Annotated in this window: 20 protein-coding genes (2 of these 20 running past the window's edge); all 20 read left to right on the top strand. The window is 72.3% G+C overall.

Annotated elements, in window-relative coordinates; translation table 11 throughout:
• On the top strand, positions 1 to 1269 hold the 3' portion of the coding sequence (locus AB0E24_RS23280; protein WP_359379557.1) for a 3-hydroxyacyl-CoA dehydrogenase family protein. The gene continues 450 nt to the left of window position 1, outside the view; 1269 of the gene's 1719 nt are visible here — the last part of the coding sequence; the start codon falls outside the window, past its left edge; the stop codon is at positions 1267 to 1269.
• 560 nt (positions 1270 to 1829) lie between these two features.
• Positions 1830 to 4706, top strand: coding sequence for a helix-turn-helix transcriptional regulator (locus AB0E24_RS23275; RefSeq protein ID WP_102936560.1), 2877 nt, complete (start codon positions 1830 to 1832; stop codon positions 4704 to 4706).
• A 136-nt stretch (positions 4707 to 4842) separates the two neighbouring features.
• Positions 4843 to 5715 (top strand): glucose-1-phosphate thymidylyltransferase RfbA, encoded by an 873-nt coding sequence (gene rfbA / locus AB0E24_RS23270; RefSeq protein ID WP_079259957.1) that lies wholly within the window; start codon positions 4843 to 4845, stop codon positions 5713 to 5715.
• A gap of 13 nt (positions 5716 to 5728) precedes the next feature.
• Positions 5729 to 6703 (top strand): dTDP-glucose 4,6-dehydratase, encoded by a 975-nt coding sequence (gene rfbB, locus AB0E24_RS23265; protein WP_359379555.1) that lies wholly within the window; start codon positions 5729 to 5731, stop codon positions 6701 to 6703.
• Between the two features lie 136 nt (positions 6704 to 6839).
• Positions 6840 to 20228: a type I polyketide synthase gene (locus AB0E24_RS23260; RefSeq protein ID WP_359379552.1), complete on the top strand. Its 13389-nt coding sequence runs from the start codon at positions 6840 to 6842 to the stop codon at positions 20226 to 20228.
• The gene (locus AB0E24_RS23255) at positions 20213 to 25231 is read left to right on the top strand and encodes a type I polyketide synthase (RefSeq protein ID WP_435865313.1); all 5019 of its coding nucleotides are present in this window, start codon (positions 20213 to 20215) and stop codon (positions 25229 to 25231) included. The genes AB0E24_RS23260 and AB0E24_RS23255 overlap by 16 nt, the downstream gene beginning before the upstream one ends.
• A 61-nt stretch (positions 25232 to 25292) precedes the next feature.
• Positions 25293 to 30242, top strand: coding sequence for a type I polyketide synthase (locus tag AB0E24_RS23250; RefSeq protein WP_359379548.1), 4950 nt, complete (start codon positions 25293 to 25295; stop codon positions 30240 to 30242).
• 18 nt (positions 30243 to 30260) lie between these two features.
• Positions 30261 to 40436: a type I polyketide synthase gene (locus AB0E24_RS23245; RefSeq protein ID WP_435865312.1), complete on the top strand. Its 10176-nt coding sequence runs from the start codon at positions 30261 to 30263 to the stop codon at positions 40434 to 40436.
• A gap of 38 nt (positions 40437 to 40474) precedes the next feature.
• On the top strand, positions 40475 to 46729 hold the full coding sequence (locus AB0E24_RS23240) for a type I polyketide synthase (protein ID WP_359379544.1): 6255 nt from the start codon (positions 40475 to 40477) through the stop codon (positions 46727 to 46729).
• 56 nt (positions 46730 to 46785) lie between these two features.
• Positions 46786 to 47571: a thioesterase II family protein gene (locus AB0E24_RS23235; protein WP_359379542.1), complete on the top strand. Its 786-nt coding sequence runs from the start codon at positions 46786 to 46788 to the stop codon at positions 47569 to 47571.
• Positions 47572 to 47606: 35 nt separating this feature from the next.
• A complete protein-coding gene (locus tag AB0E24_RS23230) occupies positions 47607 to 48839 on the top strand; it encodes an activator-dependent family glycosyltransferase (RefSeq protein WP_359379539.1) in 1233 nt (410 codons plus the stop codon).
• On the top strand, positions 48836 to 49432 hold the full coding sequence (locus AB0E24_RS23225; RefSeq protein WP_251770965.1) for a dTDP-4-dehydrorhamnose 3,5-epimerase family protein: 597 nt from the start codon (positions 48836 to 48838) through the stop codon (positions 49430 to 49432). The genes AB0E24_RS23230 and AB0E24_RS23225 overlap by 4 nt, the downstream gene beginning before the upstream one ends.
• Positions 49433 to 49594: 162 nt before the next feature.
• A complete protein-coding gene (locus AB0E24_RS23220) occupies positions 49595 to 50509 on the top strand; it encodes an ABC transporter ATP-binding protein (RefSeq protein ID WP_069860450.1) in 915 nt (304 codons plus the stop codon).
• Between the two features lie 22 nt (positions 50510 to 50531).
• Complete coding sequence (locus AB0E24_RS23215) at positions 50532 to 51269, top strand: ABC transporter permease (protein WP_069860451.1); 738 nt, start codon at positions 50532 to 50534, stop codon at positions 51267 to 51269.
• Position 51270: 1 nt separating this feature from the next.
• Positions 51271 to 52533, top strand: coding sequence for a sensor histidine kinase (locus AB0E24_RS23210; protein WP_079259968.1), 1263 nt, complete (start codon positions 51271 to 51273; stop codon positions 52531 to 52533).
• A complete protein-coding gene (locus AB0E24_RS23205) occupies positions 52530 to 53261 on the top strand; it encodes a response regulator (protein ID WP_231981171.1) in 732 nt (243 codons plus the stop codon). The genes AB0E24_RS23210 and AB0E24_RS23205 overlap by 4 nt, the downstream gene beginning before the upstream one ends.
• A gap of 92 nt (positions 53262 to 53353) precedes the next feature.
• Complete coding sequence (locus tag AB0E24_RS23200) at positions 53354 to 54319, top strand: NAD-dependent epimerase/dehydratase family protein (RefSeq protein WP_093702602.1); 966 nt, start codon at positions 53354 to 53356, stop codon at positions 54317 to 54319.
• Entirely contained in the window at positions 54319 to 55305 is a 987-nt protein-coding gene (locus tag AB0E24_RS23195; protein WP_069860796.1) for an aldo/keto reductase, read from the top strand. The genes AB0E24_RS23200 and AB0E24_RS23195 overlap by 1 nt, the downstream gene beginning before the upstream one ends.
• Positions 55293 to 56723: an NDP-hexose 2,3-dehydratase family protein gene (locus AB0E24_RS23190; protein ID WP_383137182.1), complete on the top strand. Its 1431-nt coding sequence runs from the start codon at positions 55293 to 55295 to the stop codon at positions 56721 to 56723. The genes AB0E24_RS23195 and AB0E24_RS23190 overlap by 13 nt, the downstream gene beginning before the upstream one ends.
• Before the next feature lie 112 nt (positions 56724 to 56835).
• On the top strand, positions 56836 to 57671 hold the 5' portion of the coding sequence (ccrA, locus tag AB0E24_RS23185; protein ID WP_079259971.1) for a crotonyl-CoA carboxylase/reductase. Its footprint extends 505 nt past the window's final position; only the first 836 of its 1341 coding nucleotides appear in the window; the start codon lies at positions 56836 to 56838; the stop codon falls past the right edge of the window.

Genomic DNA, 57671 nt, shown 5'->3' with positions numbered 1-57671 from the left:
GCGGACGTCCGGGAGCTGATCCGCGACCTGGGCCGGATCCCGGTGCCGGTGGCCGACCGGCCGGGCTTCATCGGGGGCGCGCTCACCATGGCGTACCTCAACAACGCGGTGGCCATGTACGAGCGGCGCTACGCCTCGCGCGACAGCATCGACACCGCCATGACCCTGGGCTGCGGACTGCCCATGGGGCCGCTGGCCCAGCTGGACGCCATGGGCCTGGACACCGCGCGGGACTCCCTGGAGGCGCTGTACGAGCGCACCGGTGATCCGCGGTACGCGCCCGCGCCCACCCTGGCCCATATGGTGACGGCCGGTCTGGTGGGGGTGAAGGCGGGCCGCGGCTTCTACGAGTACGGGGCGGGCGGCGCGGCCCGGGGTGGCGCGGCGGACGGCCTGGGCGAGCCCGTACCGGCCCGCGCCGTGCGGCGGATCGGGGTGGTGGGCTCGGGCACCATGGCCGTCGGTATCGCGGAGGTGTGTGCGCGCTCGGGCTATCCGACGGTGCTGGTGGCCCGGAGCGAGCGGCGCGCGAAGGAGGCAGCGGCCGCCGTGGAGCGCTCGCTGGAGCGCGGGGTGCGGCGTGGCAAGCTGGCGCCCGGGCTGCTCACCGAGGCGATGGGCCGGCTGACCGCGGGCTGCGAACTCCAGGCGCTCGGCGCCTGCGACCTGGTGGTCGAGGCCGTGGCCGAGGACATCGACGTCAAGCGGGGCGTCTTCGCCGATCTGGACCGGGTGTGCGCACCGGGGGCGGTGCTCGCCACCTCCACCTCGAGCCTGCCCGTCATCGAGTGCGCGATGGCGACACGGCGGCCCGAGGACGTCATCGGGATGCACTTCTTCAACCCTGCTCCGGTGATGCGGCTGGTGGAGGTGGTGCACACCGTGCTGACCTCCAAGGAGGCCCTGGGCACGGCGCACGCGCTGGCCGCGGCGCTCGGCAAGCGTGCGGTGGACTGCCCGGACCGGGCCGGTTTCATCGTCAACGCCCTGCTCTTTCCCTATCTGAACAGCGCGGTGACGATGCTGGACGAGGGCTGGGCCACCGCCGATGACATCGATACGGTGATGGCGGCCGGACAGGGCTATCCGATGGGGCCGCTGCGCCTGCTGGATGTGATCGGCCTGGATGTCTCCCTCGCCATCCAGCGCACCCTGCACGGCACCTTCCGGGATCCGGCCCTGACCCCGGCCCGCCATCTTCAGCGGCTGGTCGAGGCGGGTCACCTGGGTCGCAAGGGAGGGCGGGGGCTGCACCTCCATGAGCGATGACAATGGACGCGCGGATGTCATTGGAACAGTCCGGCGGCGGGTGGGTGGCCTCGGAATTCATCGGTACGGGAATAGGCGTGCCGACTCGCTGTCCACTTTATGGCAGAAGAATTCCTGGCGAATCGCTTGCGGTTACCGAGGGCAACGGACATAAGAATCGCATTAGCCCTCAAAACGGGCAAAAAAATGTTCGAAGTGGATCTTGTGATGCCCTTATCGATGACCACTTCGTGTCGGAGCCAAGGAGGTCATGGATTCTCCCGCCTGCGGCTAGGGGGTCTCGTGTATGCTGGCGCCCTCCGAACAAATGCCCACGTGAACGGGGGTGGTGCAGGCGTGTCAGGGTATCGGTGCACTTCGGCTTCAAGGTGTCGCCCCACGTAGGGGTGGACCGGGCGGATCGATTTTGTCGATCGTCGGGCAGTCTGCCCAGAATTGGTAATTCGTTAACGATGATTTTACGTGCGGCGATGGTGGCGTGCCCGGTGGGCGTATAGCTTGCCGGAAGGCGTTCGGACTGCCGTGAGCAGTGCTTCGCGTCGCATTCGGGGGTGCGAGCAATGGTGTTTTTATCGGCCAGAGCCAGACAATTCGACGCGCAATTCGACAGACTTCGGCGGACGTTTTCCCGATGTCTGGCCGGGGAGGCGGGCCTCGTACTCGTCGAGGGCGCGGTCGGCTGCGGCAAAACCCATACGCTCGAAGCCGTCACGGCCCATGCGGCGAAGGCCGGAGCCCTCGTCCTCAAGGCATACGGCACCTCGGCCGACCGGGCTCCGCTCGGCACGCTGCGCCAGCTCCTGGACTCCCCCCGGCTGCCCAAAGCCACCGCCGACCATCTGCACCGGGCCCTCGACCAGGCCCCCCTCGGCGTCGCACAGCCCCATGAAACCCCTGGTGGCGATCGCGCCGACGCAACCCCGACCCATGTTCAGGGAGCCCGCGAGTTCCGCGCCGCACTCCATGAACTCGCCTCCCGCGAACCGGTGGTGATCTGCGTCGACGAACTCCAACTCGTCGACGCGACGTCACTTCAGTACCTGCTGTATCTGGCGACCCGTTCCCGCTCCGCCAAACTCCTCATGGTGTTCGCGCAGGCGACGGACAGCGAGCAGAAAGACGCCGTCTTCAATACCGAACTGCTGCGTCAGCCCAATTTCCAGCGGCTGCGGCTGGAGAGGCTGTCCTGGGAGGAGACCGCGCAGCTGCTCACCACCCGGCTGGGGCTTCCGGATTCGGCCGATGTGGCCTACAGCTGGTATGAGGTGAGCGGCGGTAATCCGTTGTTGCTACGCGCGGTGATAGACGATTACCGCACCGCGGGGGCGCCGCCACGGCGCGGCGGCGCGGTGGAGCCCGTGGTGGGCGACATGTTCGTCCAGGCCGCGCTCACCTGTGTCTACCGCAGCGGGCGCATCGTCTCCCGGCTGGCCGAGGGTATCGCGGTGCTCGGCGCGTCCGCCTCCCTCGAACTCCTCGGCCGGCTGCTGCGCATCGGCCCCACCGGCACCCGGCGCGGGGCCGCAGCGCTGGACGCGGCCGGCCTCGTCGACGGGCTCGCCTTCCGCCACCCGTACGTCGAGGCCGCGGTGCTGGAGGACATGGACCCCGACGCCCGGCTGGACATGAACCGCCGCGCCGCCGTACTGCTGCACCAGGGCGGCGGGGCGACCCTCGCCGTGGCCCGCCATCTGCTCGCCGCCCAGTCCGCCGACGAGCCCTGGGCGGTGCCGCTGCTGCGGGACGCCGCGCAGCAGGCGCTCGCCGAGGACGACGCCAAGCTGGCGGTCGCCTGCCTGGAGCTGGCGTACTCGGCCTGCGAGGACGAGGAGCTGCGGGCCGGCATCAGGATCGGCACCGCCGGGATCATGTGGCGGCTCAACCCGTCGGCGTCCGAGCGGATGCTGGCGGAGCCGCTGGCCGCGCTGTACGCCGACCGGCTGCCCGCCGCCCATATCGGGCGGCTGATCGAGCTGTTGCTCGCGCACGGCCGGATCGAGGAGGCGCGCGGCGCCATCGGCCGGCTCAACGCCGTCATGAGCAACGCGGGACCCGCCTCGATGTCCCAGTTCCGGATGACCGCCCGCTGGGCCCAGGAGTCCGGTGCGCAGGACCGGCCCCCCGGGGCCGCGGCGCGCCAGGGCGAGGACGCCGGCGCCACCCGGGCGCAGCTCAGATCGCGCAGACCCTCCGCGCTGTCGACGATCACGGCCGCGTTCAGCGGCTTCTTCGGCCGCGGGGGGAGCGAGGAGTCGCCGGTGGCCGCGGCGGAGAAGGTGCTCGAGGTCTCGCCGCTCACCGACGCCACCTTCGAACCCATCGTCAACTCGGTGAACGCACTGGTGTACGCGGGCCGCCCGGACAAGGCGGCGCCGTGGTGCGATGCGCTGATGGACGAGGCCGAGCGGCGCCGGGCGCCGGGCTGGCGGGCCATCTTCGCCTCGATCCGGGCCGAAATCGCCCTGCGGCAGGGCAATCTCGTGGAGTCGGCGGCCTATGCGACCACCGCCCTGGAGATCGTGCCAGGCCGCGACGGAAGCGTCTTCATCGGCGGCCCCCTGGCCAGCCAGATCCTCGCGTACACGGCGATGGGCAAGTACGACGCGGCGGCCCGGCAGCTGAGCCGCCCGGTCCCCGAGGCGCTGTTCAAGAGCATCTACGGACTGGGCTACACCCGCGCCCGCGGCTGTTACTACCTGGCCACCAACCGCATCAACGCGGCGCTCGGCGAATTCCTGATGGCCGGCCGGCTCGCCCAGCTGTGGGAGCTCGACCAGCCGGCGCTGCTGCCCTGGCGCTCCGACGCCGCCGAGGCATGGCTGGAGCTCGGCGACCGGGAGAAGGCCGCGAACCTGGTCTCCGAGCAGCTGGCCAGGAACGGCGCCGGGGACTCCCGGGTCCGCGGGGTCTCGCTGCGAATACTGGCCGCGGCCGGGGACATCGAGAACCGGTCCCGGCTGCTCGGCCAGGCCGTGGAGGAGTTGCAGTGCTCCGGCGACCGCCTGGAGCTGGCCCGGGCGCTGGACGATCTGGGCCGTACGCTGCGCGGCTCCGGGGAGCTGGGACGGGCCGACGCCATCATGGGCCGGGCCTGGCGGATGGCCAAGGAGTGCGGCGCCGAGGAGCTGTGCGCCCGGATCCGCCTCGACTCCGGTCTGGAGGCCCGCGATCCACGGCCGGTGGTGCGGCCGGTGTCCGGACCGCTCGGCCCGAAACCCGCGGTGCCGCCGTCCCTGGGGACCAAGCTCAGCGAATCCGAGGCCAGGGTCGCCGCCCTGGCGGTGGACGGTTATACGAACCGGGAAATAGCCGCCAACCTGTTCATCACCATCAGCACGGTCGAGCAGCATTTGACGCGGGTCTACCGCAAGCTGAATATAAGGAGCCGACAGCAGTTGCCGACCGCGCTGCGGGCCCAGGTGGATGAAATCGCCTGAGCGATGACGGGGGCGATGTCCCGCGGAAGGGGTGGCCGCATGAGGCCACCCCTGTTCCATGCCCACCCCTGATTACCCCCCTATCGCCCCGGCAGACCTGGAGCGCGGGCCGACGGCGTTGATAGCTTCTGGCCGCATGAAGGGCATAGTCCTCGCCGGAGGAAGCGGTACCCGACTGCATCCTTTGACACATGCGGTGTCGAAGCAGATCCTTCCCGTCTACAACAAACCGATGATCTACTACCCGCTGTCGGTGCTCATGCTCGGCGGTGTCAGGGAAATCCAGATCATCTCGACCCCGCTCCATGTGGGGCTGTTCCGCGCGCTTCTCGGCGACGGCGGCCGACTCGGCCTTTCGATCGAGTACGCCGAACAACCCGATGCCAATGGAATCGCCGAGGCATTCATCATCGGAGCCGAATTCATCGGCGATGACCAGGTGGCGCTGGTCCTCGGCGACAACATCTTCCATGGGCCCGGCTTCTCGAAGATGCTGCACCATGAGGCAAGCCATGTCGACGGCTGTGTGCTCTTCGGCTACGGAGTCAAGGACCCCGAGCGCTACGGTGTCGGAGAAATGGATGAGCACGGTCGGCTGATCTCCCTCGAGGAGAAGCCGGCCGCACCCAAATCCAACCTCGCCATCACCGGTCTGTATCTCTACGACAACGACGTCGTGGACATCGCCAAGAACGTACGGCCCTCCGCACGCGGCGAACTGGAGATCACGGACGTCAACCGCGTCTATCTGGAACGCGGAAAGGCCAGGCTCGTGGGGCTCGGCCGCGGATTCGCCTGGCTGGACACCGGAACCCATGACTCGCTGCTCCAGGCCGGCCAGTATGTGCAGCTTCTGGAACAGCGCCAGGGAGTGCGGATCGCCTGTCTCGAAGAGATAGCCTTCCGCATGGGGTTCATCGACGCCGCCGCCTGCTACGAGCTCGGAGCCGAGCTCGGCAAGACGGACTACGGAAAATATCTGATGGATATCGCGGCCAATCACCGCTGAAGGGTTGTCTCCAGTGCGCATAGTTGTGACCGGCGGCGCGGGCTTCATCGGCTCCCACTTCGTCCGGCAGACCTTGACAGGGGCGTACCCGGCGTGGGCGGACGCCCAGGTCGTGGTGGTCGACAAGCTCACCTACGCGGGCAGCGAGGCCAACCTCGCCGAGGTCGCCGACAGCCCCCGGCTGCGCTTCGTCCGCGGCGACATCTGTGACGGCGAACTCGTCGGCGAGCTGCTGCGGGGCACCGATCTGGTGGTCCACTTCGCCGCCGAATCACATGTCGACCGCTCGATATCCGGCGCCGAGGAATTCGTGCGCACCAATGTCCTGGGCACGCACACCCTCCTCAACGCGGCCGCGAACGCGGAGGTCGGAAAATTCGTCCACATCTCCACGGACGAGGTCTACGGCTCCATCGAAAGCGGCTCCTGGAGCGAGGAGGAACCGCTGGAACCCAACTCGCCGTATTCCGCTTCCAAGGCGTCATCCGATCTGTTGGCCAGGGCCTTCCACCGCACCCACGGACTGCCGGTCTGCGTGACCCGCTGCTCCAACAACTACGGCCCCTACCAGCACCCCGAGAAGGTCATTCCGCTCTTTGTCACCCACCTCATGGACGGCAGACCGGTGCCGCTCTACGGCGACGGCGGAAATGTGCGGGACTGGCTGCATGTGGACGACCACTGCTGCGGTATCGCCCTGGTCGCCGAGAACGGCCGACCCGGCGAGGTCTACAACATCGGCGGCGGCACCGAACTGACCAATCTGGAACTCACGGAACGGCTGCTCGAACTGCTCGGCGCCGACCGGTCGCTGATCGAGCGGGTGCCCGACCGCAAGGGCCATGACCGCCGTTACTCGGTGGACATCGCGAAGATCTCCGCGGAACTCGGATACCGCCCCGAGATGTCATTCGAGAACGGTCTCGCGGAAACCGCCAAGTGGTACATGGCACACCGCGGTTGGTGGGAGCCGCTCAAGAAGATATGACCACCCCTACACCTGCGGTTAGGGGTGGATGCGGTTAGGGGTGGTTGAGTCGACTCCCGCCCCATACCGTCGACTTCCGGATCATGGTCAGTCCAGTCGCGTCGTATCTCAACTGAGAGAAGAGTCTGAGGTCGTGATGTCGGAGAACTCCCTGGTGCGTGACGGGCACATCGCGGTCATCGGTATGGCATGTCGCGTGCCGGGCGCATCGACCCCGGATGAGTTCCGGCAGTTGCTGCGCAATGGAGAGAGTGCCATCACTCGGATCCCGGCGGACCGGTATGCCGATGAGCTGCGGGACGCCGGCATTCGATTCGGCGGGTTCGTCGAAACGGCAGCGGAGTTCGATCCGGAGTTCTTCGGGATTTCCCCCCGCGAGGCACTGGCGATGGACCCCCAGCAGCGGCTCGCGCTGGAACTGTGCTGGGAGGCACTGGAAAACGCCGGACTCCTCCCCGCACATCTCGAAGGCAGCCGCACCGGAGTCTTCATCGGCGCGATCGCCGATGACTACGCGACGCTGGTCCACCGGCGCGACCCGGCCGCCATCACCCAGCACACCCTCACCGGCCTGAACCGCGGCATCATCGCCAACCGCGTCTCCTACGCCCTCGGGCTGCGCGGCCCCAGCGTGGCCGTGGACACCGGGCAGTCCTCCTCGCTGGCCGCCGTACACCTGGCCTGCGAGAGCCTGCGACGCGGCGAGACCGAGACCGCCGTGGCGGGCGGCGTCCAGCTCAACCTCGCCCCCGACAGCTTCATCGCGGCCTCCCGGTTCGGCGCGCTCTCCCCGGACGGCCGTTCCTACACCTTCGACGCCCGCGCCAACGGCTATGTGCGCGGCGAGGGCGGCGGTCTCGTCGTGCTCAAGCGACTCCAGGACGCGCTGTGCGACGGCGACCCCGTGCTGTGTGTGATCCGCGGCTCCGAGGCCAACAACGACGGCGGCGGCGACAGCCTCACCACCCCCGCGGCCCACGGGCAGGAAGCCATGCTGCGCGCCGCCTACGAGCGCGCCGGGGTCGACCCCGCCAAGGTCCAGTACGTCGAACTGCACGGCACCGGAACCAAGGTCGGCGACCCGGTCGAGGCCGAGGCGCTGGGCGCCGTCCTGGGCGCACGCAGGGCCGACGACGCACCCCTGCGGGTCGGCTCCGTCAAGACGAACGTGGGCCACCTCGAAGGCGCGGCGGGCATCACCGGCCTCATCAAGACGGTGCTCTCGCTCGCCCACCGCGAGCTGTTCCCGACCCTCAACCACGAGACACCGAACCCCGCGATCCCCCTGGACACCCTGGGCCTGACGGTCCAGACCAGCCTTGACACCTGGGCCACGGAGGCGGACGCCCCACGGCTCGCGGGCGTCAGCTCGTTCGGCATGGGCGGCACCAATGTGCACATGGTGCTGGAACAGGCACCCGCCGAGAACCCGACCCCGGCCCCAGCTCCGGCCCTGACCCCAGCCCCGGAACGGCCGACGGCCCCGGACGCGGTGCCGTGGGTGCTCTCGGCGCGTGGTGAGGGGGCGTTGCGGGCTCAGGCGCGGCGGTTGCGGTCGTTCGTGGCGGAGCGGCCGGAGTTGGGTGCGGTGGATGTGGGGTATTCGCTGGCGTTGACCCGGTCCGCCTTCGGTCACCGTGCGGCGGTCGTCGGCCGCGACCGCGAGGAGCTGCTGAGGGGCCTCGACGATCTGGCCGCGGGCATGGTCCCGGGCACGGCGACGATTGGCGGTGGGACGGCGTTCCTGTTCACCGGGCAGGGTGCGCAGCGGCTGGGTATGGGGCGGGAGTTGTACGGGGCGTTTCCGGTGTTCGCGGTGGCGTTTGATGCGGTGTGTGCGGAGTTGGATCGTCATGTGGATGGTTCGGTGCGGGATGTGGTGTTCGGTGGGGATGCGGTGGCGTTGGATCGGACGGTGTTTACGCAGACGGGTTTGTTTGCTTTGGAGGTGGCGCTGTTCCGGTTGGTGGAGTCGTGGGGTGTTGTGCCGGATTTCCTGGTGGGGCATTCGGTGGGGGAGTTGGCTGCGGCGTATGTGGCGGGGGTGTTCTCGCTGGCGGACGCGTGTGCGTTGGTGGCGGCTCGGGGTCGGCTGATGCAGGCGTTGCCGGAGGGCGGCGCGATGGTGTCGTTGAAGGCTGCCGAGGCGGATGTGACACGGCATCTGGTCGGTTATGAGGACCGGGTGAGTGTGGCGGCGGTCAATGGTCCGGTGGCGACGGTGATTTCCGGTGAGGAGTCGGCGGTGCTGGCGGTGGCGGAGGCGGTGGGGGTCAAGAGCAAGCGGCTGAGCGTCTCGCATGCGTTCCATTCGCCGTTGATGGAGGGGATGCTGAGCGAGTTCGCCGAGGTGGCCGCTGGGATCAGCTACGGCACGCCGCATATCGCGCTCGTCTCGAATGTCACGGGTGAGGCGGCGGGTGAGGAGGTGTGTTCGGCGGAGTACTGGGTGCGTCATGTGCGTCAGGCGGTGCGTTTCGCGGACGGCATGCGGTTCCTCGAAGGCCAGGGTGTCACCCGCTATGTGGAGCTCGGCCCGGCCGGTGTGCTTTCCGCCATGGGCCAGGAATGTGTCTCCGGGCCTGCTGCCGCGTTCGTCCCGCTGCTGCGCAAGGACCGTGACGAGACCGAGGCGCTGCTGTCCGGGGTCGCCCAGGTGCATGCTCACGGTGGTGAGGTCGACTGGGCGGCGGTGTTCGCCGGGCGCGGTGCGCATCGGGTGCAGCTGCCCACGTACGCCTTCCAGCGGCAGCGCTACTGGCTGGACACCGACCTCCACGGCACCGAGGACGCCGCCACCGACGAACCCCTCTCCTGGCGCCAGGAGTTCGCGGCCCTGACCGACGCCGCCGAGCGCGAGCGCGTGGCGCTCGAGCTGGTCCGTACCCACACCGCCTGGGTCCTGGGCTCTCCGGGCCCCGACGCCGTCGACCCCGAGAAGATCTTCAAGGAGCTCGGCTTCGACTCGCTGATGTCCGTCGAGCTGTGCAACCTCCTCAGCACCGCCACCGGCACACGGCTCGCCGGGACCGTCCTCTTCGACCACCCCACCCCGCTGGCCCTCTCCCGCCACGTCCAGCACGTGGCGGTGGGCTCCCGGCCGGGCGTGGCCCCGCGCCCGGCCGCCACCCGGCCCGTGGCCACCGGCCACGACGACCCGATCGCCATCGTGGCGATGAGCTGCCGGCTCCCCGGCGGGGTGCGCACCCCCGAACAGCTGTGGCAGCTGGTCAGCGAGGGTCGAGACGCCATCGCGGGCTTCCCCGCCAACCGGGGCTGGGACCTGGAGGGGCTCTACGACCCGGACCCGGCCCGCCATGGCACCAGCTATGTGCGCGAGGGCGGATTCCTCTACGAGGCCGACCAGTTCGACCCGGCCTTCTTCGGCATCAGCCCCCGCGAGGCCCAGGCGATGGACCCCCAGCAGCGGCTGCTGATGGAGACCGCGTGGGAGGCGTTCGAGCGCGCCGGGATCGACCCCACCACGCTCAAGGGCAGCGACGCCGGTGTCTTCGTCGGCGCCATGCCACAGGACTACGGGCCGCGGATGGACGAGGCGTCGGAGGGGTTCGAGGGCTATCTGCTGACCGGTGGCACCACCAGCGTCGCCTCCGGCCGTATCGCCTACACCTGGGGTCTCGAAGGCCCGGCGATCACCGTCGACACGGCCTGCTCGTCCTCTCTGGTGGCCCTGCACATGGCCGTACGGTCGCTGCGCCAGGGCGAGTGCTCGCTGGCGCTGGCCGGCGGCGCCACCGTGATGTCCAGCCCCGGGATCTTCGTCGAGCTGAGCCGCCAGAAGGCGCTGTCGCCCGACGGCCGCTGCAAGGCGTTCTCGTCCGACGCCGATGGCACCGGCTGGGGCGAGGGTGTGGGCATGGTGCTGCTGGAGCGGCTGTCGGACGCGCGGCGCAACGGCCACCGGGTGCTGGCGCTGGTGCGCGGCTCCGCCACCAACCAGGACGGCGCGAGCAACGGCCTCACCGCCCCGAGCGGACCGGCCCAGCAGCGGGTCATCCGGCAGGCGCTGGCCGACGCCGGGCTGACCGCCGCCGATGTGGACGCGGTCGAGGCCCATGGCACCGGCACCTCGCTCGGCGATCCGATCGAGGCCGGTGCGCTGCTGGCCACCTACGGCCAGGAGCACGCCGAGGACCGGCCGCTGTGGCTGGGCTCGCTGAAGTCCAACATCGGCCACCCCCAGGCGGCCGCGGGCGTGGCCGGGGTCATCAAGATGGTGATGGCGCTGCGCCACGGCGTACTGCCCAAGACCCTGCACGTACACGAGCCCTCGCCGCATGTCGACTGGTCGTCGGGGGCCGTGGAACTGCTGACCGAGGCCCGGCCGTGGCCGGAGCCCGAGGCCGCGCGGCCCCGGCGCGCGGGCGTGTCGTCCTTCGGCATCAGCGGCACCAACGCACACGCCATCCTGGAGCAGGCCCCGGCCGAACCGGCCACCGTGCACGACGAGCCGCACCCGGCGGCCCCGGGGCTGCCCGTGCTGCCCTGGGTACTGACCGGGTGCACCCAGCAGGCGCTGCGCACCAGGGCCGAGCAGCTGCGGGACCGCCTGGCCGACCACCCCGGCACCGACCTCGCCGCACTCGGCCACGCCCTCGCCACCACCCGGACGGCCTTCGGCCACCGCGCCGTGATCCTCGGCCGGGACCGGGAGCGGCTGCTGGACGGGCTCGGCGCGCTCGCGCGGGACACCCCGGCGCCCCAGGTGGTCCAGGGCACGGCGGACAGTCGGCGGAAGACCGTGTTCGTCTTCCCCGGGCAGGGCTCGCAGTGGATCGGGATGGCGCTCCCGCTGTGGGACGCATCGCCGGTCTTCGCGGAGCGGCTGGAGGAGTGCGCCGACGCGCTGGAGCCCTTCCTGGACTGGTCGTTGCGCGCGGTGCTGCGCGGGGAGCCGGGCGCCCCGTCGCTGTCCCGCATCGACGTGGTCCAGCCCGCGCTGTTCGCGGTGATGGTGTCGCTGGCGGCGCTGTGGCGCTCGTACGGTGTCGAACCGGCCGCGGTGGTGGGCCATTCACAGGGCGAGATCGCCGCCGCGTATGTGGCCGGGGGGCTCTCGCTCCAGGACGCGGCCAAGGTGGTGGCCCGGCGCAGCCAGGCGTGGGCCGAGCTGAGCGGCAAGGGCGGCATGCTCTCGGTGCTGGCGTCGGCCGGGGCGGTCGCCGAGCGGCTTCGGCCGTGGAGCGAACGGCTCGGCATAGCCGCCGTCAACAGCCCCGGGACCGTGACCGTATCCGGCGACCCGGAGGCCCTGGACGCCTTCATGGCCGAGCTCGCCGCCGACGGGGTGAAGTCCCGCCGGGTGCCGGGCGTGGACACCGCCGGGCACTCCCCGCAGGTCGACGGGTTGCGCGAACGGCTGCTGCGCGAGGTGGCCGGGGTGCGGCCGCGCGCCTCGCGGATCGCGTACTACTCCACGGTGACCGGCGGCCCGCTGGACACCGCGGAGCTGGACACCGACTACTGGTACCGGAACATGCGCGAGCCGGTGGACTTCGAGGGGGCCACCCGGGCGCTGCTTGCCGACGGCCACACGGCGTTCGTCGAGTGTTCGCCGCACCCCATGCTCGCCATGTCGCTCCAGCAGACCGTCGAGGACGCCGGTGGGAACGCCGCCGTCATCGGCACACTGCGGCGGGACGAGGGCGGCCCGGAGCGCTTCGCCGGCTCGTTCGCCGAGGCGTACGTCCAAGGGGTCGAGCCGTCGTGGGACACCGTGTTCGCGGGTGGCCAGGGCCACGGCGAACTGGGGGTGGAGCTGCCGACGTATCCGTTCCAGCGGCAGCGCCACTGGCTGGACAAGCCGGTGGCGGCCGGCGATGTGGCGGCGGCGGGGCTCGACGCGGCCGACCATCCGCTGCTGGGCGCGGCGGTGCCGCTGGCCGGGGCGGACGGCCATCTGTTCACCGGCCGGATCTCCGCACAGGACCATCCCTGGCTGACCGAGCGCACCGGCCCGGACGCGGCCGTGCTCCCCGGCAGCGCCCTCGCCGAACTGGCCATCCGGGCAGGCGACCAGGTCGGCTGCGACCGGATCGAGGAACTGTCCCTTGACGCGCCGCTGGTGCTGCCCGAGAAGGGCGCCGCGGTGATCCAGGTGCGCGTCGGCGCCCCGGACGACGGGGGCTCGCGCGCGCTCAGCGTCCACGCGCGCGCCGAGGACGCCGACTCCGACGAGCCCTGGACGCGGTACGCCACGGCGGTCCTGGCCACCGGAGCCCCCGCCGTTGACATCGGCCTCGCCGCGTGGCCACCGGCCGACGCGGTCCCGGTGGAGACGGCGGGAGGCGTCGGCGCCGTCTGGCGGCTCGGCGCGGACCTCTACGCCGAGGTGGGGCTGACCGAGGCCGAGGAGGCCGACGCCGAGCGCTACGGGCTGCACCCGGTGCTGCTGGAGACGGCGCTCGACGCGGTGGAAACCCCGGGCGACGGCGGCGGAGCGCGGCTGGCCTCTTCGTGGCGCGGCGCCGTCCTGTACGCCACGGGTGCCACGGCGCTGCGGGTGCGGCTGACGCCCACCGGTCCCGATACCTACGCGGTCGCCGCGGCCGACCTCGACGGCGCCCCGGTGGTCTCGGTGGACCGGCTCGTCGTACGCGTGGTGGACACGCCCGGACCGATCGGCGGCCGCTCCGCCCTCCACCCGTCGCTGTTCCGCCTGGAGTGGCCCACAGCGCCCGTGGCGCCCGCCGCCGCGGACACCGCCGCGGCCCCGGCCACTTGGGCGGTGCTGGGCGATGACCCGCTCGGGCTCTCCGCGGCCGTGGACGCGGTGCCCTACGAGGAGACGGCGGAGGTGCCGGACGCCGTGCTGGTGCCGTGCGCCGCCGAGAGCAACGCGGATGTGGCGCAGGCGGCCCACGAGGCCACCCACCGCGTGCTCGCGCTGATCCAGCGGTGGATCTCCGATGAGCGCCTCGCCCCCTCCAGGCTGGTGTTCGTCACCCGTGGCGCGGTCGCGGCCGTCCCCGGCGAAGAGGTCCCGGACGTGGCACACGGCGCCGTATGGGGCCTGGTCCGCTCGGCCCAGTCGGAACACCCCGGCCGCTTCACCCTCGTCGACCTCGACACCGATCCGGAGTCGGCGACCGCTCTCCCGGCCGCGGTGGCTTCTGGCGAACCTCAGTGCGCGGTACGAGACGGACTCGTGAGGGTGCCCCGGCTGGGGCGGGTGGCGAGGGGGACGGCGCCCGCCGAGGCCACCGCCACCACCGGAGCCGCCGGGGCCGCCACCAGGATTGCCTCGGCCACCGAGGTAACCGGCACCGGGCTTGCCGGGGCTGCCGCCACCGGGGTGGCCGAGGCCACCGCCACCGGAGTTGCCGGGGCCTCCGGGACTGCCGGGGCTGCCGCCGCCAAGGAGGCCGGTGGCACCGGCACCGCGGCCGCCGCCGCCAAGGCCGTCGAGGGCGCCGCCACCCGGACCGCCGGGCTCGCCGACGGCCGCCGGCCGCTGGACCCCGAGGGCACCGTTCTCATCACCGGCGCCACCGGGACCCTCGGTGGGCTCGTCGCCCGCCATCTGGTGGGCGAGCATGGCGTACGGCATCTGCTGCTGGTCAGTCGGCGTGGACCCGCGGCCGACGGTATGGGCGAACTCCGCTCCGAACTGACCGAGTTGGGAGCCACCGTCACCGTCGCCGCCTGCGATGCCGCCGACCGGGAGGCGCTCGCCGGGCTCCTCGGCGCGATACCCGACGCGCATCCGCTGACCGCGGTGATCCACGCGGCGGGCGTGCTCGACGACGGCGTCGTGGACGCGCTGGACCCCGAACGGCTCGACCGGGTGCTGCGGCCCAAGGTGGACGCCGCGTGGAATCTGCACGAGCTGACCGCGGACCACGACCTGGCCGCGTTCGTCCTCTACTCCTCCGTCGTCGCCACCATCGGCAACGCCGGACAGGCCAACTACGCCGCCGCCAACGCCTTCCTGGACTCCCTCGCCCAGCACCGCGCGGCCCGCGGTCTGGCCGCCCAGTCCCTCGCCTGGGGCCTGTGGGAGCAGCGCAGCGGCATGAGCGGCCATCTGGCCGACGCCGATGTGCGGCGCATGGCGCGCTCCGGCATCCGTCCGCTGCCCAGCGCGGAGGGCATGGAACTCTTCGACGCGGCGCGGGCGGCGGGCGATGCCACGCTCGTACCCGTACGGCTCGATCTGGCGGAGCTGCGCGGGCGCGCCGCGAGCGGCACCCCGGGGCAGGACGCCGTACCCGCCTATCTGCGCGGCCTGGTCAGGATGCCGGTCCGGCGGGTCGTACGGGCTGGTGGCGGAGGCGGCGGGGTCGCGGAAGCCGACGAGAACTCGTTCGGCCGACGGCTGGCCGCACTGGCGGCGGCCGACCGGAACCCGTTCCTGCTCGACCTGGTGCGGGAACACGCGGCGGCCGTGCTGGGGCTCGCCGCCCCGGACGACATCGAGGCCACCCGAGCCTTCCGGGAGGTCGGCTTCGACTCCCTGACCGCCGTGGAGTTGCGCAACCGGCTGGGTGCCGCCACCGGGCTGCGGCTGCCCACCACCCTCCTCTTCGACTATCCGACCCCCGCCGTGCTGGTGGACCATCTGCGGCGCGAGGCGCTGAGCGAGCGCCCGGAGGCGGCGGCCGTGGTGGCCGCCGTCCGCCCCGCCGACGACGATCCGATCGCCATCGTGGCCATGAGCTGCCGACTGCCGGGCGGGGTCCGCGGCCCCGAGGAGCTGTGGGAGCTGGTGGCGGACGGCCGCGATGTGATCTCGACCTTCCCGACCGACCGCGGCTGGAACGTCGAGGAGTTGTACGACCCCAACCCCGACACCCCGGGCAGGAGCTACGCGAAGGAAGGCGGCTTCCTCTACGACGCCTACGACTTCGACCCCGAGTTCTTCGGGATCTCCCCGCGCGAGGCGCTCGCCATGGACCCGCAGCAGCGGCTGCTGCTGGAGACCTCCTGGGAGGCGCTGGAAAGGGCCGGGATCGACCCGCACTCCACCAAGGGCAGCCCCGCGGGCGTGTTCATCGGCTCCACCGGCCAGGACTACGCCTCGCGGCTGGGCGAGATCCCCGAAGACATGGAGGGCTATCTGCTGACCGGCAAGGCCGCCAGCGTGGTCTCCGGCCGTATCGCCTACTCCCTCGGCTGGGAGGGCCCGGCGCTCACCATCGACACCGCATGCTCCTCCTCCCTGGTAGCCATCCACCAGGCGGCGCAGGCGCTGCGCCAGGGCGAATGCTCGATGGCACTGGCGGGTGGCACGACGATGATGTCGACGCCGAGCCTGTTCATCGAGTTCAGCCGGCAGCGCGGCCTGGCCCCCGACGGCAGGTCGAAGGCGTTCTCCTCGGACACCGACGGCACCAGCTGGGGCGAAGGCGTCAGCATGGTGCTCCTGGAGCGGCTGTCCGACGCCCGGGCCAATGGCCATGAGGTGCTGGCGCTGGTACGCGGCTCCGCCGTCAACCAGGACGGTGCCAGCAACGGCCTCACCGCCCCCAACGGCCCGTCCCAGCAGCGAGTGATCCGCCAGGCGCTGGCGAACGCCGGGCTGTCGGCCGCCGATGTGGACGCGGTCGAGGCCCATGGCACCGGCACCACGCTCGGCGACCCGATCGAGGCCCAGGCCATCCTCGCCACCTACGGCCAGGACCGCCAGGCCGAACAGCCGCTCCGGCTGGGCGCGTTGAAGTCCAACATCGGCCACACCCAGGGAGCGGCGGGCGGCGCCGGTGTCATCAAGATGGTCATGGCGATGCGCCACGGTCTGCTGCCCAGGACACTCCACGTCAAGGAGCCCACACCGCATGTGGACTGGACGTCGGGAGCCGTCGAGCTGCTGACCGAGGCGAGGGAGTGGCCGACGGGCGAGCGGGTGCGGCGCGCCGGGGTGTCCGCCTTCGGTATCAGCGGCACCAACGCCCACGTCATCCTGGAGGAACCGCCCGCCGACCCGGCCACCGAACCGGAGCCGGAGCTCTCCGTGCACACCGATGTGGTGCCGTGGGTGCTCTCGGCGCGCGGTGAGGGGGCGTTGCGGGCTCAGGCGCGGCGGTTGCGGTCGTTCGTGGCGGAGCGGCCGGAGTTGGGTGCGGTGGATGTGGGGTATTCGCTGGCGTTGACCCGGTCCGCCTTCGGTCACCGTGCGGTGGTCGTCGGCCGTGACCGCGAGGAGTTGCTGAGCGGACTGGAGCGGCTTGCCACCGGCGTCACGCCCGGCACGGTGGCCGACGCGGAGGGCAGGACGGCGTTCCTGTTCACCGGGCAGGGTGCGCAGCGGCTGGGTATGGGGCGGGAGTTGTACGGGGCGTTTCCGGTGTTCGCGGTGGCGTTCGATGCGGTGTGTGCGGAGTTGGATCGTCATGTGGATGGTTCGGTGCGGGATGTGGTGTTCGGTGGGGATGCGGCGGTGTTGGATCGGACGGTGTTTACGCAGACGGGTTTGTTTGCTTTGGAGGTGGCGCTGTTTCGGTTGGTGGAGTCGTGGGGTGTTGTGCCGGATTTCCTGGTGGGGCATTCGGTGGGGGAGTTGGCTGCGGCGTATGTGGCGGGGGTGTTCTCGCTGGCGGATGCGTGTGCGTTGGTGGCGGCTCGGGGTCGGCTGATGCAGGGGCTGCCGGAGGGTGGCGCGATGGTGTCGTTGAAGGCCGCCGAGGCGGATGTGACGCCGCGTCTGGCTGGTTATGAGGACCGGGTGAGTGTGGCTGCGGTCAATGGTCCGGTGGCGACGGTGATTTCCGGTGAGGAGTCGGCGGTGCTGGCGGTGGCGGAGGCGGTGGGGGTCAAGAGCAAGCGGCTGAGCGTCTCGCATGCGTTCCATTCGCCGTTGATGGAGGGGGTGCTGAGCGAGTTCGCCGAGGTGGCCGCCGGGATCAGCTACGCCACGCCGCATATCGCTCTCGTCTCGAATGTCTCGGGTGAGGCGGCGGGTGAGGAGGTGTGTTCGGCGGAGTACTGGGTGCGCCATGTGCGTCAGGCGGTGCGTTTCGCGGACGGGATACGGTTCCTTGAGGGCCAGGGTGTCACCCGCTATGTGGAGATCGGCCCGGCCGGTGTGCTCTCCGCCATGGGCCGCGAGTGCGTCTCCGAGCCTGCTGCCGCGTTCGTCCCGCTGCTGCGCAAGGACCGTGATGAGACCGAGGCGCTGCTGTCCGGGGTCGCCCAGGTGCATGCTCACGGTGGTGAGGTCGACTGGGCGGCGGTGTTCGCCGGGCGCGGTGCGCATCGGGTGCAGCTGCCCACGTATGCCTTCCAGCGGCAGCGCTACTGGTTCGACCCCGCCACACCGGGAACGCCGAGCGCAGCCGCCACCGACGCGTCCTCCGTGGAGGCGCGCTTCTGGGAGGCGGTCGAGCACGAGGACCTGGAGGCACTGACCACCACCCTGGAGATCGACGAGCAGACACGGCTCGGCGAACTGCTGCCCGCGCTCTCCTCCTGGCGCCGGGGCCAGAGCGACCGTGCCACCGTGGACTCCTGGCGCTACCGGATCACCTGGTCCCCGGTGGCCATCGGGGAACGTACGGCACCGCTGTCCGGCACCTGGTGGCTGGCCGTGCCCGAGGGCCGGGCGGACAGCGCGCGGGTCGCCGCAGTGGTGGCCGCACTCGGTCGGCGCGGGGCGCGCGTCGTGCCCCTCACCGTGGCCACGACCGGCCGTGACGAGGTTCGTGATGCGGGCCGTGACGCGGTCCGTGATGCGGGCCGTGACGTGCTCGCCGAGCGGCTGCGGCGCGAGGCGGACACCGGCGGCACACCGGCCGGTGTGCTCTCGCTGCTCGCCCTCGACGACGGTCCGCACCCCGAACACACCGCGCTCACCACCGGTCTGGCCCTCAATGTCGGGCTGGTCCAGGCGCTGGGCGACGCGGGGATCGCCGCCCCGCTGTGGCTCGCCACCACCGGGGCCGTGTCGGTGAGCGGATCCGATCCGCTCGGCAGCCCCGCACAGGCCGCCACCTGGGGCCTCGGCCGGGTCGTGGCCCTGGAGCACCCCCAGCGGTGGGGTGGCCTGGTCGACCTCCCCGGAGATCTCGACGAGCGGTCGGCGGACCGGCTGTGCGCCGCGCTCTCCGGCATCGTCGGCGACAGCGGCCCGGAGGACCAACTCGCCCTCCGCGACGCCGGGGTGTTCGTCCGGCGGCTCGTCCGGGCACCGCTGCGCACACCGGGCCGGGAGAGCTGGAAGCCACGTGGCACCGTGCTGATCACCGGGGGCACCGGTGGGCTCGGCGCCCAGATCGCCCGCTGGCTGGTCCGCTCGGGCGCCGAACACCTCGTACTCACCAGCCGCCGTGGCACGGCGGCGCCCGGCGCCGCCGAACTGCGCGAGGAGCTGATCGCGCTGGGCGAGGGCGGTGTCCGGGTGACCGTGGCGGCCTGCGACGTCCGCGACCGCGGCGAGGTGGCGGCGCTGCTGGGCCGGATCACCTCCGGTGGCGAACCGGTGCGTGCCGTCTTCCATGCCGCGGGCGTCGTGGAGTTCTCCCAGCTCGCCGACAGTACGGTGGCGGACTTCGCGGAGATGGCCGACGGCAAGGTCCTGGGCGCCACCCACCTGGACGCGTTGCTGGACCAGGACCACCTCGAGGCGTTCGTGCTCTTCTCGTCCATCGCCGCCACCTGGGGGAGCGGCGGGCAGAGCGCCTACGCGGCCGCCAACGCCCATCTGGACGCCCTCGCCGAGCACCGCGAGGCACGCGGTCTCCCCGCCACCTCCGTGGCTTGGGGCCCCTGGGCCGACCACGGCATGATCGAGCACGGTGAGGTGGCGGAGCACCTCAGCCGCCGTGGACTGCCCGCGATGGAACCGCGGCTGGCGGTGGCCGCGCTGAGCGAGGCACTGCACACCGGCGAGACCTCCCTCGTCCTCGCCGATGTGCGCTGGGACCGCTTCGTCCCCGGCTTCACCGCGGCGCGCCACCGGCCGCTGATCGGCGAGCTGCCGGAGGTGCGCGACGCCCTCGCCACCACGGCGGCCCCCGACTCCACCGGGCCGGACGATGTGGCGGACACCTTCCTGGCGGGCCTCGCGGGCCTGCCGGGCGAGGACCTGGACCGGGCGCTGCGGGATCTGGTGCATGCCCAGGCGGCGGCCGTACTCGGCCACTCCTCGTCCGACGCGGTGGCCGGCGGCCGCCCGTTCAAGGAGCTGGGCTTCGACTCGCTCACCGCCGTCGAACTGCGCAACCGGCTGGCCGCGGTCACCGGACTCGACCTGCCCGCCACCCTCGTCTTCGACTATCCGGCGCCCGTGGCATTGGCCGAGTACCTCCGCGGCGAGCTGCCGTCGGCCCACCCGGCGGACGCGCGCACCCTCTTCGACGACCTGGACCGGTGGGAGTCCGCGCTGCCGGAGCTGTTGACCGACGACGGGGTGCGGGAGCGGCTGACGGGGCGTCTGAACGACCTCATGGCGAAGCTGGGCGGCACGCCCGGGGAACACACCGGCGGGCCGTCCCCCGACACCGGCCTCCTCTCCGCCACCGCCGACGAGGTCTTCGACTTCATCGACAACGAATTCGGGGCTTCCTGATGGCGAACGAGAACGAAGAGAAACTCCTCACCTACCTCAAGCGGGTCTCCTCCGACCTCAAGCAGGCCCGAGCCCGGCTGGAGCGGATCGAGGCCGACGAGCGGGAGCCGATCGCCATCGTCTCGATGGGCTGCCGCTTCCCCGGCGGTGTCCGCTCGCCGGAGGACCTGTGGCGGCTGGTGGCCGAGGGCCGGGACGCGATCTCCGAGTTCCCCGCCAACCGGGGCTGGGACGTCGAGGGGCTCTACGACCCGGATCCGGGCCGGTCCGGCACCTGCAACACCCGGGAGGGCGGATTCGTCCACGACGCCGACCAGTTCGACCCGGCGTTCTTCGGCATCTCCCCGCGTGAGGCGCTTGCCATGGACCCGCAGCAGCGGCTGTTGCTGGAGGTGTCCTGGGAGGCGATCGAACGTGCGGGCATCGACCCGCTCTCGCTGAAGGGCACCAGGGCCGGGGTCTATGTGGGCCTCGCCTCGTTCCAGTACGGCGGAGACCCGCGGTATGCGCCGCAGAGCGTCGAGGGGCATCTGCTGATCGGCAATGTCTCCAGCGTCGCCTCCGGCCGGATCTCGTACACCCTCGGCCTCGAGGGACCGGCCATCACCCTGGACACCGCGTGCTCCTCCTCGCTGGTGACCATGCATCTGGCGGCCCAGGCGCTGCGCCGCGGCGAATGCTCGCTGGCGCTGGCCGGAGGGGTGGCGGTCATGGCCACCCCCGGTGTCTTCGTCGAGTTCAGCCACCAGCGCGGACTGGCCGCCAACGGCCGCTGCAAGTCCTTCGCCGCGGGTGCCGACGGCACGGGCTGGGGCGAGGGCGCGGGCATGGTGCTGCTGGAGCGGCTGTCCGACGCCCGCCGCAACGGCCACCCGGTCCTGGCCGTGCTGCGCTCCAGCGCCATCAACCAGGACGGTGCCAGCAACGGCCTCGCCGCGCCCAACGGCCCGGCACAGCGCCGGGTCATCGAGGCGGCGCTGACCGCCGCCGGGCTGACGGTGGACGACATCGACGCCGTCGAGGCCCATGGCACCGGCACGGCGCTCGGCGATCCGATCGAGGCGGGCGCGCTGCTCGCCACCTACGGCAAGGGCCGCACCGCGGGCCATCCGCTGTGGCTCGGCTCGCTCAAGTCCAACATCGGCCACACCCAGGCGGCGGCCGGGGTCGGCGGGGTCATCAAGACGGTGATGGCGCTGCGCCACGCGACGCTGCCGAGGACACTCCACGTCGACCAGGCGTCCCCGGCGGTCAACTGGTCCTCCGGCGCCGTCGAGCTGCTGACCGAGGCGAGGGAGTGGCCGGAGCGTGGCCGCCCGCGCCGCGCAGGGGTGTCCGCGTTCGGCGTGAGCGGCACCAACGCCCATGTCATCCTCGAACAGGCCCCGAATGACGCGGAGGCCGGAGAGGCCGGGGAGGCCGGGCAGGACGGCGAAGACGACGCCCCCGCGCTCGACGCACCCGCCCTCGGTGGCACCGCCCTCGGCGGCACCGCGCTCGGTGGCCCCGCCGTCCCCTGGGTGCTCTCCGGCAGGAGCGAAGCAGCCCTGCGGGCACAGGCGGAGCGCCTGCTGACGCATCTGAACGAGCGCCCCGAGGTGTCCCCGGCCGATGTCGGCCACTCGCTCGCCACCGGACGGTCGGCCTTCGAATACCGCGCCGCGGTGGTGGGCGCGGACCGCCCCCAACTGCTGGCTCAACTTGCGGCGTTGGCCTCCGGAGGGGCGTCCGCCGGGGTGGTGCGCGGTGAGGGCGCTGCGGTGGTGGAGGCCCGTCCGGTGTTTGTGTTTCCGGGTCAGGGGTCGCAGTGGGTGGGGATGGCGGTGGGGTTGTTGGATTCGTCGCCGGTGTTCGCGGGGCGGATCGCGGAGTGTGAGGCGGCGTTGGGGCCGTTTGTGGATTGGGCGCTGCTGGATGTGTTGGGTGATGAGGTGGCGTTGGGTCGGGTGGATGTGGTGCAGCCGGTGTTGTGGGCGGTGATGGTGTCGTTGGCGGAGGTGTGGCGGTCGTGTGGGGTGGTGCCTGCTGCGGTGGTGGGTCATTCGCAGGGGGAGATTGCTGCGGCTGTGGTGGCGGGTGGGTTGTCGTTGGAGGACGGGGCGCGGGTGGTGGCGTTGCGTTCGCAGGCGATCGCGCGTGGGCTGGCGGGACACGGCGGCATGATGTCCGTCTCGCTGCCGGTCGAGGAGGTGCGGGAGCGGATCGCCGCATGGGATGGCCGTATCTCCGTCGCGGCCGTCAACGGTCCTGGCGCGATCGTGGTGTCCGGCGAACCCGACGCGCTGCGTGAGCTCCAGGCGGAGTGCGAGTCCGAGGGCGTACGGGCGAAGCTGATCCCGGTGGACTACGCCTCGCACTCCGCCCAGGTGGAGCAGATCCACGATGAGCTGCTGCGGATCCTCGCCCCCATCCGGCCGCGTACCTCGCGGACCCTCTTCCACTCCACCGTCACCGGTGAACCCCTGGACACCGCCGGGCTGGACGCCGCCTACTGGGCGCGCAACCTGCGGGAAACCGTGCGGCTCGAAGAGGCCACCCGGGCGCTGCTCACCAGCGGCCACCGGCTGTTCGTGGAGGTGAGCCCGCACCCCGTGCTGGCGGCCGCCATGGAGGCCACCGTCGAGGCCGCCGACGGCTCGGCCGCCGTCATAGGCACCCTGCGCCGTGAGGAGGGCGGCCCCGAGCGGATGCTGCTCTCGCTCGCCCAGGCTTATGTCCACGGCGCGGAGGCGGACTGGCGCGGGCTGTTCGCCGGGCGGGGAGCCAGGCGTGTCGACCTTCCCACGTACGCGTTCCAGCGCGCCCGCCACTGGGTCGAGCCCCAGGTCGGGCCGGTCGCCGAGTCGGCCACCGGCCCGGCGGAGGCGGAGTTCTGGAGCGCGGTGGAGAACGCCGACCTGGACACGCTCACGGCCACGCTGGGCGCGGACGCCGACGCACCGCTCAGCGAGGTGCTTCCGCTGCTCTCCTCGTGGCGATCCCGGCTGAGCGACCAGGCGTTGCTCGACTCGTGGCGCTACCGCGTCGGCTGGCAGTCGCTCGACGAACAACGGCCCCTCGCCCTCCCCGCCCGCCTACTGGTAGCGGTGCCCGCAGAGGCCGGGCCCGCGGACTCCGGCGCCGCGGACTCCGGCGCCGCCGAAACCGGAGCCATCGAAACCGGCGCCGCCGAGGCCGGGCCCGTCGCCACCGAGGCCATCGTGGCCGGGCTCGCCGCGCTCGGCGTCGAGACCGTTCCCGTGCGGATCGGCGCGGACGACACCGACCGCGACCGGCTCGCCACCCGGATCACCGAGGCCCTGGGAGAGGCCGGGGCACCCGGCGGCGTGGTGTCCCTGCTGGCCCTCGACGAGGCACCGCACCCCGAACACCGCGACATCCCCACCGGGTTCGCCACCACACTCGCCCTGGTGCGGGCGCTGGGCGACGCGGGCATCGACGCGCCCCTGTGGTGTGTCACCCGTGGCGCGGTCTCCACCGGTGGCGCCGACCGTCTCGGAGCCCCCGCGCAGGCCCTCGTCTGGGGCCTGGGCGGTGCGGTCGCCCTGGAACACCCGCAGCGCTGGGGCGGGTTGATCGATCTGCCCGGCAGCCTCGACGAGGGTTCCCTACGGGCGCTCGCCCGCGCCCTGGGCGGCCGAGGTGGCGGGGAACAGCTGGCCATCCGCGCCTCGGGCACCCTCGCCCGGCGGCTCAGGCGGGCCGGTGCCGGCCGCTCCGGAGAGCGCTGGCAGCCCCGCGGCACCGTCCTGATCACCGGTGGCACCGGTGGCGTCGGCGCCCAGATCGCGCGCGGTCTGGCCGACGAGGGCGCCGAACACATGGTGCTCGTCAGCCGCCGTGGGCCGCGGGCCCCGGACGCGGCCGAGCTGGAGGCCGAGCTGACCGAACGCGGCGCCCGGGTGACCGTCGCCGCCTGCGATGTGGCCGACCGCGAGGCGCTGGAGCGCCTGCTGGACTCGGTCACGGGCGATGGCGTGGGCCTCCCGCTGACCGCCGTGGTACACGCCGCGGGCGCGCTGGACGACGCCACCGTCGATGCCCTCACCCCGGAGCGGATCGAGGCCGTGTTGCGCCCCAAGGTGGCGGGCGCGCGCCATCTGCACGAGCTCACCCACGCCTTGGACCTCGACGCGTTCGTCCTGATCTCCTCGATCGCCGGCACCGTGGGCGCCGCCGGACAGGGCAACTACGCGGCGGCCAGCGCGTATCTCGACGCGCTCGCCCAGCGGCGCCGCGCGGACGGCCTGCCCGCCACTTCGGTGGCCTGGAGCGCCTGGGCGGGCGGCGGAATGATCGACGGCGAGGTGGCTGACCAGCTGCGACGGCGCGGCGCGCCCCCCATCGACGGTGCGCGGGCCCTGGAACTGCTGCGGCAGACGGTCGCGCACGGTGATGGTTTCCTCGTGGCGGCCGACATCGACTGGGGCCGTTTCGCGTCCGCCCTGTCCGCCACCCGGCCGCTGCCACTGCTCGCCGACCTCCCCGAGGCGGGTGGCACCGGACAGGACCCGGCCGGAGCGGAGCGGGAGGAGGCCGGTGGCGCCGCCGCGCTGCGTACCCGGCTCGTGGAGCTGAGCCCGGCCGACCGCCACACCGCTCTGGTGGAGTTGGTGAGTGAGCAGGCGGCCGCGGCCCTCGGCTACGCCGACGCGGGCGCGGTCGAGAGCGGACGTGCCTTCAAGGAGCTGGGCTTCGACTCGCTCACCGCGGTCGACCTGCGCAACCGGCTGAACGCCGCCACCGGCCTTCGGCTGCCGGTCACCCTCGTCTTCGACTACCCGACCGCCGACGACCTCGCCGGGCTGCTGCGGGAGGAACTCCTGCCATCGGGAGGGGAGTCCGCGGACGTGGACACCGCCGCGCTCGCGGAGCTCGACCGCGTCCAGTCCACCCTCGCCGCCCTGGAGCTGGACGACATCGAATCGGCCACGGATGACGAGATGTTCGAGCTGCTCGACGGGATGTTCGAGCTGCTGGGCCGGGATCTCACGGCCTCATGAACCGCCGCGCCACCGCCCCGGCCGCCACCGACGTTCCGGCCCTCTTGAGGAGCTGACGACCATGGACAACGAGAAGAAGCTGCGCGACTACCTCAAGCGGGCCACCGGCCACCTCCGCGCCGCACACCGCCGGATCCAGGAGCTGCAAACCCCCGAGCCCATCGCGATCGTGGCGATGAACTGCCGCTACGCGGGCGACATCCGGTCCCCCGAGGACCTGTGGGAGGCCGTCGCCGAAGGCCGGGACGGCATGGCCGACTTCCCGTCCGACCGGGGCTGGGACCTGCCGAACCTCTTCGACCCGGACCCCGACCGCGAGGGCCGCACCTACGCCCGCCAGGGCGGATTCCTCCAGGAGGCCGACCAGTTCGACCCGGTGTTCTTCGGCATCTCGCCGCGCGAGGCCCTCACCATGGACCCGCAGCAGCGGCTGCTGCTGGAAGTGGTCTGGGAGACCTTCGAACGGGCCGGAATCGACCCGGGCACCCTGCGCGGCACCGACACCGGCATCTTCATGGGCGCCACCGACTTCGACTACGCCCGCGATCTGACCGAGCTCCCCGAAGGGCTCGAAGGCCAGATGTCCATCGGTGCGTCTGGGGCCATCCTCTCCGGCCGGGTCGCCTACACCCTGGGCCTGGAGGGCCCGGCCGTCACGGTCGACACCATGTGCTCGTCCTCGCTGGTGGCGCTGCACATGGCCTGCCAGGCGCTACGGCAGGGCGACTGCTCGATGGCGCTCACCGGCGGCACCACCGTGATGTCCACGCCCAGCGGTTTCATCGAGTTCAGCCGCCAGCGGGCGCTGTCCGCCTCCTCCCGCTGCCAGGCGTTCTCCTCGACGGCCGACGGCACCGCATGGGGCGAGGGCGTCGGAGTGCTGCTGCTTGAGCGGCTCTCGGACGCGCGGCGCAACGGCCACACCGTGCTGGCCGTCATACGTGGCTCCGCCATCAACCAGGACGGCGCCAGCAACGGCCTCACCGCGCCCAACGGCCGTGCCCAGCAGCGGGTGATCCGCCAGGCGCTTGCCAACGCCACCCTGTCCGGGGCCGACGTCGATGTGGTCGAGGCACACGGCACCGGGACGTCGCTGGGCGACCCCATCGAGGCGAACGCCCTGCTCGCCACGTACGGGAGGAACCGCCCGGCCGACCGGCCGCTGTGGCTCGGCTCGCTGAAGTCCAACATCGGCCACACGGCCGCCGCCTCGGGGGTCGGCGGCGTGATCAAGATGGTCCAGGCGATCCGCCACGGTGTGCTTCCCCAAACCCTGCATGTCCAGGAGCCCTCACCCAATGTGGACTGGTCCTCGGGCGCCGTCGAACTGCTCACCCAGGCCCGGCCGTGGCCGGAGACCGGGCGGGTCCGCCGCGCCGGAGTGTCCGCCTTCGGCGCCAGCGGCACCAACGCCCACGCCATCATCGAACAGGCCCCCGAGGCCACCGGGCCCGCGTCCACCCCGGCCGAGGGCATGACACCGGTGGGCGGGGGAGCGGTGCCGTGGGTGCTGTCGGCCAAGACCGAGTCCGGCCTGCGCGGACAGGCGGAGCGGCTGCTGGCGCGCCTCGCGGAGGGCGCTGAACCGTCCCCGGCGGATGTGGGCTTCTCGCTGGCCACCACCCGCGCCCGCTTCGACCACCGCGCCGTGGTGGTCGGCGGGAGCCTTGAGGACTTCCGCGCCGGGCTGACGGCGCTCACCCGGGCCGAACCCGGTGGCCTCGTGACACAGGGCATGGCGGGCCCCGTCGGCAAGCCGGTGTTCGTGTTTCCGGGTCAGGGGTCGCAGTGGGTGGGGATGGCGGTGGGGTTGTTGGATTCGTCGCCGGTGTTCGCGGGGCGGATCGCGGAGTGTGAGGCGGCGTTGTCGGGGTTTGTGGATTGGTCGTTGGTGGATGTGTTGGGTGATGAGGCCGCCTTGGGTCGGGTGGATGTGGTGCAGCCGGTGTTGTGGGCGGTGATGGTGTCGTTGGCGGAGGTGTGGCGGTCGTGTGGGGTGGTGCCTGCTGCGGTGGTGGGGCATTCGCAGGGTGAGATCGCGGCTGCGGTGGTGGCGGGTGGGTTGTCGTTGGAGGACGGGGCGCGGGTGGTGGCGCTGCGTTCGCAGGCGATCGCGCGTGGGCTGGCGAGGCGTGGCGGGATGATGTCCGTCGCCGAGAGTGCTGATCGGGTGCGCGAGCGGATCACCGCGTGGGATGGCCGTATCTCCGTCGCGGCGGTGAATGGCCCTGGTTCGATCGTGGTGTCCGGTGATCCGGAGGCGTTGCGTGAGCTCCAGGCGGAGTGCGAGGCCGAGGACGTGCGGGCGAAGCTGATCCCGGTGGACTATGCGTCCCACTCGGCCCATGTGGAGGCGCTCCGTGAGGAGTTGCTCGACCTGCTGGCCCCGATCCGCCCGCGCACCTCGGATATCACTTTCCACTCCACCGTCACGGGCGCACCCCTGGACACCGCCGGGCTCGATGCGGGGTATTGGTACACCAATCTGCGGGAGACGGTGGAGCTGGAGTCGGCGGTGCGGGCTCTGTCCGCGGCCGGGTTCGGGACGTTTCTCGAGATGAGTCCGCATCCGGTGTTGACGATGCCGCTTCAGGCGACCGTCGAGGACGCGGTGGTCGTGGGGTCGCTGCGGCGGGACGAAGGCGGCCCGGAGCGTTTCCTGGCCTCGCTGGGTGAGGCGTTCGTCCGGGGTGTGGCCGTCGACTGGGCCGCGGTGTTCACCGGTACGGGAGCGTCGGTCGTGGAACTGCCCACGTACGCCTTCCAACGGCAGCGCTACTGGCTGGAGCGGCCCCCGGCGCAGGCGGCCGCCTCCGGGGGCGACCCCGTGGACGCCGAGTTCTGGGACGCGGTCGAGCGCGAGGACCTGACCGCGCTGACCGCCGCGCTGGAGGTGGACGCCGACGAGGAGCGGTCGTCGCTGCGGACCGTACTCCCGGCGCTGTCCTCCTGGCGGCGTGGCCGCAGGGAGCGGTCCGTGCTCGACTCCTGGCGCTACCACGTCAACTGGAACCGGGTGCCGGACCCGGCCTCGGCGGCCCTGACCGGCACCTGGCTGCTCGCGGTCCCGGCCGGACACCTCGTCGGACACGACGCTGAACACTCCGTCGGACACCCCGTCGGACACCTCGGCACCGAGCTCATCGACGCCGTACGCGACGGCCTGGAGACCCACGGCGCCACGGTCGTCACCGTCGAGGTGGCCGAGGCCGACCGCGCCGCGGTCGCCGCGCGGCTCGCCGAGGCCACCGCCGGGGCCGCCCCGTCCGGTGTGCTCTCACTGCTCGGGCTCCCCGACGCCCCGCACCCCGGCCACGCGGGCGTGCCCATGGGACTCGCGCTCACCCTCGCCCTCGTCCAGGCGCTCGGCGACACCGGGGTGGCGGCCCCGCTGTGGCTGGCCACCCGTGGCGGCGTGTCCGCCGGCGGCACCGATGCCCTCGACAGCCCCGCCCAGGCGGCCGTATGGGGACTGGGCCGGGTCGCCGCCCTCGAACACCCCCAGCGCTGGGGCGGCATGATCGATCTGCCGGACACGGTCGACGGACGGGTGACCACACGGCTGTGCGGCGCGCTCGCGGGCCGCCTCGGCGACGAGGACCAGCTGGCCCTGCGGCCCTCCGGTGTGTTCGTCCGGCGGCTGGTACGGGCCGCCGAGCACCGGGGGAACGGCCCCGTCTGGACCCCCGGGGGCACCGTGCTGCTCACCGGCGGCACCGGTGGCGTCGGAGCCCAGATCGCCCGGCGGCTGGCCCAGGCCGGTGCCGAACACCTGGTGCTCACCAGCCGCCGTGGCCCCGAGGCGCCCGGCGCGGACAAGCTCAGGGCCGAACTCACCGAGCTCGGCGCCAAGGTCACGGTGGCCGCGTGCGATGTGGCCGACCGCGCCGCGCTGGAGGCGCTCGTACGGGAGGTGGAGGCCGAGGGGCCGCCGATCCGCTCCGTGCTGCACATCGCCGGTGCCGGTGTGCTCGTCCCGCTCGCCGACACGGATCTGGCGGAGTTCGCCGACACGGCGGAGGCCAAGGTCGCGGGCGCCGCGAACCTGGACGCGCTCTTCGACCGGGACACGCTCGACTCGTTCGTGCTCTTCTCCTCCATCTCGGCCGTCTGGGGCAGTGGCGAACACGGCGCGTACGCCGCCGCCAACGCCTATCTCGACGGGCTCGCCGAGCACCGCCGGGCCCGTGGCCTCACCGCCACCTCGGTGGTGTGGGGCATCTGGAGTCCCGAGGAAGGCGGGATGGCCGCCAACCTCGCCGAGGAGCAACTGCGCGGCCGGGGTATCCCGTTCATGTCCCCCAGGCTCGCCATCGACGCGTTCTGGCAGGTCATGGAGCGGGACGAGACCGTGGTGGTGGTCGCCGACGTGGACTGGGAGCGGTTCGTCCCCGTCTTCACCTCGGCCCGGCCCAGCCCGCTCATCGACCAGGTGCCCGAGGTGGCGCGGATCCTGGCCGCCGACGCCGGCACCGGGGCGGACCCGACCGGAGAGTCCTCCTCACTGCGCGACCGGCTGGCCGAGATGGCCCCGGCGGACCGTCAGGTGGCCGTGCTGTCGCTGGCGCGCTCGCAGATCGCCGCCGTGCTCGGCTATCCGGGGCCCGAGGCCGTGGACGCCTCGCGCGCCTTCCGCGAGCTGGGCTTCGACTCCCTGAGCGCCGTCGATCTGCGCAACCGCCTGGGCACCGCCACCGGGCTCCGCTTCCCCGTCACCGTCGTCTTCGACTACCCGAGCGCGGAGGAGCTCGCCGGACACATCGGCGCCGAACTCTTCCCCGATGACACCGCCGCCACCGCCCTCGACCCCGAAGAGGCCGACGTCCGCCGGGCGTTGACCTCCATCCCGCTGCTCCGGCTCCGCGAATCCGGACTGCTGGACGAGCTGCTGCGGCTGGCCGGTTCCCACGACCCGGCCACCGGACCGGCGGATGAGGAGCCCGCCGAGTCCATCGACGACCTGGACGTGGATGACCTCGTGCGCATGGCCTACGACAAGAACGACCTCTGACGAGACTCGACTGCGGAGCTGACAATGGCAAACCCAACCGACAAGATCGTTGGCGCGCTGCGGGAGTCTCTGAAGGAGACCGAACGGCTGCGGCGGGTCAATCAGCAACTCACCGCCGCCTCCCGGGAACCCATCGCCATCGTCGCGATGAGCTGCCGCTACCCGGGCGATGTACGCGGCCCCGAGGACCTGTGGGAGCTGGTCACCAGCGAGCGCGACGCCATCTCCGGATTCCCCGGCAACCGCGGCTGGGACCTGGAGAACCTCTACGACCCGGACCCCGACCGGCAGGGCACCGTCTACGCCACCGAGGGCGGATTCCTCCACGACGCCGACCAGTTCGACCCCGCGTTCTTCGGCATCTCGCCCCGCGAGGCCACCGTGATGGACCCGCAGCAGCGGCTGCTGCTGGAGACCTCCTGGGAGGCGTTCGAGCGCGCCGGAATCCACCCGGCGGCGTTGCGCGGCAGCAAGACCGGCATCTTCGTGGGCGCCGCCTACCAGGGCTACATCCCCGACTGGCCCCATATGCCAGAGGGCCTTGAGGGCCACCTGGTCACCGGCATCTCCGCGAGCATCATGTCCGGCCGTATCGCCTACACCCTGGGCCTGGAGGGCCCGGCCGTCACCATCGACACCGCCTGCTCGTCCTCGCTGGTCGCCCTCCACCTGGCCTGCCAGTCGCTGCGCCAGGGCGACTGCTCCCTCGCGCTCGCGGGCGGCGCCGCCGTGATGGGCGCCCCGATGGGGCTCATCGGCTTCGCCCGGCAGCGCGGGCTGGCGCAGGACGGCCGCTGCAAGGCATTCGCCGACGGGGCCGACGGCATGGGCCTCGGCGAGGGCGTCGGCATACTGCTGCTTGAGCGGCTCTCGGACGCGCGGCGCAACGGCCACACCGTGCTGGCCGTCATACGTGGCTCCGCCATCAACCAGGACGGCGCCAGCAACGGCCTCACCGCGCCCAACGGCCGCTCCCAGCAGCGGGTGATCCGCCAGGCGCTCGCCAACGCCGCACTGACGGCGGAGCAGATCGACGCCGTCGAGGCCCATGGCACCGGCACCCCGCTGGGCGACCCGATCGAGGCGGGCGCGCTGCTCGCCACGTACGGAAAGGACCGCGCGGCGGACCGGCCCCTGCTGATCGGCTCGCTGAAGTCCAACATCGGCCATCCGCAGGCCGCCGGTGGCGTCGGTGGTGTCATCAAGATGGTGCAGGCCATGCGGCACGGCCTGCTGCCCAGGACGCTCCACGCCGAGGAACGCTCCTCGCGGATCGACTGGTCGGCCGGGGCGGTGGAACTGCTGACCGAGGCCAGGGAGTGGCCGCGCGGCGAGGAACCCCGCCGGGCCGCCATCTCGGCCTTCGGGGCCAGTGGCACCAATGTGCACACCATCCTCGAGGAGGCGCCCGAGGAGGAGCCCGCGAAGACCGCGGCCGAGGGGGACACCCCGGTGGGCGGGGGAGTGGTGCCGTGGGTGCTGTCGGCGAAGAGCGCGGCGGGCCTGCGGGCGCAGGCCGAGCGGCTGCTGACACATGTGACCGCGCGCCCCGGGCTGTCCGCGGCCGATGTCGGCCACTCGCTCGCCACCACCCGAGGCCGCTTCGACCACCGTGCGCTGGTCCTGGGCGGCGACCGTGACGAGCTGATCGACGCGCTGGGCGCGCTGGCCTCCGGCGGCGATTCCCCGCGCGTGGTGCGCGGTGAGGGAGTGGCCGCGACCGACACCCGTCCGGTGTTTGTGTTCCCGGGTCAGGGGTCGCAGTGGGTGGGGATGGCGGTGGGGTTGTTGGATTCGTCGCCGGTGTTCGCGGGGCGGATCGCGGAGTGTGAGGCGGCGTTGTCGGGGTTTGTGGATTGGTCGTTGACCGGGGTGTTGCGGGGTGCGGGTCCGGGGTTGGAGCGGGTGGATGTGGTGCAGCCGGTGTTGTGGGCGGTGATGGTGTCGTTGGCGGAGGTGTGGCGGTCGTGTGGGGTGGTGCCTGCTGCGGTGGTGGGGCATTCGCAGGGGGAGATTGCGGCTGCTGTGGTGGCGGGTGGGTTGTCGTTGGAGGACGGGGCGCGGGTGGTGGCGTTGCGTTCGCAGGCGATCGCGCGTGGGTTGGCTGGGCGTGGCGGGATGATGTCCGTCGCCGAGAGTGCCGATGGCGTACGCGAGCGGATCGCCGCGTGGGATGGGCGTATCTCGGTGGCGGCCGTCAACGGCCCCGGTTCGATCGTGGTGTCGGGTGATCCGGAGGCGTTGCGTGAGCTCCAGGCGGGGTGCGAGGCCGAGGAGGTGCGGGCGAAGCTGATCCCGGTGGACTACGCGTCCCATTCGGCTCATGTGGAGGCGCTCCGCGAGGAGTTGCTCGATCTGCTGGCCCCGATCGCCCCGCGCCGTGCCGAGGTGCCGTTCTGCTCGACGGTCACCGGCGACACCCTGGACACCGCCGGGCTCGATGCCGGGTATTGGTACACCAATCTGCGGGAGACGGTGGAGCTGGAGTCGGCGGTGCGGGCTCTGTCCGCGGCCGGGTTCGGGACGTTCCTCGAGATGAGTCCGCATCCGGTGCTGACGATGCCGCTTCAGGCCACCGTCGAGGACGCGGTGGTCGTGGGGTCGCTGCGGCGGGACGAAGGCGGCCCGGAGCGTTTCCTGGCCTCGCTGGGTGAGGCGTTTGTCCGGGGTGTGGCCGTCGACTTGGCCGCGGTGTTCACCGGTACGGGAGCGTCGGTTGTGGAACTGCCCACGTACGCCTTCCAACGGCAGCGCTACTGGCTCGAAGGCTCCTCCGCACCCGCCGAAGCCGAGGCGGTGGACGCGGACTTCTGGGACGCCGTGGAGCGCGAGGACCTGGCGTCGCTGGCCGCCGCGCTGGAGGTGGACGCCGGGGAGTCGTCCCTGGCCATGGTGGTTCCGGCACTTGCCGCATGGCGCCGGGCGCGCCGCGAGCGGTCCGTGCTCGACTCCTGGCGCTACCACATCACCTGGCACCCCCTGGGCGACGCGCTCACCGCCCCCCACGACCGGTCGTCGGCCGGTGCCGACTGGCTGATCGCCGCGCCCGCCGGGGCGCCGGAGGGCCCGCGCGTCGCGGAGGCGCTGCGGGAACGCGGCGCCCACGTACGGCTGGTGGAGCTGACCGAAGCGGACGCCGTACGCGAGGCGCTCGCCCGCAGGCTCGATGAGGCCACGGCGGACGCGCCGCCGACCGCGGTGCTCTCGCTCCTGGCACTCGCCGAGGAACCGTACCGCGCGGGCACGGCGCAGCCGCTCGGCCTGGCCCTCAACCTCGCCCTGCTCCAGGCGCTCGGCGACACCGGCGCCGACGTCCCGCTGTGGTACGCCACGCGCGGGGCGGTGTCCGTGGGCCGCGCGGATGTGCTGGACCATCCGTTGCAGGCCCTCACCTGGGGTCTGGGCCGGATCGCCGCCGCGGAGTATCCGCGGCGCCGGGGCGGTCTGGTGGATCTGCCCGGCACCCTGGACGACCGCGCCGTCGCGCGGCTGTGCGGTGTGCTCGCGGGCCGGCTGACCGGCGAGGACCAGGTCGCGGTGCGCGCCTCCGGTGTCCACGGGCGCAGGCTGGTCAGGGCCTCGGTGCCGCTGACCGACGCCGCCACCCCGTGGCGGCCGCGCGGCACCGTGCTGGTGACCGGCGGCACCGGCGGTCTGGGCGCCCATGTGGCGCGCTGGCTGGCGCGGGGCGGCGCCGAACACCTGGTGCTCGCCGGCCGCCGGGGCCCCGAGGCCCCCGGTGCCGCCGAACTCGCCGAGGAGCTGCGGGAGTCGGGGGTCCGGGTGACCGTGGCCGCGTGCGACGCCGCCGACCGCGACGCGCTGGCCGCCCTCCTCGCCACGCTGGACGGGGACGAGGCCCCGCTCGACGCGGTCGTCCACACCGCGGGCGTCCTGGACGACGGGGTGCTCGACACCCTCACCCCCGAGCGGGCCGACGGGGTGCTGCGCCCGAAGGTGGACGCGGCGCTCCATCTGCACGAGCTCACCCGCGACCGCGAGCTGTCCGCCTTCGTGCTGTTCTCCTCCTTCGCGGGCACGCTCGGCGGCCCCGGCCAGGGCAGCTACGCGGCCGCCAACGCCTTCCTCGACGCGCTCGCACACTCCCGCCGCGCCCAGGGCCTCCCCGCCACCTCCGTGGCCTGGGGCGCGTGGTCCGGCGGCGGACTGGTGGACGAGGCGGTCGAGGCGCGGCTGCGGGCCACCGGTATGCCCGCGATGGCGCCCGATCCGGCGATCGCCGCCCTGCAACGCGCCCTGGACGTGGCCGACACCCATGTGGCCGTGGCCGATGTGGAGTGGGACCGGCTCATCGCCGCCACCCCCTCCCTGGGCGGCGCCGCCGTGCTCGGCGAACTCCCCGACGCCCGGCGGACGGACACGGCGGCCGCCGCCACGGGCGAGAAGGACACCCCGCTCGCCCAGCGGCTGGCCGGGCTGTCGGCACAGGAGGCCGAAGAGGCGCTGGCCGACCTCGTCAGCACCGAAGTGGCCGCCGCGCTCGGCTATCCCGACACCACGGCGGTCGAGGCCGGGCGCGCCTTCCGCGAACTGGGCTTCGACTCGCTGACCGCCGTCGACCTGCGCAACCGGCTGAACGCGGCCACCGGGCTACGGCTGCCGGTCACCCTCGTCTTCGACTACCCGACCGTCACCACGCTGGCCCGCTTCCTGCTCGCCGAGAGCGGGGCCGGGGAGACCGGGGCCACCGCCCCGGCGGGCCCGCTGCCCGCCACCGTCGCGGTGGACGACGACCCGATCGCCATCGTGGCCATGAGCTGCCGCCTCCCGGGCGAGGTGACCACCCCCGAGGAGCTGTGGCGGCTGCTGATGGACGGCCGGGACGCCATCTCGGGCTTCCCCACCGACCGCGGCTGGGACATCGAGGGCACGTTTGACCCCGACCCCGACAAGCCGGGCACCTTCTACGCCACCGGCGGTGGCTTCCTCGACCGGGCCGACCACTTCGACACCGAGTTCTTCGGGATATCCCCGCGCGAGGCGCTCGCCATCGACCCGCAGCAGCGGCTGCTGCTGGAGACCAGCTGGGAGGTGTTCGAACGGGCCGGGCTCGACCCGGCCGCGGTGAAGGGCACCCAGGCCGGGGTCTTCATCGGCGCCAGCTACAACGATTACGGCTCGCGCTTCACCCGCGCGCCCGAGGAGTTCGAGGGCTATCTGGCCACCGGCAGCGCCAGCAGTGTGGCGTCCGGGCGCATCTCGTACACCTTCGGCCTCGAAGGGCCCGCGGTCACCATCGACACCGCCTGCTCGTCCTCCCTGGTCGCCCTCCACCAGGCGGCCCAGGCGCTGCGCCAGGGGGAGTGCTCGCTGGCGCTCGCGGGCGGCGTCGTGGTGATGTCCACGCTGGACACCTTCATCGAGTTCAGCCGGCAGCGGGCGATGGCCCCCGACGGCCGCTGCAAGGCGTTCTCGGCGGACGCCGACGGCGCCGGGTGGGCCGAGGGCGTCGGCATGCTGCTGCTGGAGCGGCTCTCGGACGCGCGGGCGAACGGCCATGAGGTGCTGGCGCTGGTACGCGGCTCCGCCGTCAACCAGGACGGCGCCAGCAACGGCCTCACCGCCCCCAACGGCCCCGCCCAGCAGCGGGTGATCCGCCAGGCGCTGGCCGGTGCGGGCCTGTCGGCCGCCGACGTGGACGCGGTCGAGGCCCATGGCACCGGCACCCGGCTCGGCGACCCGATCGAGGCGCAGGCCCTGATGGCCACGTACGGCCAGGGGCGGGACGCGGACAGGCCGCTGTGGCTGGGCGCGCTGAAGTCCAACATCGGTCACACCCAGGCCGCTTCGGGCGTCGCCGGGATCATCAAGACGGTGCTGGCGCTGCGCCACGGCGTACTGCCGAAGACCCTCCACGCCGATGAGCTCTCGCCCGAGGTGGACTGGTCGGCCGGTGCGGTGGAGCTGCTGACCGAGGCCCGGGAGTGGCCCGAGACGGGACGGCCGCGGCGCGCGGGCGTGTCCGCCTTCGGCGTCAGCGGCACCAATGTGCATGTGGTGCTGGAGCAGGGCCCCGAACACACCGCACCCGTGGCCGAGCGGTCGATCCACTCCGACGTGGTGCCCTGGGTGCTCTCCGGGCGGAGCGAGACGGCACTGCGCGCGCAGGCCGGGCGGCTGCGGGACCATCTGGAGGAGCGGCCGGAGCTGCGCCCGGCGGACGTCGGGTACGCGCTGGCGACCGGCCGCTCGGCCTTCGGCCACCGGGCCGTGGTCGTCGGCGCCGAGCGGGAGGGACTGCTGCGTGGCCTGGCGGAGCTGGCCTCGGGGACGGCCCCGGAGACGGTGGCCGACGGCGGGAAGACAGCCTTCCTGTTCACCGGGCAGGGCGCTCAACGGCCCGGCATGGGACGGGAGTTGTATGCGGCCTTCCCGGTGTTCGCGGCGGCGTTCGACGAGGTGTGCGCCGAGCTGGACCGTCATCTGGACGGTTCGGTGCGGGAAGTGGTCTTCGGCGCGGACGCGGAGCCGCTGAACCGGACCGTGTTCACCCAGACCGGGTTGTTCGCCCTCGAAGTGGCGCTGTACCGGCTGGTCGAGACGTGGGGCCTGCGCCCGGACTTCCTGGTCGGCCACTCGGTGGGCGAGCTGGCGGCGGCGCATGTGGCGGGGGTGTTCTCGCTGGCGGACGCCTGTGCGCTGGTGGCGGCCCGGGGGCGGCTGATGCAGGCGCTGCCGGAGGGCGGTGCGATGGTGTCGCTCCAGGCGGCCGAGGCCGATGTGCTGCCGCGTCTCGAAGGCCATGAGGACCGGGTGAGCGTGGCGGCGGTCAACGGGCCGGAGGCGACCGTCATCTCCGGTGACGAGGACACCGTCCTGCGGATCGCGGAAGCGGCCGGGGTCAAGAGCAAGCGGCTCACCGTGTCCCACGCCTTCCACTCGCCGCTGATGGACGCCATGCTCGCCGAGTTCGGCACGGTGGCCGCGGGGATCGGCTACTCCGCGCCGCGCATCGCGGTGGTCTCCAACGTCACGGGTGAGGTGGCGGGCGAGGAGCTGTGCTCGCCGGAGTACTGGGTGCGCCATGTGCGCCGGGCGGTGCGCTTCGGGGACGGCATACGCTTCCTCGCCGAGCGGAATGTGACCCGCTTCGTCGAGATCGGCCCCGCCGGTGTGCTCTCGGCCATGGGCCAGGAGTGCCTGGCCCACACAGGCACGGACACAGACACGGAGACCGGCACCGGCACCGACGCCGCGTTCGTCCCGCTGCTGCGCAAGGGCCGCGATGAGACCGAGTCGCTGCTGGCCGGGGTCGGCCGGGTGCACGCCCATGGTGGCGCGGTGGACTGGGAGATGGTGTTCGCGGGCCATGGCGCCCGCCGGGTGGAGCTGCCCACGTACGCCTTCCAGCGGCAGCGCTACTGGCTGGACGCGCCCGCCACCGTGGGCGACGTAGCCTCGGCCGGTCTCGGTCCGGCCGGGCATCCGCTGCTGGGTGCCGCCGTCGAACTCGCCGACAGCGACGGCCTGGTGCTCACCGGGCGGCTGTCCACGCGCGGCCAGCCCTGGCTCGCCGACCACGCCGTGTCCGGCGTGGTCCTCTTCCCGGGCACCGCGTTCCTGGAGCTCGCGATCCAGGCCGGCGACCGGGTGGGCTGCGACCGGGTCGACGAGCTGACCCTCCAGGCGCCGCTCATCCTCCCCGAGCGCGGCGCCGTCATCCTCCAGCTGGTGGTGGACCCGCCAGAGGAGGACGGCCGGCGCGCCGTGAACGTCTACTCCCGCCCCGAGGACGCCGGGCGTGAGCTGCCGTGGACCCGGCACGCCACGGGTGTGCTGGCGACCGGGGCCGCCGAGGGCTCGTACGACCTGGGCGGGGCGTGGCCGCCGCCGGGCGCCGAGCCGATCGGGGTCGAGGACCTGTACGAGCGGTTCACGGCGGGCGGCTTCGGCTACGGCCCGGCGTTCCAGGGGCTGCGAGCGGCCTGGCTGCGCGGCGACGAGGTGTTCGCCGAGGTACGGCTGGGCCAGGAGCAGCAGTCCGCCGCCACCGGCTACGGGCTGCACCCCGCCCTGCTGGACGCCGCCCTGCACACCATCGCGCTCGGCCCGATGCTCCAGGAGGGGGAGGGCCGGCTGCCGTTCTCCTGGACCGGGGTGACGCTGCACGCCTCGGGTGCCGGTGAGGTACGGGTGCGGCTCACCCCGAGCGGCACCGATATGGTGGCCCTGACCGTGGCGGACACCATCGGCCGGCCGGTGGCCACCGTCGAATCACTCGTACTGCGCAAGCGGCCCGAACGGCTCGGCGAAGCCGCGGGCGGCGACACGCTCTACCGGCTCGACTGGACGCCCGCCGACACCTCCGCGACGGCGCCCGAGCACCCCGCCGGACACTGGACCCTGCTCGGCGACGACGACTTCAAGCTGGTCGGACTCGATGTGCGCACCTACCCGAACCTGGCGGCGCTGCCCGCCGACCCGGCCGCCATGCCCGCCACCGTGCTGGTGCCCTGCGCACCGGAGCCCCGGGGCGTGGCCGACGCCGTACGGACCGCGACCCACCGGGCGCTGACGCTGCTTGGGGCCTGGCTGACCGAGGAGCGGTTCGCCGACTCCCGGCTGGTGTTCATCACCCGGGGCGCGGTGGCCACCACACCCGGCGCGGACGTACCCGATCCGGCGCACGCCGCGGTCTGGGGCCTGGTGCGCTCGGCGCAGTCGGAGAACCCCGACCGGTTCGTCCTCGTCGACCTCGACGAACACGAGGAGTCGGCGCTCGCCCTGCCGATCGCGCTCGCCCTGGACGAGCCCCAACTGGCGGTGCGCCGGGGCGACATCATGGTGGCCAGGCTCGCCGCCACCCCGCTCCCCGCGAGCGCCCCGCCCGCCTGGGACCCCGAGGGCACGGTGCTGGTCACCGGGGCCACCGGCACCATCGGCGGGGTCATCGCCCGCCATCTGGTGGCCGAGGGCGGCGTACGGCATCTGCTGCTCGCCGGCCGCCGAGGCCCGGACGCCGAAGGCGCGGCCGAACTGCGCCTGGAGCTGGAGGAGTTGGGCGCCGAGGTCACGCTCGCCGCCTGCGATGTGGCCGACCGGGAGGCGCTGGCGGCGCTGCTGGCCACCGTACCCGCCGCACATCCGCTGACGGCCGTCGTGCACACCGCGGGCGTCCTGGACGACGGTGTGGTCTCCTCGCTCACCCCCGAGCGCATCGACCGGGTGCTGCGGCCCAAGGTCGATGCCGCGCTCGCCCTGGACGAGCTGACCCGCGACCTGGACCTGTCCGCGCTCGTCCTCTTCTCCTCCATCGCCGGCACCTTCGGCGGCATGGGCCAGGGCAACTACGCGGCGGCCAACGCCTTCCTCGACGCCTTCGCCCAGCACTGCCGCGCCCAGGGGCGGCCCGTCCAGTCCCATGCGTGGGGGCTGTGGGCCCAGCGCAGCGAGATGACCGGCAAGCTGGCGGGCGCCGATCTGAACCGGCTGGCGCGCGGTGGCATCATCCCGTTCTCCTCGGAGGACGGCGCCCGGCTCTTCGACGCCGCACGCGCCGTGGACGCCGCCGTCGTGCTGCCCATGCGGCTGGACACCGCGGGGCTCGGGGCACGGTCCGGTGAGGTACCGCCGCTGCTGCGCGGGCTGGTCAGGGCCGCGCCCGCGAAGCCCGCCCGGCGGACGGCCGCCGGAGCCGGGGCCGCGCCCGCGCGGCCCGAGGGGCTCAAACAGCATCTGTCCAGCCTTCCGGAGGCCGAACGCGGCCGGTTCCTGCTGGACCTGGTCCGCACCACCGTGGCCGGGGTGCTGGGCTTCGGCTCGGTGGCGGCCGTCGAGGCGGAGCGCGGTCTGCTCGACCTCGGCTTCGACTCGCTCACCGCGGTGGAACTCCGCAACCAGCTCGGCAAGGCCACCGGCCGGCGCCTGCCGGTGACCCTGCTCTTCGACTACCCCACCTCCATCGCGATCGCCGCGTATCTGGAAGCGGAGATCGCGCCGGAGGCATTCACCGCCGCGGCGATGACCTTTCCGGAACTCGACGCGCTGGAAAGCAACCTGGCCGAGGTCGCCGCCGACGACGAGGCGCGCACCACGCTCGCCTCGCGCCTTCAGGGCCTGCTGGAACGGCTCGACCAGGGCCCGGAGGGCGCGGAGGACGCGGTCGTCGGCCGCATCGACGCCGCCTCGGACGACGAGATCTTCGACTTCATCGAGAACGAACTCGGCCTGTAGTGCACGGAGTTGGAATTCACAGAGATGGGCGGTAAACGGTGAGCGAGGCAAAGCTCCGCGACTTCCTCAAGCGAGTGACCACGGATCTGCACCGCACTCGCCAGCGCCTCCAGGAGGCCGAGGCCAAGGACCACGAGCCCATCGCCATCGTCGGGATGGCCTGCCGCTACCCCGGTGGGGTGGCCTCTCCGGAGGACCTGTGGGAACTGGTGGCGAACGGCCGCGACGCGGTCACCGGGTTCCCCACCGACCGGGGCTGGGACCTGGACGCCCTCTACGACCCGGACCCGGACAAGCCGGGGACGAGCTATGCGCGGGAAGGCGGTTTCGTCACCGACGCCGACCACTTCGACCCCGCGTTCTTCGGCATCTCCCCGCGCGAGGCCCTCGCCATGGACCCGCAGCAGCGGCTGCTGCTGGAGACCGCGTGGGAGGCCCTGGAGCGCGCCGGGATCGACCCGGCCACGCTGCGCGGCAGCCGCACCGGGGTCTTCGCGGGGGTGATGTACCAGGACTACGCCACCCGGCTGCGCCAGGTGCCCGACGATGTCGAGGGCTATGTGGGCAGCGGTGGCTCCGGCAGCATCGCCTCCGGCCGTATCGCCTACACCTTCGGTCTCGAAGGCCCCGCGGTCACCGTGGACACCGCCTGCTCGTCCTCGCTGGTGGCCCTGCACCTCGCCGCGCAGGCGCTGCGCAGGCAGGAGTGCTCGCTGGCCCTCGTCGGCGGGTCGATGGTGATGTCCACACCAGTGGCCTTCGTGGACTTCAGCCGACAGCGCGGGCTCGCCTCCGACGGCCGCTGCAAGGCGTTCGCCGCGTCCGCCGACGGCACCGGCTGGGGCGAGGGCGTGGGCATGCTGCTCGTGGAGCGGCTGTCGGACGCGCGGGCCAACGGACACCGGGTGCTCGCGGTCGTCCGCGGCTCCGCCACCAACCAGGACGGCGCCAGCAGCGGGCTCACGGCCCCCAACGGCCCCTCCCAGCAGCGCGTCATCCGGCAGGCGCTGACGGACGCCGGGCTCACCCCGGCCGATGTGGACGCGGTCGAGGCACACGGCACCGGCACTCCGCTCGGCGACCCCATCGAGGCGGGCGCGCTGCTGGCCACCTACGGCCAGGACCGCCCCGTGGACCGGCCGCTGTGGCTCGGCTCGCTGAAGTCCAACATCGGCCACACCCAGGCCGCCGCGGGCGTCGGCGGGGTCATCAAGACGGTGCTTGCGCTGCGCCACGGCGTACTGCCCAGGACCCTGCACGCCGAGGAGCCGACCGCCAATGTCGACTGGGAGTCGGGCGCGGTGCGGCTGCTGACGGAGGCCCGGCCGTGGCCCGAGCCGGACACCGAGCGCCCGCGCCGCGCCGCGGTGTCCGCCTTCGGCTTCAGCGGCACCAACGCCCATGTGATCCTGGAGCAGGCCCCCGCCGAGGACCCCGCGGACGAGGACGCCGCGGACACCGGGCCCGCCGCCGGGTGCGACCTGGTGCCATGGCCGCTGTCGGGTCGGACCGAGGAGGCCCTGCGGGCTCAGGCCGCGCGGCTGCGGTCGTATGTGGCGGGCGAGCCCGGCCCGTCCCCGGTGGACATCGGCTATTCGCTGGCGCTCACCCGCTCCGCCTTCCCCCACCGTGCGGTGGTCGTGGGGTCGAACCGTGCCGAACTGCTGGGCGGACTCGACCAGTTGGCCTCCGGCGCCACCTCCGGCGCGGTGGCCGGTGCGGGCCGGACGGCGTTCCTGTTCACCGGGCAGGGCGCCCAGCGGCTCGGCATGGGACGTGGTCTGCACACCGCCTTCCCGGTCTTCGCCACCGCGTTCGACGCCGTGTGCGCCGAACTCGACCGCCACCTGGACGGCCATCTCGAGCACGGGGTGCGCGATGTGGTCTTCGGCGAGGACGCCGAACTGCTCGACCGGACCGTCTACACCCAGACCGCTCTCTTCGCCGTCGAGGTGGCGCTGTACCGGCTGCTGGAATCCTGGGGTGTGACCGCGGACTTCCTGGTCGGCCACTCGGTGGGCGAGCTGGCGGCGGCGCATGTGGCGGGGGTGTTCTCGCTGGCGGACGCCTGTGCGCTGGTCGCGGCCCGGGGACGGCTGATGGACTCGCTGCCCGCCGGAGGCGCGATGGTCTCGCTCCAGACCGGCGAGGCCGGGGTGCTGCCCCATCTGGAGGGCCGCGAGGACCAGGTGGCCCTCGGCGCGGTCAACGGCCCGGCCGCCACGGTGATTTCCGGCGAGGAGACGGCCGTTCTGCGGATCGCGGAAGCGGTCGGCGTCAAGAGCAGGCGGCTGCGGGTCGGCATCGCCGCCCACTCGCCGCTGATGGAGCCCATGCTGGAGGAGTTCGCCAAGGTCGCCGGGGAGCTGTCCTACGCCGCCCCCCGGATCGCGGTGGTGTCCAATGTGACCGGCGAGGCGGTGGCGGAGGAGCTGTGCTCGCCCGAGTACTGGCTGCGCCATGTGCGGCAGCCGGTGCGTTTCCAGGACGGGATGCGGTTCCTCGAGGACCGGGGCGTGACCCGCTATGTGGAGGTCGGCCCGGCCGGTGTGCTGTCCGTGATGGGCCAGGAGTGCGTCGCCGACGCCGATGCCGCCGCCTTCATCGCCCTGCTGCACAAGGACCGCGACGAGGCCGAAGCGCTGCTGACCGGGGTCGGCCGGGTGCACGCCCATGGCGGCGCGGTGGACTGGGAGATGGTGTTCGCGGGCCGTGGCGCCCGCCGGGTGGAGCTGCCCACGTACGCCTTCCAGCGGCAGCGCCACTGGCTGGACGGCCCCGACCGGGCGGGCGATGTGACCTCGGCGGGTCTTGGCGCGGCCGGGCATCCGCTGCTGGGCGCCGCCGTCGAACTCGCCGACACCGACGGCCTGGTGCTCACCGGACGGCTGTCCCTGGCCACCCAGCCCTGGCTGGCCGACCACGCCGTCTCCGGTACGGTCCTCTTCCCCGGCACCGCCTTCCTGGAACTGGCCGTCCAGGCCGGTGACCAGGTCGGCTGCGACCACGTCGAGGAGCTGACCCTCCAGGCGCCGCTGATCCTCCCCGCCCGTGGCGCGCTCACCCTCCGGGTGACCGTCGGCGAACCCGACGAGAGCGGGCGGCGCCCGCTGAACGTCCACTCCCGTCCCGAGGGCGCCGGGTTCGGCGAGCCATGGACCCCGCACGCCACCGGTACGCTCGCCACCGCCGCATCCGCCACCGCCGCATCCGCCACTCCCGCGGAGCTGACCGCGTGGCCTCCGGCGGACGCCACCGAACTCGACGTCAGCGACATGTACGAGCGGTACGCGGCGGGCGGCTTCGGCTACGGCCCGGCCTTCCGGGGCCTGCGGGCCGCCTGGCTGCGCGGCGACGAGGTGTTCGCCGAGGTGCGGCTGGCCCAGGAGCAGCGGTCGGCTGCCGCCGGGTACGGGATCCACCCGGCCCTGCTCGACGCCTCCTTGCACGGCATAGCGCTCGGCACCCTCTTCGCCGGGGAGGACCCCGGGACGGCCCAGGGGCGGCTGCCGTTCTCTTGGACCGGGGTGTCGCTGCACGCCGCCGGGGCCGACGAGGTGCGGGTGCGGATCTCCCCGGCCGGGGAGGACACCGTGGCGCTCGCGGTGGCCGACCCGACCGGCCGCCCGGTGGCCACCGTCGAGGGGCTGCTGCTGCGGAAGATGGCCGGCGACCAGCTCAGCGGCGCCCGCGCCGCGAGCAGCGAATCGCTGTTCCAGCTCGACTGGCCCGCTCTCACCGGCTCCGACCGGCCCACCCCGCTGACCCGGGCCGCGCTGGTCGGCGACGACGGGCTCGAGGTGACCGAGAGCCTCTTCGCGGCCGGGGTCCACCTGGAGTCGTATGTGGACCTGGAGTCGCTGGGCGCGGCCGTCGAGGCCGGTACGGCCGCCCCCGCGGCGGTCCTGGTGTGCTGCCAGGCCGGGCCCGGCGCACCGGCCCACGCCGTACGGGACTCCCTGCGCACCGCCCTCGAGCTGGCCCGGAGCTGGTCGGCCGATGAGCGGTTCGCCGACTCCCGGCTGGTGTTCATCACCCGGGGCGCGGTGGCCACCGAGCCCGGCGCCGAGATCACCGATCTGCCGGGGGCCGCCGTCTGGGGCCTGGTGCGCTCGGCGCAGTCGGAGAACCCCGACCGGTTCACCCTCGTCGACCTCGACGCACATGAGGAGTCCGTACGCGCCCTCCCGGCGGTCCTCCCCTCCGGGGAGCCGCAGCTCGCGCTGCGCGCCGGACAGCCGCACACCCCTCGGCTCGCCCGCGCCCAGGGCGGGACCGGCGCCACACGAGCGCTGGACCCCGAGGGCACCGTTCTGATCACCGGCGCCACCGGTACGCTCGGCGGGCTGCTCGCCCGCCACCTGGTGACCCGGTACGGCGTCCGCCATCTGCTGCTGACCAGCCGCCGGGGACCGGCCGCCGAGGGGGCCGATCGGCTGCGCGAGGAGCTGACCGCGCTCGGCGCGACCGTGGCCGTGGTGGCGTGTGACACCGCCGACCGGGACGCGGTGGCCGCCCTGGTGGCCCAGGTGCCCGCCGACCATCCGCTGACCGGGGTGTTCCACACCGCCGGGGTGCTGGACGACGGCGTGCTCTCCTCGCTCACCCCCGAGCGGATGGACACGGTGCTGCGGCCCAAGGTCGATGCCGCGCTCCATCTCGACGAGGCCACCCGGGAGCTGGATCTGGCCGCGTTCGTGCTCTTCTCCTCCGCCGCCGGTGTGCTCGGCGGCGCGGGACAGGGCAACTACGCGGCCGCCAACGGCTTCCTCGACGCCTTCGCGCAGGCCCGCAGGGCGCGTGGGCTGCCCGCCCACTCCCTCGCCTGGGGGCTGTGGGCGCGGACCAGCGCGCTGACCGGTACGGCGGACACGGCCGGGGCCGCCCGCTCCGGCGTGGCCGCGCTCTCCTCCGAACAGGGCATGGAACTGCTCGACACCGCCCTCGCGCTGGACACTCCCTTGCTGATCCCGATGCGGATCGACCTCGCGGCGCTGCGCGCGAACGCCGGCTCCGGCTCGGTGCCGCTGCTGCTGCGCGGACTGGTGCGGACACCGGCGCGCCGGGCGGGCGCGCACACGCGCGGCGGCTCGCCGGGCGGCGGCTCCGCGCTGCGGGAACGGCTCGCCGGGCGGTCCGAGGCCGAACAGGACGCCGTACTGCTGGAGTTGGTGTGCACCCAGGTGGCCACCGTGCTCGGCCACCCGGACCCCTCCGCCATCGGCCCGGCCCATGAGTTCGTGGACTCCGGCTTCGACTCGCTCACCGCGGTGGAGCTGCGCAACCGGCTGAACGCGGCCACCGGGCTCAGGCTTCCCGCCACGCTCGTCTTCGACCATGAGACGCCGACCGATCTGGCCGTCCGGCTCCGCTCCGACCTGGCCGCGGCCAAGCAGCCGGCCCCGTCCGAACAGCCCACCGCGGCCACGGCGGCCACCGCGGCGGATGATTCCTCCACGCTGAGCGCGCTGTACACCCAGGCGTTCGAGACCGGGAAATGGAAGGAGATCTTCGACCTGCTGCACGCCACGGCGGCGCTGCGGCCCCGGTTCAGCGGCCCCTCCGAGCTGGCGAAGCTGCCGATGCCGGTCCGGCTCAGCAAGGGCCCGGCCGGGCACCATATGTTCTGCTTCTCCTCGTGCCTGGCGGTCGCGGGCATCCACCAGTACGCGCGGTTCGCGGCCTCGCTGCGCGGGCGGTGCGATGTGTCGGCGCTCGCCCTGCCGGGCTTCGGCCGCGGTGAGCCCCTTCCGGAGACGGCGGACGCGGTGGTCGCCGCCCAGGCCGAGGCGGTGGCGAAGGCCGCGGACGGGCAGCCGATCGTGCTCCTGGGCTCCTCGGCGGGCGGCTGGTTCGCCCACGCCGCCGCGGGACATCTGGAGCGGATGGGCATCCGGCCCACCGCGGTGGTCCTGGTGGACACCTATGTGCCCAAGAGCAGCATCCTCAACCAGTTCGGGCTCTCGCTCATGGACGGGATGACCGAGCGCGAGGGCGTGTTCGTCACCATGGACGACGCCCGGCTGTCGGCCATGGGCTGGTACCTCAACCTCTTCGGCGGCTGGGACCCCGAGCCGATCGAGACGCCCACCCTCCTGGTGCGCGCGCTGGAGCCGCTGTCCACCGGATCGCTGAAGCTGGAGGAGCTGCCCGACTGGCGGTCCTTCTGGGAGCTGCCGCACGACATCGTCGATGTGCGCGGCAACCACTTCACCATGATGGAGGACCACTCCCTCCCCACCGCCCAGGCCATCGAGGACTGGCTGGAGCGCCTGGAGCGCGACGGCGCCTGACCCGCCCGGACATCCCGCCGAGGCGCCCTGCCCGCATCAGAGAAGGAACTACCACCATGGCGTTGCCCGCCACCGATGAGAGCCTGTGGTTCCGCAGGTTCCATCCGCGCCCGGAGGCCGAGGTCGGCCTGGTCTGCCTGCCGCACGCGGGAGGAGCCGCCAGCTTCTACTTCCCGATCTCCGAGCTGCTGCCCCCGACGGTGGAGGCGCTGGCCGTCCAGTACCCGGGACGGCAGGACCGCCGCCATGACGCGCCCATCGAGAACATCCACGAGCTGGCGCACGAGATCTACCAGGCGCTGAAGCCGCTGGCGGCACACCGGCCGATCGCGCTGTTCGGCCACAGCATGGGCGCGAGCGTCGGGTTCGAGCTGGCCAGACTGCTCGAAGGGGAACTGGGGACCGTGCCCGTGGCGTTCTTCGCCTCGGGCCGCCCCGCGCCCTCGCACCACCGGAGCCTGGGCATCCACCGGCGCGACGACGCCGGGCTGATCGCCGAGCTCCAGCTGGTCAGCGGGACCGACTCCCGGATCCTCGGCGACACCGAACTGCTGCGGCTGGCCCTGCCGGCCATCCGCAGCGACTACAAGGCGGCCGAGACCTATGAATACCGGCCCGGCGCCCGGCTGGCCTGCGACATCGTGGGGCTCACCGGCGACAGCGACATCCGCGTCACCGCCCGGGAAGCGGCGGGCTGGCGGGAACACACCTCGGGCTCCTTCCGGCTGGAGGTCTTCTCCGGCGGCCACTTCTACCTGGGTGAGCAGAAGGCAGCGGTGGCCGGAGTCATCACGGACACCCTGCGGGCGGCCACCGCCCGCGCCCGACGACCCATCGACTGAGAGAGAAACCGACGATGCGTATCCTTTTCGCGACGGTGTCCGAGCAATCGCACCTGTTCACCATGGTCCCGCTCGCCTGGTCACTGGCCGCGGCCGGCCATGAGGTGCATGTCGCCAGCAACCCCGCGCTCACCGCGTCCATCAAGAGCACCGGTCTGACGGCGGTCCCGGTCGGCAAGGACCACAATCTCCACGAGATGCTGACGGAGAACCGCGACTCGCTGGAGAACCCGCTCTCCGACTGGTCCACCCCGGAGCTCGATCGGCACTCCTGGGAACAGGTGCTGATGAAGTTCAAGGTCAGCGTGATGTTCGCGTACCAGACCTACAACGACTGCATGGTGCACGAGCTGGTCGACTACGCCCGCCACTGGCAGCCCGACCTGGTCATCTGGGACCCGGTCACCTATGCGGGCCCGGTGGCCGCCCGGGTCGTGGGCGCCGCCCACGCCCGGCTGCTGTGGTGCATCGACATCTACGCGAAGATGCGCGAGGTGTTCCTGGCCCGCCTCGCGGAGCAGCCCGAGGAGCGCCGCGAGGACCCGATGGCCGACTGGCTCGGCGGCATCCTCGGCCGCTACGGCCACACCTTCGACGAGGAGGTCGTGGTCGGGCAGTGGACCATCGACCAGATCCCGACCAGCCTCCAGCTCCCGCTGTCCCTCCGGCGGGTCCCGGCCCGCTATCTGCCCCACAACGGCCCCTCCGAGATCCCGGACTGGCTGCGCGAGGCCCCCGAGCGGCCGCGGGTCGTGCTGACCTCCGGGGTCTCCGCACGTGCGGCCCTGGGCGGCACCTTCATGCCGGTGGCCGACATGATCAACACCCTCGGGAGCATGGACATCGACGTGGTGGCCGCGCTTCCGCCCGAGGAGGTCGAGGCGCTGGAGAAGGTTCCCGCCAACACCCGTATCGTCGACTTCGTCCCGCTGCACGCCCTGCTGCCCGGCGCCTCGGTCCTCATCCACCACGGCGGCTTCGGCTCCTGGGGCACCGCGCTGGTCAACGGCGTACCGCAGCTCATCCCCACCATCCGCTACGCCGACTGGTGGAACAAGGGGACCAGCCTGCACGAGGCCGGTGCCGGACTCGTCGTCCACGCCTCCGAGCTGACCGCCGAGGTGCTGCGGGAGAGCGTCGAACGGCTGGTGGAGGACGCCTCGTACCGGGAGGCCGCCGAGCGGCTGCGTGAGGAGAACCAGCGCACCCCCACCCCGCACGATGTGGTGCCGGTGATCGAGGAACTCACCGCGGAGCACGGCCGATGAAGGTGCGCGAGCTGGCGGTGCCCGGCGCCTACGAGTTCAGCCCGGACGTCCACCGCGACGAGCGCGGCGCGTTCGTCGCCCACTACACCGAATCCGCCTTCGCCGCGGCCGTCGGCCATCCGCTGCGCCTGGGCCAGAACCACCACAGCGTCTCCCGGCGCGGCACCGTCCGCGGGGTGCACTACGCGGACGTCCCCCCGGGCCAGGCCAAGATGGTGACCTGCGTCAGCGGTGAACTCCTCGATGTGGTGGTCGACTTGCGGGTGGGCTCGCCCACCTTCGGGCGCTGGGACAGTGTGCGTCTCGACCCCGTCTCGTACCGGGCGGTCTATCTGGAGGAGGGCCTCGGCCACGCGTTCGTCGCGCTGCGGGACGACACGGTGGCGGCCTATCTGAACTCGGCGGAGTACAACCCGGGCGCCGAGCACGAGATCGACCCCTTCGACCCGGCGCTCGGCCTGCCCTGGCCCAAGGATCTGGAATACCTGGTCTCCGCGCGCGACCGGAACGCCCCCGGTCTGGCCGAGGCCGAACGGGCCGGTCTGCTGCCGTCCTACGAGGTCTGCCGGGCGCTGCACCCCCGGCGCGGCTGACCCGGCCCGGCCTGCCCCCATCCACCGATCGGTTGATGCGGCCGCTCAGCCGGTCGGTGGAGGGAGGATCAGCCCGGTGGGCAGCCGATGGGCCGATCCGCGGGGGATATCCGCTTCCTACGGTGGAAGAGTGAAGGAACCGAGCGAGGAGGACCCGGGCCGATGCCGCTGATCGAGGTCAGTAACCTGCGCAAGGAATACCGCAATCATGTGGCGGTACAGGACGTGTCCTTCTCCGTGGAGGAGGGCGAGATCTTCGGCATCCTCGGGCCGAACGGCGCGGGCAAGACCACCGCCGTGGAGTGCATCGAGGGAATGCGCAAACGCGACGGCGGCGAGATCTCCGTGATGGGCCTGGACCCGCTGAAGGACAAGGACCTCGCCGAGCTGCGCGAGTCCATCGGGATCCAGCTCCAGCAGAGCGAACTGCCGCCCAAGATGAAGGTGTGGGAGGCGCTCGAGCTCTACAGCACCTTCTATCGCGACCCCGTCGACTGGCGCGAGCTCATCGAGGAGTGGGGTCTGTCCGGCAAGGCCGACGCGGCCTACGGATCGCTGTCCGGCGGACAGCAGCAGCGGCTGTCCATCGCGCTGGCCCTCGTCGGCAAGCCCAGGATCGCCGTCTTCGACGAGCTGACCACCGCACTGGACCCGCACGCCAGGCGCGAGACCTGGAAGCTGATCGAGAAGGTCCGGGAGCAGGATGTGACCGTGCTGCTGGTCACCCACTTCATGGAGGAGGCCGAGCGGCTCTGCGACCGGATCGCCATCATCGAATCCGGCCGGGTCGTCGCCCTGGACACCCCGTCCGGACTGGTGTCCCGGGTCGATGAGCAGCAGATCATCCGCTTCAAGCCGTCCGTTCCGATGGACGACGAACTGCTCACCTCACTGCCCGAGGTGAGCAGTGTGACCCGGTCCAAGTCCCAGGTGACGGTGGTCGGCAAGGGCAATGTGGTCTACGCGGTGATCTCCGTCCTGGCCCGCAATCAGATCGTGGCGAACGAACTCCGCCTGGAGCAGGCGAGTCTCGATGACGCCTTCGTCGCCCTGACCGGCTCCAAGCCCGCCAACTAAAGCCGCCGAGGAGACTTCTGCCATGTCCGGGCGTACCAAGCTCACCTATGTCGAGAGCAAGCTGTTCCTGCGCGATCCCACCGCGGTGTTCTTCGTCATCGCGCTGCCGATCATGCTGTTGGCCATCTTCCACTTCGTCACCACCAAGTCCGACGACGACGCCGCCACCAAGGCGTCGATGGCCGCGTTCGTCCCCGCGATGGCCATGTCGCTGTGTCTGACGATGCTGGCCCTCAACCTGCTGCCCACGACCCTCGCCACCTACCGGGAGAAGGGCATCCTGCGGCGCATGGCCGCCAGCCCCATCCACCCCGGGAACCTGCTGCTCGCCCAGCTCTTCATCAACCTGGTCACCGCGGCGGTCTCCGCGGTGCTGGTGCTCATCGTCGGCAGGACCGCCTTCGACACCAAACTGCCCGGTGACGTCCCCGCCTTCCTGGTGAGCTTCGTCCTGGGCACCTGGGCGCTGTTCTCCATCGGCCTGGTGATCGCGGCCGTGGCGCCGAGCAGCAAGTCGGCCACCGCGATGGGCCTGTCCCTGCTCTTCCCCAGCCTCTTCTTCGGCGGGGCGTTCCTCCCCAAGGAGGACCTGCCGGAGACGGTGTCCACCATCGGCGACTACACCCCGCTGGGCGCCGCGCTCCAGGCGCTGCGCGACTCCTGGGAGAACCAGTGGCCGCAGACGCTGCACCTGACCGTCCTCGGGGTGATCGCGGTGGCCGCCACCGCCGCCGCGGCCAAGCTGTTCCGCTGGGAGTGAGGTGAGCGCGTCCAAGGACGACGGCGGACGGTGGGAGCGGCACTCCGACATCCTGTTCGGAGGGCTGCCCTACCTTCTGCTGTTTCTGTCCACGGTCCTGAGCCTGGTCCACGGCCTGCCACCGGCCCGGCAGCTGCTCACCACGCTCGGCCTGGCGGCGGTGGCCGCCGTCTGGATCCTGGGCACCTATACCCTGCCGACGGGCCGCCGCAGCCGGCAGCCGTACGGCACGGCGCGCACGGCCGTCTACTTCGCCGGGCTGATCGCCCTCTCCGCCGCGCTGATCGCGCGGGACCAGGTGTTCCTGGTCTTCGCCGCCACCGGGTTCCTCCAGGCGCTGGTGCTGCTGCCGACCGTCTGGGCGCTGGTGTCCGTGGCGGCCACCTCGTTCGTCGTCAACACCGTGCCGGACGGCTTCCCCCGGCCCACGACCGGCGCGGTGGGCGGCTATATCGCCGCCATCGCCTTCCAGACCGTGGTGATTGGCTGGATCAATCTGCTGTCGAGCCGGCTGAACGAACAGCACCAGCGGCGCAAGCGGACCGTGGCCGAACTCCGGTCGGCGCTCACCGAGAACGCCGGACTCCACGCCCAGCTGATCACCCAGGCGCGCGAGGCCGGGGTGCTCGACGAGCGCCAGCGGATGGCGGGGGAGATCCATGACACCCTCGCCCAGGGGCTGGCCGGCATCATCCGGCAGCTGGAGGCCGCGGAACACGCCGAAGGCGACCGCGAAGTGTGGCGCCGTCACCTCGGCGCCGCCAAGGACCTGGCCCGGGACAGCCTGGCCGAGGCGCGCCGCTCGGTCCAGGCGCTCCACCCCGAACAGCTGGAGTCCCGGACGCTGCCCGATGCCCTGGAGTCGCTGGTCGAGGGCTGGTCACAGGAGCGGGATGTCACGGTCGCGTTCGCGACGACCGGGACCGCCATCCCGCTCCACGCCGAACTGGAGGCCACCCTCTACCGGGTGGCGCAGGAGGCACTCGCCAACATCGCCAAGCACGCCAGGGCGTCGAAGGTGGGCATCACCCTGTCGTACATGGAGGACGTGGCCGTCCTCGACGTACTCGACGACGGCGCGGGATTCGACCCCGCGGCCGCGGAGGCCGAGGCCGGCACCTCGGGTGGCGACGGTCTGGGGCTGGTGGCGATGCGGCGCCGACTGGGCCGGGTGGCCGGTACGTTGGACATCGAAAGCGCCCGTGGCGAGGGCACCGCCATCAGCGCGGCCGTCCCCGCCATCCCCCAGGAAGCCGGTGCATGAGCGGAAACACCCCCAGCGGAAACACCTCCGGTGGAAACACCCCCAGCGGGAACATCCCCAGCGGGAACACTCCCGGTGGAAACATCCCCGGTGGCGACGGGCCCGGCCCCATCCGCATCCTCATCGTGGACGACCACCCCGTGGTGCGCGACGGGCTGCGCGGGGTGCTGGAGCGGGACCCCGGCTTCACGGTGATCGGCGAGGCCGGTGACGGTGCCGAGGCCGTGGAACTGTACGAGCGGCAGCCGGCCGATGTGGTCCTGATGGATCTGCGCATGCCCCGGATGGGCGGGGTGGAGGCCATCAAACGGCTGCTGCGCGGCGATCCGGAGGCCCGGATCCTGGTTCTGACCACCTATGACACCGACAGCGATGTCATGGGTGCCCTGGCCGCAGGGGCGACCGGCTATCTCCTCAAGGACACCCCGCGCGAGGAGCTGACCCGCGCCGTGCGGTCCGCCTCCTCGGGCCAGTCCGTCCTCTCGCCCGCGGTCACCGGACGCGTTCTCGGCCAGGTCCGCAAACCCACTCAGGGACCGCTGAGCGACCGTGAACTCCAAGTGCTCAGGCTTATCGCGGACGGGGCCACGAATCGACAGGCCGCGGCGGCTTTGTTCATCAGTCAGGCGACCGTGAAGACGCATCTGCTGCATGTCTACGAAAAACTCGGGGTGAAGGATCGCGCGGCAGCGGTCAGCGAGGCCCATAAACGACATCTATTCGAATGACATCGCAGGTCGGCGCCGTGATAGGGGTGGCCGATAGGGGTGGATGAGGGTAGGGGTTGTTCCGCTCGAAGCGGCGCCAATACGGTGGCGATATGGCCCACATCCGAGATCGGAAGGCCGTTGTCATCGGCGGCACCGGATTCATCGGGCGACATATCTGCCGGGCTCTCGCCAAGCGCGGATATGAAGTCCTGGCAATGGCGAGAAAACCCGCGGAGCCCATTCCTGGAGTTGCTTTTCTGGAACTTGACGCGGTATCCGCGCCGACCGAGGACATCGTCCGGGCCGCGAAGTCCGCCGATCTCCTCGTCAACGCCGCGGGCGACAGCTGGCAGGGCGACGAGGCGAACATGACGGCCTCCCACATCCCGCTGGTGGACCGGCTGGTGGACGCCGCGGCGGCCCTTCCCGGGCGGCCGCGCCTGGTGCAGCTGGGCTCGGTGCACGAATACGGCCCCGTCCCCGACGGCACGGCCATCGCCGAGGACCACCCCACCGCCCCCCGCACCCCCTACGCCCGCACCAAGCTGGTCGGCAGCCGGATCGTCCTGGGCGCGGCGGACGCGGGCCGTATCGACGGCTGCGTGCTGCGCGTCACCAACGTCTGCGGACCCGGCACCCCCCGGGGCAGCTTCCTGGGCGGACTCGCCCACCGGCTGCGCCACACCACCGAGGACGCCCCGCTCGCCCTCACCCTGGTGGACGACCGGCGCGACTTCATCGACGTCCGCGATGTCGCCGAGGCCGTGGCGCTGGCCGCGAGCGGCCCGGTGACCGGCCGGGTGGTCAACATCGGGCAGGGCGGCGCCTTCAGCATGCGCGAACTGGCCTGGCTGCTGATCTCCGCCTCCCAGGTCCCCGCGCGGCTGGTGCGCGAGGAGAGCGGCGCCGTGCACAGCAAGGGCGGCAGCTGGACCCAGGCCGACATCGGCCTCGCCCGGCGGCTCATGGGCTGGTCCCCGCAGGTGGCCCTGAAGGAATCCCTCCACGACCTGTGGGCCGCCTCCGCCACCTCGAGCCGACCGGCTGCCGCGGCGGCCCGTACCGAAGGACTCTGATGCAGTACACCTATCTCGGACGCACCGCCCTCAAGGTGAGCCGACTGTGCCTGGGCACCTTGAACCTCGGGGTCAGGGCGAGCGACGAGGAGAGCCACGCGATCCTGGACACCGCCCTGGACCGCGGGGTCAACTTCATCGACACCGCCAACCAGTACGGCTGGCAGAAGCACAAGGGCTACACCGAGGAGTTCCTCGGCGGCTGGTTCGCCCGGGGAGGCGGCCGGCGCGAGAAGGTCGTGCTGGGCACCAAGGTCTTCAACCCGATGACCGACCGGCCCAATGACTCGGGTCTGTCCGCCCGGCACATCATCGCCTCCTGCGAGGACTCGCTGCGCCGGATGGGCACCGACTGGATCGACCTGTTCCAGATGCACCACATCGACCGCCACGCCCCCTGGGAGGAGGTGTGGCAGGCGATGGAGACGCTGACCCGGCAGGGCAAGGTGCGCTACATCGGCTCGTCCAACTTCGCCGGCTGGCACATCGCCGAGGCCCAGGAGGCCGCCGCCCGCCGCCACTTCCTCGGCATCGTCTCCGAGCAGAGCGTCTACAACCTCGTCACCCGCCATGTCGAACTGGAGCTGATCCCCGCCGCCCAGCGGTACGGGGTCGGGGTGCTCGCCTGGTCCCCGCTGCACGGCGGACTGCTCAGCGGGGCGCTGCGCAAGCTGGCCGAGGGCACCGCGATGAAGACCGCCCAGGGCCGGGCGGCCCAGGCGCTGGAGGTCCACCGGGACGCCGTCGCCGCGTACGAGAAGCTGTGCGACGGGCTTGGCGCCGACCCGGCCGAGGTGGGGCTGGCCTGGGTGATGGGGCGCCCCGGCATCACCGCGCCGGTCATCGGGCCGCGCAGCCTGGACCAGCTGGAAGGGGCCTTCAAGGCCATGGAGCTGACGCTGTCCGACGAGGTGCTGGCCGAACTGGACAGGCTGTTCCCGCCGATCGGCAACGGCGGCCCCGGACCGGAGGCATGGGCGTGGTGAGCACCCTCCAGGAGCGGCTGGTCCGCTCCGCCGCCACCGTCGACAGCTCGGTGACCCTGCTCGCCGACTTCCAGCGCTGGTTCCGCGAGCGCCTCGACGCCGACGAGTCCCGGGTCGAGATCATTCCGTTCACGGCGATGCGCGGCTGGGACTTCGCGCCGGACACCCACAACCTCGTCCATGAGACCGGCCGGTTCTTCACCGTCGAGGGCATCCGGGTGCGGATGCCCGGGGCGCCGGTGGAGGAGTGGCGCCAGCCGATCCTCCACCAGCCGGAGATCGGCATCCTGGGCATCCTGGTCAAGGACTTCGACGGCGTACCGCACTTCCTGATGCAGGCCAAGATGGAGCCGGGCAACCACGGCGGGCTTCAGCTGTCGCCCACCGTCCAGGCGACCCGCAGCAACTACACCCGGGTGCACAAGGGCCGGGCCGTGCCGTATCTGGAGTATTTCCAGCGGACCGAACGGCACCGGGTGCTCGCCGACGTCCGCCAGTCGGAGCAGGGCAGCTGGTTCTTCCGCAAGCGCAACCGCAACATGCTGGTCGAGGTGGCGGAGGACGAGGACATCGAGGTGCGCGACGGGTTCCGCTGGCTGACGCTGGGCCAGCTGCACCATCTGCTGGCCGTGGAGGACCTGGTGAACATGGACGCGCGCAGCGTCCTGGCCTGTCTGCCGCACTCCCCGCTGGACCCGGCGGACACCTTCCCCGCGCCGCTGGCCGCCGGGCCGCACGGGACCGTGGGGCCGGGGTGGCCGGGGCCGGGGCGGCACGCCCTCCATGGCGACGCCGACATCCTCAGCTGGATCACCGGATTACGCACCGAGCGCGAGGTGTTCACCGAACGGATACCGCTGCGGGAGGCGGACGGCTGGCACCGCACCGCCCATCGGATCTCCCATGAGAGCGGGCGCTTCTTCAGCGTGATGGCCGTGGATGTGACGGCGGGCGGCCGTGAGGTGGGCGGCTGGACCCAGCCCATGATCGAGCCCCATGGACCGGGCGTGGCGGCCTTTCTGCTGGCCTACGCCGACAAGGTGCCGCATGTGCTGGTGCAGGCCCGCGCCGAACCCGGCTACACGGACGTGGTGGAGCTGGCCCCCACCGTGCAGTGCACCCCGCGCAACTACACCCATCTGCCCGCGGGGGCCACCCCGCCGTTCCTCGAGGACGTGGTGGAGGCGCCGGCCGACCGGGTGCGGTTCGACACCGTGCTCTCCGAGGAGGGCGGCCGCTTCTTCCACGCCTTCAACCGCTATCTCGTCGTGGAGACGGAGCTGAGCGCCGTTCCCGAGGAACCGCCGCACTACCGCTGGATGGCGGTGCGTCAGCTGCTCGACCTGATTCGCCACAGCCATTACGTCAACGTCGAGGCCCGCACACTCATCGCCTGTCTGCACTCCCTGGCCGTATAGGGGGGCGCCTAGGGGGCCGGACCTGGGCGGAGCTAGGGGTTATTCGGATCGTGGCCGCTGCCATAGCCTCCGGGACACAGGGTGCCCGGAGCGGTACATCGGAGGACATGTCGTGCAGGACATCATCAGTGCCATGCTGGCAGAGGATGCGGTGGCCGCGGATTTCGCCGCCTTGAAGGTTCCCGAGTCCTATCGGGGCGCGGTGATCCTCAAAGAGGAATCCGAAATGTTCGAGGGCATGGCCACCAAGGACAAGGATCCCCAGAAGTCGCTCCACATACGTGAGGTGCCCACCCCCGAACCGGGCCCGGGCGAGGCGGTGATCGCGGTCATGGCCAGCGCGATCAACTACAACACCGTCTGGAGCGCCATCTTCGAGCCGCTGCCGACCTTCGGCTTCCTGGAGCGGTACGCGCGGACCGACGACCCCGGAGCCGCCCGCCACGACCAGCCCTACCACGTCCTCGGCTCCGATCTGGCCGGTGTGGTGCTGCGCACCGGGCCGGGGGTGCGCCACTGGAAGCCGGGCGACCGGGTGGTGGCCCACTGCCTGTCCATCGAGCTGCGCTCCCCGGACGGCCATGACGACAGCATGCTCGACCCCGAGCAGCGCATCTGGGGTTTCGAGACCAACTTCGGCGGGCTCGCCGAGCTCTCGCTGGTCAAGGCCAACCAGCTGATGCCGATGCCCGCCCACCTCACCTGGGAGGAGGCCGCCTCCTCCGGCCTGGTCAACTCCACGGCCTACCGGCAGCTCGTCTCCCGCAACGGCGCCCGGATGAAACAGGGCGATGTGACCCTCATCTGGGGCGCGGCCGGTGGACTCGGCTCGTACGCGACCCAACTGGCCGTCAACGGCGGGGCGATCCCGGTGTGTGTGGTCTCCGGGCGGCGCAAGGCCGAACTCGTCCGCTCCATGGGGGCCGAGCTGGTCATCGACCGGGCCGA

It is taken from the genome of Streptomyces malaysiensis subsp. malaysiensis, from assembly GCF_040653035.1.
In the GTDB taxonomy this organism is placed as follows: Bacteria; Actinomycetota; Actinomycetes; order Streptomycetales; family Streptomycetaceae; genus Streptomyces; species Streptomyces malaysiensis.
This window is presented reverse-complemented; position numbering and strand designations above follow the sequence as displayed.

What these genes read in the sequence shown, in the direction of transcription:
- AB0E24_RS23275 (WP_102936560.1), top strand. Translation starts at nt 1,830, where the DNA reads ATGGTGTTTTTATCGGCCAGAGCCAGACAATTCGACGCGCAATTCGAC.
- rfbA (WP_079259957.1), top strand. Translation starts at nt 4,843, where the DNA reads ATGAAGGGCATAGTCCTCGCCGGAGGAAGCGGTACCCGACTGCATCCT.
- AB0E24_RS23260 (WP_359379552.1), top strand. Translation starts at nt 6,840, where the DNA reads ATGTCGGAGAACTCCCTGGTGCGTGACGGGCACATCGCGGTCATCGGT.
- AB0E24_RS23250 (WP_359379548.1), top strand. Translation starts at nt 25,293, where the DNA reads ATGGACAACGAGAAGAAGCTGCGCGACTACCTCAAGCGGGCCACCGGC.
- AB0E24_RS23235 (WP_359379542.1), top strand. Translation starts at nt 46,786, where the DNA reads ATGGCGTTGCCCGCCACCGATGAGAGCCTGTGGTTCCGCAGGTTCCAT.
- AB0E24_RS23225 (WP_251770965.1), top strand. Translation starts at nt 48,836, where the DNA reads ATGAAGGTGCGCGAGCTGGCGGTGCCCGGCGCCTACGAGTTCAGCCCG.
- AB0E24_RS23220 (WP_069860450.1), top strand. Translation starts at nt 49,595, where the DNA reads ATGCCGCTGATCGAGGTCAGTAACCTGCGCAAGGAATACCGCAATCAT.
- AB0E24_RS23215 (WP_069860451.1), top strand. Translation starts at nt 50,532, where the DNA reads ATGTCCGGGCGTACCAAGCTCACCTATGTCGAGAGCAAGCTGTTCCTG.
- AB0E24_RS23205 (WP_231981171.1), top strand. Translation starts at nt 52,530, where the DNA reads ATGAGCGGAAACACCCCCAGCGGAAACACCTCCGGTGGAAACACCCCC.
- AB0E24_RS23200 (WP_093702602.1), top strand. Translation starts at nt 53,354, where the DNA reads ATGGCCCACATCCGAGATCGGAAGGCCGTTGTCATCGGCGGCACCGGA.
- AB0E24_RS23195 (WP_069860796.1), top strand. Translation starts at nt 54,319, where the DNA reads ATGCAGTACACCTATCTCGGACGCACCGCCCTCAAGGTGAGCCGACTG.
- AB0E24_RS23190 (WP_383137182.1), top strand. Translation starts at nt 55,293, where the DNA reads ATGGGCGTGGTGAGCACCCTCCAGGAGCGGCTGGTCCGCTCCGCCGCC.